This window comes from uncultured Lacinutrix sp., assembly GCF_947500325.1.
Lineage (GTDB): Bacteria > Bacteroidota > Bacteroidia > Flavobacteriales > Flavobacteriaceae > Lacinutrix.
Genome location: NZ_CANMRQ010000004.1, coordinates 173015 through 230685 on the forward strand (window position 1 = coordinate 173015; position 57671 = coordinate 230685).

General features: G+C 30.3%; 53 protein-coding genes (2 of these 53 running past the window's edge). 28 read left to right on the top strand and 25 right to left on the bottom strand.

Annotation, left to right across the window (positions count from 1 at the left end; translation table 11 throughout):
- Positions 1 to 953: the 5' portion of a tetratricopeptide repeat protein gene (locus Q0997_RS07250; protein ID WP_299886713.1), read on the bottom strand. The gene continues 796 nt to the left of window position 1, outside the view; only the first 953 of its 1749 coding nucleotides appear in the window; it begins with the start codon at positions 951 to 953; its stop codon lies beyond the left edge, outside the window.
- A gap of 400 nt (positions 954 to 1353) precedes the next feature.
- Between Q0997_RS07250 and Q0997_RS07255 the strand changes: the two genes are divergently transcribed.
- Positions 1354 to 2298, top strand: coding sequence for a hypothetical protein (locus tag Q0997_RS07255; protein ID WP_299886716.1), 945 nt, complete (start codon positions 1354 to 1356; stop codon positions 2296 to 2298).
- Between the two features lie 27 nt (positions 2299 to 2325).
- Positions 2326 to 3255 carry a hypothetical protein gene (locus tag Q0997_RS07260; RefSeq protein WP_299886719.1) on the top strand — a complete coding sequence of 310 codons (930 nt, stop codon included), beginning with the start codon at positions 2326 to 2328 and terminating at the stop codon, positions 3253 to 3255.
- Positions 3256 to 3435: 180 nt separating this feature from the next.
- Here Q0997_RS07260 and Q0997_RS07265 read toward each other — a convergent pair whose 3' ends face one another.
- Positions 3436 to 5607, bottom strand: coding sequence for a DNA mismatch repair protein MutS (locus Q0997_RS07265; protein WP_299886721.1), 2172 nt, complete (start codon positions 5605 to 5607; stop codon positions 3436 to 3438).
- Positions 5608 to 5801: 194 nt separating this feature from the next.
- On the opposite strand from Q0997_RS07265, the gene Q0997_RS07270 reads away from it, so the two are divergent.
- Positions 5802 to 6602, top strand: coding sequence for a DNA alkylation repair protein (locus Q0997_RS07270; protein ID WP_299886724.1), 801 nt, complete (start codon positions 5802 to 5804; stop codon positions 6600 to 6602).
- A 22-nt stretch (positions 6603 to 6624) separates the two neighbouring features.
- Positions 6625 to 7335, top strand: a complete 711-nt coding sequence (locus Q0997_RS07275; RefSeq protein ID WP_299886727.1) for a hypothetical protein — start codon at positions 6625 to 6627, stop codon at positions 7333 to 7335.
- 133 nt (positions 7336 to 7468) lie between these two features.
- On the opposite strand, the gene Q0997_RS07280 is transcribed toward Q0997_RS07275, so the two are convergent.
- A complete protein-coding gene (locus Q0997_RS07280; RefSeq protein ID WP_299886729.1) occupies positions 7469 to 7621 on the bottom strand; it encodes a hypothetical protein in 153 nt (50 codons plus the stop codon).
- A gap of 464 nt (positions 7622 to 8085) precedes the next feature.
- Between Q0997_RS07280 and Q0997_RS07285 the strand changes: the two genes are divergently transcribed.
- Genes Q0997_RS07285 through Q0997_RS07295 form a run of 3 tightly spaced genes read left to right on the top strand, consistent with a single transcriptional unit; the run spans position 8086 to position 10682 of the window.
- Positions 8086 to 8883, top strand: a complete 798-nt coding sequence (locus Q0997_RS07285; protein ID WP_299886732.1) for a phosphocholine cytidylyltransferase family protein — start codon at positions 8086 to 8088, stop codon at positions 8881 to 8883.
- A 51-nt stretch (positions 8884 to 8934) separates the two neighbouring features.
- Positions 8935 to 10041: a histidinol-phosphate transaminase gene (locus tag Q0997_RS07290; protein WP_299886734.1), complete on the top strand. Its 1107-nt coding sequence runs from the start codon at positions 8935 to 8937 to the stop codon at positions 10039 to 10041.
- Positions 10042 to 10043: 2 nt separating this feature from the next.
- Positions 10044 to 10682 (top strand): CDP-alcohol phosphatidyltransferase family protein, encoded by a 639-nt coding sequence (locus Q0997_RS07295; RefSeq protein WP_299886737.1) that lies wholly within the window; start codon positions 10044 to 10046, stop codon positions 10680 to 10682.
- 162 nt (positions 10683 to 10844) lie between these two features.
- On the opposite strand, the gene Q0997_RS07300 is transcribed toward Q0997_RS07295, so the two are convergent.
- A complete protein-coding gene (locus tag Q0997_RS07300) occupies positions 10845 to 11006 on the bottom strand; it encodes a hypothetical protein (protein ID WP_299886740.1) in 162 nt (53 codons plus the stop codon).
- A 594-nt stretch (positions 11007 to 11600) separates the two neighbouring features.
- On the opposite strand from Q0997_RS07300, the gene Q0997_RS07305 reads away from it, so the two are divergent.
- The 7 genes from Q0997_RS07305 to Q0997_RS07335 all read left to right on the top strand — a co-directional run bounded on the left by Q0997_RS07305 (position 11601) and on the right by Q0997_RS07335 (position 16165).
- Complete coding sequence (locus Q0997_RS07305) at positions 11601 to 12464, top strand: RNA polymerase sigma factor RpoD/SigA (RefSeq protein WP_299886742.1); 864 nt, start codon at positions 11601 to 11603, stop codon at positions 12462 to 12464.
- Between the two features lie 24 nt (positions 12465 to 12488).
- Positions 12489 to 13049 carry an AraC family transcriptional regulator gene (locus Q0997_RS07310; protein ID WP_299886745.1) on the top strand — a complete coding sequence of 187 codons (561 nt, stop codon included), beginning with the start codon at positions 12489 to 12491 and terminating at the stop codon, positions 13047 to 13049.
- A 100-nt stretch (positions 13050 to 13149) separates the two neighbouring features.
- Complete coding sequence (locus Q0997_RS07315) at positions 13150 to 13395, top strand: hypothetical protein (protein WP_299886748.1); 246 nt, start codon at positions 13150 to 13152, stop codon at positions 13393 to 13395.
- A gap of 299 nt (positions 13396 to 13694) precedes the next feature.
- Positions 13695 to 13835, top strand: a complete 141-nt coding sequence (locus Q0997_RS07320) for a hypothetical protein (protein ID WP_299886750.1) — start codon at positions 13695 to 13697, stop codon at positions 13833 to 13835.
- Complete coding sequence (locus Q0997_RS07325; RefSeq protein WP_299886752.1) at positions 13822 to 14172, top strand: cupin; 351 nt, start codon at positions 13822 to 13824, stop codon at positions 14170 to 14172. The genes Q0997_RS07320 and Q0997_RS07325 overlap by 14 nt, the downstream gene beginning before the upstream one ends.
- Before the next feature lie 16 nt (positions 14173 to 14188).
- Positions 14189 to 14365, top strand: a complete 177-nt coding sequence (locus Q0997_RS07330) for a hypothetical protein (protein ID WP_165586777.1) — start codon at positions 14189 to 14191, stop codon at positions 14363 to 14365.
- Positions 14366 to 14938: 573 nt separating this feature from the next.
- Positions 14939 to 16165, top strand: coding sequence for a phosphatidylserine decarboxylase (locus Q0997_RS07335; RefSeq protein ID WP_299886755.1), 1227 nt, complete (start codon positions 14939 to 14941; stop codon positions 16163 to 16165).
- Positions 16166 to 16360: 195 nt separating this feature from the next.
- Here Q0997_RS07335 and Q0997_RS07340 read toward each other — a convergent pair whose 3' ends face one another.
- From Q0997_RS07340 to Q0997_RS07355, 4 genes are all read right to left on the bottom strand, one after another.
- Entirely contained in the window at positions 16361 to 18205 is a 1845-nt protein-coding gene (locus Q0997_RS07340; RefSeq protein WP_299886758.1) for a PLP-dependent transferase, read from the bottom strand.
- A gap of 215 nt (positions 18206 to 18420) precedes the next feature.
- Positions 18421 to 18924 (bottom strand): hypothetical protein, encoded by a 504-nt coding sequence (locus Q0997_RS07345; RefSeq protein ID WP_299886761.1) that lies wholly within the window; start codon positions 18922 to 18924, stop codon positions 18421 to 18423.
- A gap of 103 nt (positions 18925 to 19027) precedes the next feature.
- Positions 19028 to 20635 (bottom strand): tetratricopeptide repeat protein, encoded by a 1608-nt coding sequence (locus Q0997_RS07350; protein ID WP_299886763.1) that lies wholly within the window; start codon positions 20633 to 20635, stop codon positions 19028 to 19030.
- Positions 20636 to 20780: 145 nt separating this feature from the next.
- On the bottom strand, positions 20781 to 21527 hold the full coding sequence (locus tag Q0997_RS07355) for an FISUMP domain-containing protein (RefSeq protein ID WP_299886766.1): 747 nt from the start codon (positions 21525 to 21527) through the stop codon (positions 20781 to 20783).
- Between the two features lie 439 nt (positions 21528 to 21966).
- Here Q0997_RS07355 and Q0997_RS07360 point away from each other — a divergent pair, with 439 nt between their 5' ends.
- Positions 21967 to 23673, top strand: a complete 1707-nt coding sequence (locus tag Q0997_RS07360) for a polysaccharide lyase family 7 protein (protein WP_299886769.1) — start codon at positions 21967 to 21969, stop codon at positions 23671 to 23673.
- Positions 23674 to 23842: 169 nt separating this feature from the next.
- On the opposite strand, the gene Q0997_RS07365 is transcribed toward Q0997_RS07360, so the two are convergent.
- The 3 genes from Q0997_RS07365 to Q0997_RS07375 are packed head-to-tail and all read right to left on the bottom strand — an operon-like array spanning position 23843 to position 27167.
- A complete protein-coding gene (locus Q0997_RS07365) occupies positions 23843 to 24973 on the bottom strand; it encodes an FAD-dependent monooxygenase (RefSeq protein ID WP_299886771.1) in 1131 nt (376 codons plus the stop codon).
- A 48-nt stretch (positions 24974 to 25021) separates the two neighbouring features.
- Positions 25022 to 25645 carry a hypothetical protein gene (locus Q0997_RS07370; protein WP_299886772.1) on the bottom strand — a complete coding sequence of 208 codons (624 nt, stop codon included), beginning with the start codon at positions 25643 to 25645 and terminating at the stop codon, positions 25022 to 25024.
- Positions 25646 to 25673: 28 nt separating this feature from the next.
- Positions 25674 to 27167: a YfcC family protein gene (locus Q0997_RS07375; protein WP_299886774.1), complete on the bottom strand. Its 1494-nt coding sequence runs from the start codon at positions 27165 to 27167 to the stop codon at positions 25674 to 25676.
- A gap of 179 nt (positions 27168 to 27346) precedes the next feature.
- On the opposite strand from Q0997_RS07375, the gene Q0997_RS07380 reads away from it, so the two are divergent.
- The gene (locus Q0997_RS07380) at positions 27347 to 28012 is read left to right on the top strand and encodes a uracil-DNA glycosylase (RefSeq protein ID WP_299886776.1); all 666 of its coding nucleotides are present in this window, start codon (positions 27347 to 27349) and stop codon (positions 28010 to 28012) included.
- A gap of 6 nt (positions 28013 to 28018) precedes the next feature.
- Here the strand turns inward: Q0997_RS07380 and Q0997_RS07385 are convergent, their stop codons facing one another.
- The 6 genes from Q0997_RS07385 to Q0997_RS07410 all read right to left on the bottom strand — a co-directional run bounded on the left by Q0997_RS07385 (position 28019) and on the right by Q0997_RS07410 (position 32682).
- Positions 28019 to 28621 (bottom strand): hypothetical protein, encoded by a 603-nt coding sequence (locus Q0997_RS07385; RefSeq protein ID WP_299886778.1) that lies wholly within the window; start codon positions 28619 to 28621, stop codon positions 28019 to 28021.
- Between the two features lie 55 nt (positions 28622 to 28676).
- The gene (locus Q0997_RS07390; protein ID WP_299886780.1) at positions 28677 to 29531 is read right to left on the bottom strand and encodes a substrate-binding domain-containing protein; all 855 of its coding nucleotides are present in this window, start codon (positions 29529 to 29531) and stop codon (positions 28677 to 28679) included.
- A 3-nt stretch (positions 29532 to 29534) separates the two neighbouring features.
- Positions 29535 to 30404, bottom strand: coding sequence for a nucleoside phosphorylase (locus tag Q0997_RS07395; RefSeq protein ID WP_299886782.1), 870 nt, complete (start codon positions 30402 to 30404; stop codon positions 29535 to 29537).
- A complete protein-coding gene (locus Q0997_RS07400; RefSeq protein ID WP_299886784.1) occupies positions 30394 to 31335 on the bottom strand; it encodes a DUF1835 domain-containing protein in 942 nt (313 codons plus the stop codon). Before Q0997_RS07400 ends, Q0997_RS07395 begins: the two co-directional genes overlap by 11 nt.
- A 5-nt stretch (positions 31336 to 31340) precedes the next feature.
- Positions 31341 to 31667: a translation initiation factor gene (locus Q0997_RS07405; protein WP_299886786.1), complete on the bottom strand. Its 327-nt coding sequence runs from the start codon at positions 31665 to 31667 to the stop codon at positions 31341 to 31343.
- A 67-nt stretch (positions 31668 to 31734) separates the two neighbouring features.
- The gene (locus tag Q0997_RS07410) at positions 31735 to 32682 is read right to left on the bottom strand and encodes a 2-oxoglutarate and iron-dependent oxygenase domain-containing protein (protein ID WP_299886788.1); all 948 of its coding nucleotides are present in this window, start codon (positions 32680 to 32682) and stop codon (positions 31735 to 31737) included.
- A 130-nt stretch (positions 32683 to 32812) separates the two neighbouring features.
- On the opposite strand from Q0997_RS07410, the gene Q0997_RS07415 reads away from it, so the two are divergent.
- Both Q0997_RS07415 and Q0997_RS07420 read left to right on the top strand, forming a co-directional pair.
- Positions 32813 to 34816, top strand: coding sequence for a dehydrogenase E1 component subunit alpha/beta (locus tag Q0997_RS07415; RefSeq protein ID WP_299886790.1), 2004 nt, complete (start codon positions 32813 to 32815; stop codon positions 34814 to 34816).
- Positions 34817 to 34843: 27 nt separating this feature from the next.
- Complete coding sequence (locus Q0997_RS07420) at positions 34844 to 35110, top strand: DUF3144 domain-containing protein (protein ID WP_299886792.1); 267 nt, start codon at positions 34844 to 34846, stop codon at positions 35108 to 35110.
- A gap of 10 nt (positions 35111 to 35120) precedes the next feature.
- Here Q0997_RS07420 and Q0997_RS07425 read toward each other — a convergent pair whose 3' ends face one another.
- Positions 35121 to 36422: a dipeptidase gene (locus Q0997_RS07425; protein ID WP_299886794.1), complete on the bottom strand. Its 1302-nt coding sequence runs from the start codon at positions 36420 to 36422 to the stop codon at positions 35121 to 35123.
- Between the two features lie 105 nt (positions 36423 to 36527).
- Positions 36528 to 36662 carry a hypothetical protein gene (locus Q0997_RS07430; protein ID WP_299886796.1) on the bottom strand — a complete coding sequence of 45 codons (135 nt, stop codon included), beginning with the start codon at positions 36660 to 36662 and terminating at the stop codon, positions 36528 to 36530.
- Positions 36663 to 37046: 384 nt separating this feature from the next.
- Here Q0997_RS07430 and Q0997_RS07435 point away from each other — a divergent pair, with 384 nt between their 5' ends.
- Positions 37047 to 37736 (top strand): hypothetical protein, encoded by a 690-nt coding sequence (locus tag Q0997_RS07435; RefSeq protein WP_299886799.1) that lies wholly within the window; start codon positions 37047 to 37049, stop codon positions 37734 to 37736.
- A gap of 104 nt (positions 37737 to 37840) precedes the next feature.
- The gene (locus Q0997_RS07440) at positions 37841 to 38293 is read left to right on the top strand and encodes a cold-shock protein (RefSeq protein WP_299886802.1); all 453 of its coding nucleotides are present in this window, start codon (positions 37841 to 37843) and stop codon (positions 38291 to 38293) included.
- Between the two features lie 74 nt (positions 38294 to 38367).
- Here Q0997_RS07440 and Q0997_RS07445 read toward each other — a convergent pair whose 3' ends face one another.
- From Q0997_RS07445 to Q0997_RS07465, 5 genes are all read right to left on the bottom strand, one after another.
- Positions 38368 to 39603 (bottom strand): mechanosensitive ion channel domain-containing protein, encoded by a 1236-nt coding sequence (locus Q0997_RS07445; protein ID WP_299886805.1) that lies wholly within the window; start codon positions 39601 to 39603, stop codon positions 38368 to 38370.
- 75 nt (positions 39604 to 39678) lie between these two features.
- Positions 39679 to 40254 (bottom strand): pseudouridine synthase, encoded by a 576-nt coding sequence (locus Q0997_RS07450; RefSeq protein WP_299886808.1) that lies wholly within the window; start codon positions 40252 to 40254, stop codon positions 39679 to 39681.
- Positions 40255 to 40305: 51 nt separating this feature from the next.
- The gene (locus Q0997_RS07455; protein ID WP_299886810.1) at positions 40306 to 42597 is read right to left on the bottom strand and encodes a type IA DNA topoisomerase; all 2292 of its coding nucleotides are present in this window, start codon (positions 42595 to 42597) and stop codon (positions 40306 to 40308) included.
- A 337-nt stretch (positions 42598 to 42934) separates the two neighbouring features.
- Positions 42935 to 44509 carry a DUF4139 domain-containing protein gene (locus tag Q0997_RS07460; RefSeq protein WP_299886813.1) on the bottom strand — a complete coding sequence of 525 codons (1575 nt, stop codon included), beginning with the start codon at positions 44507 to 44509 and terminating at the stop codon, positions 42935 to 42937.
- Between the two features lie 111 nt (positions 44510 to 44620).
- On the bottom strand, positions 44621 to 45433 hold the full coding sequence (locus Q0997_RS07465) for a DUF1853 family protein (protein ID WP_299886816.1): 813 nt from the start codon (positions 45431 to 45433) through the stop codon (positions 44621 to 44623).
- A 113-nt stretch (positions 45434 to 45546) separates the two neighbouring features.
- Between Q0997_RS07465 and Q0997_RS07470 the strand changes: the two genes are divergently transcribed.
- The 4 genes from Q0997_RS07470 (at position 45547) to Q0997_RS07485 (ending at position 51652) form a co-directional block, all read left to right on the top strand.
- On the top strand, positions 45547 to 47100 hold the full coding sequence (locus tag Q0997_RS07470; protein WP_299886819.1) for a DEAD/DEAH box helicase: 1554 nt from the start codon (positions 45547 to 45549) through the stop codon (positions 47098 to 47100).
- 97 nt (positions 47101 to 47197) lie between these two features.
- Positions 47198 to 48319: a DEAD/DEAH box helicase gene (locus Q0997_RS07475; protein WP_299886823.1), complete on the top strand. Its 1122-nt coding sequence runs from the start codon at positions 47198 to 47200 to the stop codon at positions 48317 to 48319.
- 5 nt (positions 48320 to 48324) lie between these two features.
- Complete coding sequence (locus Q0997_RS07480) at positions 48325 to 49557, top strand: class I SAM-dependent rRNA methyltransferase (protein ID WP_299886827.1); 1233 nt, start codon at positions 48325 to 48327, stop codon at positions 49555 to 49557.
- Between the two features lie 181 nt (positions 49558 to 49738).
- Positions 49739 to 51652 (top strand): hypothetical protein, encoded by a 1914-nt coding sequence (locus Q0997_RS07485; protein ID WP_299886830.1) that lies wholly within the window; start codon positions 49739 to 49741, stop codon positions 51650 to 51652.
- 78 nt (positions 51653 to 51730) lie between these two features.
- Here Q0997_RS07485 and raiA read toward each other — a convergent pair whose 3' ends face one another.
- On the bottom strand, positions 51731 to 52099 hold the full coding sequence (gene raiA, locus Q0997_RS07490; protein ID WP_367180209.1) for a ribosome-associated translation inhibitor RaiA: 369 nt from the start codon (positions 52097 to 52099) through the stop codon (positions 51731 to 51733).
- 277 nt (positions 52100 to 52376) lie between these two features.
- On the opposite strand from raiA, the gene Q0997_RS07495 reads away from it, so the two are divergent.
- From Q0997_RS07495 to Q0997_RS07510, 4 genes are all read left to right on the top strand, one after another.
- Positions 52377 to 52943, top strand: a complete 567-nt coding sequence (locus Q0997_RS07495; RefSeq protein ID WP_299886833.1) for a DUF4251 domain-containing protein — start codon at positions 52377 to 52379, stop codon at positions 52941 to 52943.
- A 161-nt stretch (positions 52944 to 53104) separates the two neighbouring features.
- Entirely contained in the window at positions 53105 to 53476 is a 372-nt protein-coding gene (locus Q0997_RS07500; protein WP_299886836.1) for a BlaI/MecI/CopY family transcriptional regulator, read from the top strand.
- Positions 53473 to 56292, top strand: coding sequence for an ankyrin repeat domain-containing protein (locus Q0997_RS07505; RefSeq protein ID WP_299886839.1), 2820 nt, complete (start codon positions 53473 to 53475; stop codon positions 56290 to 56292). The genes Q0997_RS07500 and Q0997_RS07505 overlap by 4 nt, the downstream gene beginning before the upstream one ends.
- Before the next feature lie 89 nt (positions 56293 to 56381).
- A protein-coding gene (locus Q0997_RS07510; protein WP_299886842.1) for an amidohydrolase family protein crosses the window boundary here: on the top strand, positions 56382 to 57671 show its 5' portion. Its footprint extends 771 nt past the window's final position; only the first 1290 of its 2061 coding nucleotides appear in the window; its start codon is at positions 56382 to 56384; its stop codon lies off the right edge, out of view.

Here is a 57671-nt window from a genome sequence, read left to right on the forward strand (position 1 = left end):
ACTCTTGGCAATCTTGAAGAGTTTTGATTTATTGTTAAAGATGCATTTAAATACTGTATGGCTTCCTTCGGTTTATTTTCCAAATTACAAAGCTCTGCTAAATTATTAGTAGATAAGGCTTTTAGTTTGGGATAATTATATTTTTCACTAAGCTTTAAAGATTTATTATAATTATATTTTGAAGAATCTATATTGTTTAGTGACTGATAAATAGCACCTGTATTATTATATATCATTGCTAGAGTTATATAATCTTCATATTTAAACGCGTAAGTTTTAGCTTCTTTAAAATACTTTAACGACTCTTGATGTGTAGCATTTACACCTAAATTAACAAGTGTTATCATTAGAGCTTTGTATTTTTTATTATCTCTATATGCTTTTTCGGTCTTCTTTAAATAAAAATTAGATTTATTAATATTATCTATATTCCCATATATTTTACCCAATTTTTCATACTCTCTAACGAGTTCTATTTCTTTTTTACCTAACGCTTCTTTTTCATTTATAGACTGCATTATTACATCTATAGCATCTTCATATTTACCTAATTTACGTTTTACATCACTCAAAGCTAATAAGGTTCTGTATTTGTATCTTGTATCTTTAATTATTTCAAAGTGACTTATTGCTTTTTCGTACTCTTTTTCAGCTGTTATATAATCACTTATACTATTATAATACATGCCTTTATGTTTTAAAACTAAACCTTTGTATTTAGTAGAATCTTTATAGCGTTTTGCTACAGCATTCAAACTATCTAAATAGCGTTTTGCTTTCTCTTTATCATAATAATTATACTGATAACAAAGTCCTCTGTAAACGTGTATTTTTTGTTTTAAAGAAATGTCTTGCGTGAGTAATTTTTTTAAACTGTCAACCTTTTGTTTGTTCTGAGAACTTAGAGAAAAAGGAATCATAAAAAACAACAATACATATTTTTTTATAGACATCTTAATAGCGTTATTAATTCATTATAAAGTTAATTAATTATTATACTTGAATTACACAACGTCTATAGATAGCATTTATGAAAAAAGTGCTTGTCCATTGTTTGTCTATGAGTAAGCATTTTATAAAAACTATGCTAAACGTTGTCTTTACTGGTGTTTGTTAAATTTTAAAAATTAATATTAAAGGCTAAATCCTGTCTGTTTTGATAGTTATTAGACTTCCGTGTCCATACTTTGTCCATGCCAAAAATTAGCTTTCACTTGGAAATGTGTATAATTTTGACCCATCGACAAATCGATATAACCAGTTTTGTGGTGTCTTAATACTGGTATGGCTGCAGACTAGCCAGTTTAAGTCACTACAACATTAAAAACAATAATCCACAAAACGCAATTAATTATGAAAATTTCAAAACTTTTTATCGTAACCCTTTTAGTATTAATATTTACTTCATGTAGTAAAGACGATATTGATATGCAGCAAGAAAACATTAACAACAATATTGTTGTAACAATAGATGAATACCCAGTTAGCGGAACACTTATCACCTCATTAACTACGCAATTAACTGGAACACTTACTTACACTTTAGCATCTGAGTCTGAATCTGGAGCGTTTACCTTAAACACAAACACAGGAGAGCTAGCTGTTGGTGATTGGGAAGAATACGATTATGAACAGAATCCAATACTATTAGCGACTGTTAATGTTAGCAATGGTTCACAAATTGAAACTAAAAATATTAAAGTCAATATTAATAATATTGATGATATATGGGCTTTTCTTAATACCTCTAGAACAGCTTATCAAAATGCAGCACCTAATACTTGGGTTAAAATAACACAAAGTGAATACGAGAATTTGGAAGATTATTTAAGTAATGTAAATCAAATAGGCACTGTTAATGGCCAAGCTTCTGCAAATGCCACTGTGAGTTATGATTCTTCGCTATATACATATGCAAATAACAATGGTATTACAGTTCCAGCTGGAAGTTATGTTTTTGCTTTTTCGTATAGAGTAGGAGAAAATGCCGTAACCAATAGTAAGGTAAAAATATCATCCACTAGTGTTTCTGAAGGTTATGAAGATTTAGGGGGTAATTTACCGTCTCATAATAGCGGCTACAATTACTTTGTTATTAAAGGAAATAATGTACCTGTTAGTACAGAATCTTATTTAGCAATATCTGCTAAATATATAGCTTACAGAACAGGTGTTTCTAATTACACATTTAAATATAGTGATCAGGGTACAGATGCAGATTTAAATACTTTACCATATAATTGGAATGGTATCGCTTATTATCATGGATTAAGTACTACTTTAAAACAATGGAATTAAAAATTTAAAAATCAATACTTTAAAATTATGAAAAATACATATATATTAATTTCGTTTTTTATTTTTTCTTTAATAAGCTGCAGTAAAGATGATGCTCCACAACCTCAACTACAAAACAATGATATTACAGTTTCTGTAGATGAATATCCATCTAGCGGAACATTAATTTCTAATTTAACCACAAGCTTAACTGGTGATGTTACTTTTTCTATTGCATCACAAACAGACCAAGATGCAATTATTCTTAATGGTGCTAGTATATTTGTGGGAGATTGGCTGGCTTATGACTATGAAGCAAGTGAGACTATAAATGGTATCATAGTAGCAACAAACGGAACTGAATCTGAGACTATAGATGTAACAATTAATATAAATAATATAGATGATATCTGGGCATTTTTAAATGGAGACTCAAAAACGGCTTATGATAATGCGAATGATGGCGAATGGGTTAAAGTTACACAAAGCGAATATAACAATGTTGCTAACTATCTAACTGATGTTAATAGAGCTGGACAAAATGAGAGTATTTTTAATAGTAATGTTGAAATATCTATTGGAGGTGCAGATTTTACTGTATCCATAAATAATGCACCAACATTATCTTCTGGAGAATATTTATATGCTTTTAAGTATTATTGTGCACAAAACGGGACTACCAATAGCAATGTAAAACTATCTGAAACGTCTTATCAAGATAATTTTTCAGTTATAGGGAGCAACTTACCAATGCATGATAGCGGTTACAATTACTTTGTGCTTAAAGGAAATAACACGCCTACAACTAATACAGCTTACCTTGGTGTTTACGAAAGCAACACCATTGGTTATAGAAGTATACCAGGCGAAACTTACTTTTATAGATCTGGTGACGTTACTAACATTACAAATAACGGTTTAGCTAATAGACGTTACTTGTATCAATGCTTAAGTACTACTTTAAAACAATGGGATTAACTATTTGTTTTTTAGGTATTTAAATAAAAGCCGGCTTTGTGCCGGTTTTTTTGTTTATCACATTATTAGATAGATGAAAACCTTTTGTAATATGTTTAAAATAAAAAAATAATGATTAACGTACGTTTAAATAAAGTTTCATTTTGTCACCTTTCAAGTAGAAGCAAGAATCTAATTTAATTAGTTTTTAACAGCCTCAACTAACTCTAATAAATCTACATTAACATTGGTAGTAAATATCCCATAATTAACTATAGCTTTTCCTTTTTCTAAAGTATCTATACTACCAATAGCACGACCATCATGCATACGTACACGATCACCAACTTTAAGAATTGGCTTTGGTTTTACAGGTTTTAATTTTTCTTTAGCTTTTGCCGCTTTCTTTTTCTTGCGTATAACTTCAACCTTCTTTTCGGCTTCCTGCTTAACTTGTTTTTCTTTAACTTTTTCAGCCTTAGCTTGTTTAGCAGATACTTTTTTGCGTTTAGAGTTCTCAATTTGCACTAAACGAAAAAGCTCTGCCATTAATTCTCGTTTCTTTTTATCTCTAAAAAACTTCTCCGAAATATCATTTACTTTTTGTCCTAAGTAAATTAAACGTTGATTACTATCGTATAACTCCTGATAGCTTTCTAGCTTCTTTTGAATCTTAGTATTTATTTCTTCAAGCTTATCGGCTTCGCTTTGCTTTTTCTTTTCGTTTTGTTTTAACGATTCACCTGTTTTCTCAAGCTTAGCACGTTCTTTCTGTAGTTTAGCTATCGTAGCATCAAATCGCACTTTAGAACGCTCTATCTTCTTCTTAGCACGATTAATCAAACTATAAGGAATGCCATTTTTCTGCGCAACTTCAAAAGTAAAACTACTACCAGCTTGGCCTAAAGCCAGTTTATACATAGGCTCTAGCGTACGCTCATCGAACATCATGTTAGCATTAATCATTTCATCCTTTTCATTCGCTAACATTTTAAGGTTAGCATAATGCGTAGTAATAATACCATAAGCTTTCCTACCATAAAACTCCTCTAAAAAAGTTTCTGCTAAAGCACCACCAAGTTCAGGATCAGATCCTGTACCAAATTCATCTATTAAAAAGAGCGTGTTTTTATTACACTTCTTTAAAAAATAATTCATTTGTTTTAGTCTATAACTATAGGTGCTTAAATGATTTTCAATAGATTGATTATCACCAATATCACTTAGTATACGATCGAAAACACTTACTTTACTACGCTCATGAACTGGTATTAGCATACCACTTTGTAGCATGACTTGTAATAAGCCAACCGTTTTTAATGTAATACTTTTCCCGCCTGCATTAGGACCAGAAATAACAATAATACGGCTGTCTTTATTTAATTCTATAGTTTGCGGGAACGTTTTTTCTTTCTTCTCTAAGTTATTTAAATAGAGTAGTGGATGATAAGCATCACGTAAGTACACGTTTTTTTCATCTGTTATTTCCGGCAAAATACCATTCATAGATTTGGCGTACTTTGCTTTTGCAGCAATCACATCCATTTCTGTTAAAAAAGATTGATATCGCTCTATTAGAGGATAAAAATCACGTAAAAAGTTTGTTACTTCTTTTAGAATTCTAACCACTTCTTCACCTTCTTCATATTCTAGATTATTAAGTTCTCTAGTATGTTGCAAGGTTGTTTCTGGCTCTATATAAACAATACTTCCCGTCTTGCTACCACCCATTATAGCACCTTTTACTTTACGGCGATACATGGCTTTAACAGCGAGTACTCGTTTGTTTTCTACTACAGACTCTCTAATATCATCTAAATAATCCAGATTATGATACTGGTTGAGAGCAGAAGTAAAACTAGAGTTAATCTTCCCTTTTAATCTATTCATACTCTGTCTAATCTCATGGAGTAGCGCAGAGGCATTATCTTTTACATCACCAAAACGATCAACCACACTATCTATTTTCTCTATAATAGCTGTAGTTATTTCTATAGAGGACGCGTATTGTTTTAAGCCAGGATAATACTCTTCAAACTTGTTTAAAAATTTAAGAATCTCATTAGTGGTTAAAGATACCGATACCAGTTTTTTTAAACTGTGAGTTTCTAAATAAGTGTTTTCTATACGTAGTAATTGTAATTCTTTAGTAATAGGATCAAAACCGTGGCTAGGAATACGGTTATCATTATAAAAAGAAGACACATATTCATTAGTTAACTTTAAAGCACTAAGCAATTCCTCTTTGGTTTTAAAAGGCGTAATATCAAGGCTTTTTTGGTTTCCTAAATGCGTAATACAATGTTCACTTACTTGCTGTAAAACGGTTTCAAACTCTAAATCTTGTAATGTTTTTTGATGGATGTTAATCATAATATTTCTCACTTAAGCGAGAATCTTTTTCTTATTCTTTTTTCTAAGCAAAAACAAAGCTACGGAATAAGATTGAAAATTAGAATTTTATTAGAGTCTTCACATAATAACCCACTCAAATTTATGAAAGATAATTTTGTGTTAATGCTAAGCATAAATAAAAGAATCGTTTTATTTTTGGTAAAAACCATTGTATGATACCAGAACATATACTTAATAGAAAAGGAGCGCGAAGCTTAAAAGATATTAACCCTGAAGTGATAAGTTATCTTAATAAAGGTTTAATTGAAACCAGGAATTTAATGGAATGGTTAGCAACAGACCAACTAACTCTTTTAAAATTAGTATTAAAACAACTAGATAAAGCAGATTGGTATACAGATTTTGAAATAGCAGTTAATGCTCAAAAAAAACCAACAGCCAATAGTACTACTAAGGTTATTGGTGAAACTTTAGGAATATTAACTACAAATACTGAAACATACACAGTATTAAAAACACATACTTCAGATATGGTGAGATGCTGGTCTTGTTGGGCAGAAAGCACACATCACGACACTACCATAGATTTATTAAAAACCATGAAGCCTTATGCTGCCGATAGTCATTTTGGTGTTCGTGAAGTTGTTATTTTCTCAAGTAAAGAGCGAATGATTGAGGATTTAGATACATCTATTTCTATTTTAAGTGAATGGACCAGAGATACAGACGAAAACATACGCCGTTATGCCGTAGAAGCCTTACGACCAGTAGGTGTATGGACTAAAAAAATAGCAGCCTTTCAAGATAATCCAGAAAAAGGATTACCACTAATAGCACCTTTAAAGAATGACACTTCAAAATATGTTAGAGATTCTGTAGGGAATTGGCTTAACGATGCTAGTAAATCGCAACCAGAATGGGTACAAAACGTTTGTAATACATGGGAAAAAGAATCTACTACAAAAGAAACTGCTTATATTATTAAAAAAGGCTTACGTACTATTAATAAATAATTCTTTTATTAAAACACTAAATATGCTACGAAAGAAAAAAGACCTCATGATTTTTAATTTTTTGGATTTAAATAAAGAATCACAACGCGTACGTATACCAATAACAGAAAAAAGGTTTAAAAAAATTAGCAAAAAGAATAAAGGTCGAGATTTTGATAACATGAACTATTATTTAGAGTTTATGCTCATTCGAGATTATCTTTTTCTTGTGTTTATACTAAACCCATATATGGAAACGGTGAAAATATTTTTTAGAAAAATTCAATTAAGCCAATTAGATTTTGAAGACACTCATAAAAATGACATTATTAAAGCTGCCGATGTCTATTATCATGTGTATTATTGGAATAGTATTTTTATAGCCTCAGAACCTTCAACTACTTTTTACTCCAATGGTATTATAAAAGACCGTTTAGAATTACACTTAGAATTTGATACCGAATTATTAGAATCCGTATTAGAACAGCTATTAGAAGCTTTAGGTATTGATTACGAAGCATTCCAAGAGGAAGAAGACTTAAGTACTTTTGAAATTGAAGCAGATAGCTTAGTCACATCGTTTCTTTTAGAATGTTGGCAAGACGTAAAACAAGAGACGCAATCTAAAGTGTTTGGAATGTTGTTTGAAGGTACTGGAATAGGAGGTATGTATGATTTAGATAACGCTAAAGATATTGAAGCTACAGATAGTAGTATTGAAGCCTATGTTAAATCTAAAGGGATTATTGTTTAATATTATTGAAAGCACTCGTTACAAACGAGCGCTAGCTTGGGGATTTAGATAATGGTGAGGAGATTGAAGATTCAGTAGATTTGATTAAAGTGTTTGCTAAATCTAAAGGCGTTGTTATTTAAAATTTAATACTCTATGCTTTAGTACAATATTTACATTTTTTGCGGTCTGCCGTTCCTGTTTTTATATATATAGACTCAATATTATTGCCCTCTTTGCAAAGTGAACTGTCATGATAGACTTTTGCTGAAGGATGCGTACTATGGAATGGTAATATTGAGGCCATATCATAAAGATTAAATAGTTGGAAATACAGGAGTTGGATCCAAATTTACTGATATTTATTGGTGTTTTACGATTTATTGATATTATTTATTACAAATAATAAAAATCTCATTTTCTTTAAAGGTAAATTATTTTTTTTGCATGATTGATTAAACGCTATAAACTATATATTAAGTAGCAAAACTTGTATCAATTATAGTCATTGTAATTAGTAGAAATTGGAAGCAAGCACTAGTTGCTCTTAATAATTAACGTACCTTTGCTCAAGGATTACTAATCTTTTAGTATCAATCATTCACTATCAATTTTGTTGATGACCTTTTTAGGCAAAATCATCACATTAGCGGACTTCATACTTATAGTTGAATTATCAGGAAATTAGTCCAACATCAGAGTGTTAATATATAGCACGCTAGATGCTTAAACGCATGTTTAGTTTTTTTGGTGTCATTAATATATTTTTATATGAATAATGATTCAGTTAATGATTGTGGTCAAAAACGAATAACCACAGCATTACTTCTTGCGGCTGGTACTGGAAGTCGTCTTTTCCCACTAACAGAAAGTTCCCCAAAGTGCCTTACGTTAGTAAGTGACAAATCGATTCTAAATAGACTTTTAAAAAATTTAAAAAACCAAGGGTTTAAACGACTTGTAATTGTAACTGGTCATTTAAAAGAATGTATCATGGATAATCTTGGCAAAAAATCAGGAGACATTTCTATAGAGTATATTCATAGCCCTTTATATAAGACTACCAATAATATTTATTCGCTGTGGATGGCTCGTCATATCATAAATGAACCATTTGTACTTTTTGAAAGCGATTTAGTATTAAACACGACTTTATTAGATAATATGGTTTATCCAGATAGAATGGCTGTTGCTCTTATGCAACCATGGCTTAATGGAACAACAGTTTCTATTGATAAGGCAAATAAGGTTACAGCGTTTCAAAAGGGAACTACAGAAGACTACTCAGGTACAAGATATAAAACAGTAAATATTTACAGCTTTTCACTTATATCTTGGAAATCCATTATTATAAGACTGAATAAATATATTTCAGAAGGCAATGTAAATTGCTATTATGAGAACATTTTGGCAGAAATGACTCACAACAAAAGTTTAGTTTTAGAATCCGTTTCATTTGATCATCAACCATGGTATGAAATAGATAACCTTAAAGATTTAGCGAAAGCCGAATTGTTATTCCCTAAAGAATTGATTGAAATAGAGGCGCTAGAAAACACTTTAACATAGTTTAATCTAAGCGAACAGAACAGGAATAATTTAATTAAACATGAAATTGTAATGCTAAGTAAATATAAAACTCAAGAAGAAAAATACGAATACATATCAAAACAGCATGGTGGTTACTATAGACATCATTTTACAGACCATGCTTACCTGTACAACTTATACTTTCCACCTAAGGCAGTATTTAATCATTTAAAAGCTAATATCAACAATTTGGTTTTAAATTACCCAATGGCACAAAATGCATTAGCAGAGCTTGTAGGTGCGATTATTAACCAACCTTTAGAAAGAATTGTAGTAGGTAACGGAGGTGCAGAAATTATAAAAATACTATCTGGAAGTTTAGCAAAAAAATTAATTGTACCTGTACCATCTTTTAATGAATATGTAAATGCAGCACCAGAAGGTCACGTTGTAGAGTTTCCTCTTGATTTTCCTTCATTTGAATTAGATGTTGATAAATTTGCAGACGAAGCCATAAAAGTTGGTGCAGATATGGCTGTTGTGGTCACACCAAATAATCCTACATCACTATTAGTTCCTAAAATAGATTTAATTCGATTAGCAAAAAAGCTAAAACCAAGTAAATGCATGCTTATTATCGATGAATCTTTTCTTGATTTTGCCGATAACAATGAACAAATAAGTTTGGAGAAAGATATTGCTAAATATCCAAATATGGCCATACTTAAGAGTATGAGTAAAGCTTACGGGATTTGTGGTCTTAGAATTGGTTATCTACTAACAGCTAATACAAATTTAGCATCGTCTGTTCGTAATGGTGTTCATATTTGGAATATTAATGGTTTTGCTGAAGAGTTTCTTAGAATACTACCTCAATACAAGCAAGAATTCGAAGATAGTTGTAAAGTCGTTAAGACAGATAGAGATATTTTCTATGAAAACTTATGCACTATAGATGGCATGACTGTATTTAAACCAGATGCAAACTATATTTATTGTCGTTTGCCTGATATAGCTTTAAGCGGACCAGAAGTAACAAAACGCCTTTTTATTAAATACAACATTTACATTAAACATAATGTAGGAAAAACCCAGCCAGATGCAGATAGATATATTAGAATTGCGAGCCGTACTAAAGATGAAAACGCCACACTTATAGATGCGTTAAAGGATGTAATGTACTTTAAAAGTAAATAACGATGAATAAAAATAAACAAGCAAGCATGTTAAGTTTTGTAAAAGACTTACCCAATATCTGTTCTTTAATAGGATTGTTTTGTACAGTATTAGCCATTTATTTTGCTATAGGAGGACAGTTTTTAGCATCAATTATTGCTATATTATGGTCGGTATTATTCGATTGGTATGATGGCATTATAGCTCGCAAAATAAAAGGTAGAACTAAAGAACAAGGCGTTTTTGGGGTACAGTTTGATTCTATTATAGATATTGTAAGCTTTGGTGTTTACCCAGCAATATTACTTTTAAGTTATGGAAATTATGAAATATGGTTTATACCTGGTGCATTTGTAATTATTGCAATTTGTGCAATACGTTTAAGCTATTTTAATATTTATGGCCTTATAGATAGTAAAACTTATAGAGGTCTTTCAGTTGATAATAATGCTCTAATTTTGGCATTTGTTTTTTTATTTGAAGGTTTTATAGACCATACTGTTTTTTCAATACTAATGTATGTAGTATTGCTAATTTTAGCCACTTTAAATCTGTCATCAATTCCAATACCTAAATTTTCAGGAAAATGGGTCTATGCTTTAATTATATATGTATTGGTATTAACATTAATTTTTGGAAGGGATATATATAACCAAATATAGTAAACTAAAGAAAGTGTCGAATTAATATTAAGTTTTTAACATGAAACTTAATGTTAATTATGGAACGCAGGTTATAAAAAGAAGTAGATAAAGTTAAAAAAAAGTAATAAATGGAATTGAAAAGAATAGATCTTAAAGACATAATTGTATCATTTTTATAAGTTACAATTTAAATGACGATACTTGGTACTTTTTAATATTGTGGTTATGCATATCTAAATAGTGATATTTTTCAGTTTCATTTTTAATAGTATAGGTAATAACATTTCTAATTTTGTTGTTGATTTTTGGTACTTCTTTTAGAAAAATAGTTAATGTTTTCATTTTTATTGTTTTTTAAGTTTAGCAAAAGTTACTAGTTCTAACTGCAATTATCTAAAGGTGATCTTTTTAATTGGAATAAGCATCATTATTAACAATCAATTTAAACCAGCAAAGGTTAGAAGGACATCTCATGTTTAAAAGTATCGCGTTATTATTACAACACTAATGTCCATTCTCAACAAGACAATAACAAATAATGGCTATATGGTAAGTGTAATATAAGCTCATGTTAACATGGTTTCGAAAACGAGGTTCTTATCATATAAGTGTTTAATTTGGTATGACTAAATATAAGTTGAACATTAGCATTTTAAATTACTATTCAATTGATTTGTTGCACCCCAATCTGTTATGAATCAAGTTAGAACTTTCCTATTCATTTTCTAATAAAAAAGAATAACTACATATTATCCCAATTATAAGACGTTTCTTTACAAAAGTTTTCCAAAATTATTATTTAATAAGGATTTTTCTATTCCACCTTATTTCCTCTATTTTTTTGTTTTACTAGCGGATACTTTTTGTAACGAAGAACTCCTTATAGAGAATGAAATTTCATTACTATTTGGATGATTCAATAAAACTTTAGTTTGAATGAGACCACTCCAAATAATTAAGCAAGTTACAAATAGAGATGATTCATCATTAGATAAATATTTGAGTGATATTAACAAAATAAATTTAATATCATTAGAACGGGAGGTTGAATTAGCTATACTCATAAAAGAGGGCAATCAACTTGCTTTGAATGAACTAACAAATGCCAATCTTAGATTTGTTGTATCTGTGGCTAAGCAACATCAAAACAAAGGCTTGTCACTCCCAGATTTAATTAATGAAGGAAATTTAGGATTATTAAAAGCGGCAAAACGTTTTGATGAAACTCGTGGATTCAAATTTATTTCTTATGCCGTATGGTGGATTAGACAAAGCATAGTACAATCTTTATCTGAAAATTCAAGAACAGTAAGGCTGCCTCTTAATAAGATAGGTGTTATAAATAAAATAAAGAAGGCAATAGCTTTTTTTGAACAAAAGAATAACCGAAAGCCTAGTGTTTATGAGATTTCCGAGATAATAGAGGTGCCTGTTTTAGAAGTTAAACTTTGTATTAAGAGTTCAGGATATAGTGTTTCTATGGATGCACCATTATCGCAAGAAACAGAACTTAATATGCATAACGTTATTGTTACCGATATGTATCCACAGCCGGATAATGTTTTATTGTTAGATTCACTCCGTACAGATTTAGAAGCTGTATTGAATTCTCTTTCAGAAAGAGAGGGAGAAATAATTAAACTTCATTATGGTATAGGCTTAGAATTTTCAATGACTTTATTGGAAATAGCTCAATTATTTGGAATAACGCGAGAACGGGTAAGGCAAATAAAAGAGTCTGCGATTTTAAGAATAAAAAACTCAAACAAATCTCACCTTTTAATAAAGTATTTGGGGTGAAAAACGATTAATTCCTAAAAATTAATGAAGCTTTATATTAAATATATGGTAAGCTTAAGATGCAAGCTTTTCGTTAAAAATGAGCTAGAAAAACTGGGTTTACACTATATAAGTGTTGAGCTTGGAATGATTGAAATAAAAGAAGATATTTCCGAATCTCAAAAACAAGAATTCAAATCAAATTTAGCGATATCAGGGTTAGAATTAATGGATGATAATAGAAGTATTCTTATAGATAAAATAAAAAACGTGATTATAGAAATGATTCATTATTCTGATGAAGTCCCAAAAGTTAATTATTCAGATTACATAGCACAAAAATTGAATTATGATTACACGTATTTATCAAATTTGTTTTCAGAAGTAAAAGGAATTACTATTCAGCATTTTATTATTAAACACAAAATAGAAAGGGCAAAAGAATTGATTCTTTACAACGAACTTAATCTCACTGAAATTGCCTATAAATTAAATTACAGTAGTGTTGCTCATTTGTCTAATCAATTCAAAAAAGTTACTGGACATACACCTTCTTTTTATAAAAAAATCGGACAAAAAAGAAAGCTGAATCTAGAGAATCTGTAACATGTGTAATCATATATGTCAGTTGTGTAACACAATTTAAGGTATTAGTAGTCATCTTTATGATAGTAGTACAATTAAGCACTGCTTTAAATACATAATTATGGAAACCCAGAACAAAGAAGGCGAGAAAAAGACAAGTGAGCTATTTAAATTTAGTGGCGATTGGGACAAACAATCTAAAGCATTGAAGGTAAAATATCCAAAATTAACTTCAGAAGATGTGAAATTTGAAAGTGGTAAAGAATTAGATTTAATTAAAAGATTAGAGAACAAGTTAGATAAAGACAGAAATGAAGTTGTAGGTATCTTGAAATCAAATTATAAAAGCATTGCAAATACAATCTAGAATATTAAGTTAAGTCTATGAATTAAGAACTGTTATTTTTTATTGGCTTTATTTTAAATCAGTGATTTATGTAACTATAGCTACAAGTTGTATAACTTAATAAACAATTTCATCGTTAACTTTGTAAAGCTATTAATCAGTTAGAGAAGTCCAGATAAATTAAATTATCTGGGATTAGAAAAGCAGATTTAAAAGTCTGCTTTCTTGTTTTGGTAAAAAATATGATATATATAACTGTGTTTTTCAACTATATAAATAGACTATAAATCCTTACTAATTAACCTTCAAAAATTATAATCATGTCAAAAGAAAAAGCTGCAAAGCTAAAAACAGTAAAACAGAACCAACTAGGAGAGCGAAAGAAAAGAAAAAGGCTAAAGCAGAAAAGAGACGAATCAAAAAAGATGAGTAAATACAATTTGTATTATGAAGAATTATGAATTTGAAAACCTTAAGGCATTCAACATTAGCGATAAACTAAAATATGTTTCCAATGCCATAATTGTTAAACACATTTTAAATGAAAAAACAGGCAATATAATGGCTTTAGCGTTGGACTATGGCAAAGTGTATAAGCCCAAACTAACACCTTTTTCAACTTTTGTAAATGTCATTGAAGGAAAAGCAGAAATTGTGGTAGACGACATATCCACTTATTTACAAAAGAATGATTCAATGATTATTCCTGGTCATGTTTTATATACAATAGAAGCAAATGAAAGATTTAAGATGTTTTCAATAATTTTAAAAAGTGGCTATGATGATTTAGAACCATAGAATAAAATCAATAATTATGAGTAATTTATTTAAATCAGGTGATATAGTGTGTGCAAAAGTTAATCCTACAAAATCTCTAAAAGTTAGAATTTTTGCGAGAAAAGTCTATTATTGTGATGTATATAATCATCCAGAAGAAAAAGAAGAAGTTTATTTTGAAAGAGAAATTGAATTTTATAAAAATGAAAACTAGATATAGTTCAATTTAGGAAAGTTCTTTTGGTAATGTTTCATTGATAAAAAATCGTTTCAATAACCAGTCAAGCTGGCTACAAGTGTTTTTCATAAGATGTTAAGCTAAGTTATATTTTTAAAACTGATAATCAACTAATTAAATTTGCTGTAAGCTAAAGTTCTCAACAAGATATTAACATATGTTAATTCTTATTTTTTATTCTAAATACCGTTTACAAAATATAAAAAGAGTGCTATGTGTTTTCTATATCTATTTATGTTTATTTGTCTTAGGTATGGTTATATATACGCTCATGCATAAATATCATGCTTCCATGACATCTTTACTAAATTAAGCTTATTATTCTCTCAACTTTGATTAATCTAATACAATGCTGTATTACAACTAGGGAATTCTACCTGATTATAGAAAACAGGTGTTTTACCCTAGTAAAGACTAGAGCATAATTAGACTTTTACAACATAATAAGAAACAAACTATTTGCTTAAGTAGCTACTATCTGGTTTTTGTTATGTGAGAGTGGCATCCGAAAAACTATAATAGAGTAGGAACGTATTTAAATAAATTACCATGAGTGCAATTACAACAATTACATTACCCACTCCAATTGATTGGAGTACAAAAGAAAGTGCAGCTAAAACCCATATTCAAAACCTGGAAGCTATACTTGCAGAGTCTAACAATAACTTAAACTATATTGCTGCTTTAGCAGAAGTTAGCATAGAAACAATATTGCCTAATCGTAGTCAATCTACTATAAAGTACTGGTATCCATATTTAACAGGAGATGCTTCACTTCAAGATTTTTTTACTGCTTGGTTAACTTATACACCAACACCAGCAAGTCCTGGGAAATATATTGAATATTGGGATTATTTAGTAAACACAACTTCTGGTTTGCTTTTAGCTAACGATGAAAGCTTTAAACCTTGGTTTACAGCATTCCTTAATTTCCATGGCGATTGGATTAACAGCTCCTCGTCAACTGCAACATTAGACGAATGGATGCAATACACAGGAACAACAGCGCATCCTTTTAACATTAACGATTACGAAGTTCCAACGGGTGGTTTTAAGTCTTTTAACCAGTTCTTTCTACGTAACTTAAAAGCAGGGCAACGACCACTTTGCAGTGAAAAACAACCTAATGATGTTATTGTTGCACCTTGTGATGGCGGTATATTTTACCTTAATCGTGCAGATGGAATGGCTGATGTTGAAGAATTAAAAAATAAGGATTATGATCTTCCTGGTAAATCAGACCGATTTGATTTAAAGGAAGCATTACCAGGATACGGAAGTCATTTTATAGGTGGAGATTTACTTGATATCTTACTATGGTTTACAGATTATCATCACTTCCATGCTCCAGTAAACGGAACAATAGCTCACCAAGGCATGTATAACGGGTCTTACAATTATGATTTTGGAGATTACGATCCAAAGGATTTCTATGCACCAACATTACCTAGTGATAGCGATAAAGTAGGTTGGTATGAAAAACTTGGTAAACACCAACGTTACGTTTGGATAATAAAAACTGAGGAGTTTGGGCTTGTTGCAATGGTTGCCATTGGTTTCTGGGGTGTTGGAAGTATAATAAGTGCTACAAAAGAGGCGGCTGCTATTACGCAAGGTGAGTATATGGGACACTTTGGTTACGGCGGTTCATCGATTGTACTTGCATTCAATAAAGACGTGAATATAGATTTTGAGGTTGGCAATCAACCTGTTGAAGATCCAAATAACCCAACACTTATGAAAGTAAGACAATGTTTAGGGAAATTAATTAAGTAGTTTTCGACAGAAAACTATATAGAAGACAAATAAATTTAAAAAAAAGCATCTTTTAAAATCTAAAAAACTATTCTCGATACAATTTTTCTCCATTTTAATACGAAAAATCACTCGAATTGACGTTTTATAGTATATCCGATATTAATCGAACTCGGGTTAAAAGATGCTTTTTATAATATACTTTTAAGTGTTATTCTAAATATTATCTACAAACTCTGTAAAGATTGTTTTATGCCGCTCTAAATCTAAATTGGCAGATAATGCCACACGTACAATATAATCTTTATCGCCTTCTTTGGTTGTACCTTGTGTAGAAGTAGCTGGTATAGTCCAATAACAACCTTTTAATTGTCCATAGCTTACACAAAACTTACTCTCATTAGGGATTTTAGTAATCATTAAATTAATTAATTTAAGATTTAGCGCTCTTTTGTAGGTTTCTTTATCTTCATCTGTATTACCTTTTGTAGGTAGATCTAATGAAAAAACAGATGGTGTAAAACCTTGACTTGCTAATGCTTCAGAAACAAAATTGATTTTCGCCTCTGGTAATTTTTCATTAATAAAAGTTACAAATTCACGCGTATTTATATAGGCATCATGAATTCTTTGATTCATAGATGGCAATTGCTTTGCTAATAGCTCCATTTGAAGATGTGTCGCTTCATTATCACAAAGTCTTAGATGCAATTCTATTTTTTGCATTAAGCCTTCAGATTTTTTATTTGCTACACAATAGCCAGCAGTACACTTACCTCCACTAGGAAATTTAGAACCACTTACATAGGCTATAGTTCTAACGGATGCTAATATATTATCTTCTCCTAAAAAGTGCACATTAGGACAAAATGTTTGGTCTAAAATAAAAACAGGATCTACTGCAGTTGCTCCAGTTTCGGTTTTACGAGGCTTGGTTAAAACTGCTTTTAATTGTTCAAGGTCTGGAACTTCAACTCTTGGGTTTGTAGGGATTTCTGCAATAATGTATGGAATAGCATCTTCTTTTGCAATGGTATTTAAAACCATATCTATACTTTGCACCATATCATTATCACCATCAACTGGCAAATCCATAACTTCAATAGCATCACTACAAGCTGCAACACGTCTTGCTTGATCGTTTGTACCGCCATAGCAATTTGGTGGTACTATTATTTTAATCGCCTTGCCCTTATGGTTTTCTAATGCATCATGAACTAAGCCCATAACAATAGCATATTGCATAGATAATCCGCTAGAGCCAACTAATGGTTTTATAGCAGTATTAGTAATGTCTTGTATTGTGTTTAACACAAGTGTTTTATTGCTTTCAACACTATTATTGTTAGTAGTAATAGTAGTTTGATCTAAAAGCGAATTAAAAGCTACTAATGTGTTAGCAGGCGTCATGGCAATAGTCTCTCGTCGTCTTACATGTTGTATTTCTGAGATGTAGCTTTCGTTTTCCTCTCCGTTAACTAACAATACACTTCCTAATAGTGAATGCGTATTAATAAAAAAATCAACATTTGGAATTATATTAAAATTACAGACATCAACTTTCTCTGATAAAAAAATAGTAGTTCCGTTAAAAACAGAAATAGCATCATCGTTTTCAACTTTCTCTAAATCAAATACGTAACCATAAGTGTTTTTTATAACATTGGCATCAAAACACTCTGGAAGTTCTCCAGTATAAAGAATTCTTGTGTTTTTATTTGCTAACAAATTTGTTCTTAATACTGCTAATACAGGAACGGTCTTAGAAGAAAAACTAATAACTTGTTCTGCTTTTATATTATTTAAGCTTGCAATTGTCCATTCTAATACACATGATAATGGATGTCCTAATCGAATATAATCGTATGCAGTAGGTAATTCGTTTAGCGATGACAATTGAGAATTATTATTTTTAAATAAGATTTCAAACTGTTCTAGAAATTGAGTTTTCGCCAATGATTCATCGTAAATATCTAATCGATGGGTTGTTAGATTTAACCAGTCGGCTGGCATATTTTCTATTACCGCTTTAATATAAGTTAGCACTGTATTACCTAGCATAATTTTTTCCTTTAAATAGACTGCCAAGATACATTAAATCCTCTTTTTTATAAAAGTATTTAGAAACGTTTAACTAAGCTATTTTAATGGCTTTATTTATTAGAAATTCTAGGTTTGTAAGTATTTGTTTTTAATATAACAGCAACATCCATATTAATAAAAAAAGCATCTTTTAAATTTTTAAAAGATGCTTTGCATAAATAGAATTCCGGGTATTATTCTACATTATAATTTATTAAATCTGAACATTCTATTGTATCTATAATTCTATAGTAATAAACAGCTCTATCATTGCCTTCTATCTCAATAGAGTAGGTGTTATCGCAATAGATAGTAATATATCTTGTTTGCGTTAATGCATCGTTAACATTATCGTCTTGGATATAGTTAACTGCATAACGACCATCGTTTAGTTTCTCCCAAACACCATTGGCAACTTCTACATCTGCGTAACGATCTACAAAAGTACCGTCTGCTTTAAATTCTAAAATAATTTGAGAATCTTCTCTTGTATTTTGAAACCAAACGTCTACTGTTGTCCATTCTGTTCCTGTCCATTGATCTATCATGGATTCTAAATTTTCATCACGATACATTTCCCATTCACCAATAACCTTAGCTTTTTCTAGTTCTTGTTGTGGTTGTGTTTCGTTTAACTCTTCTTTTTCACAACTCGTAAACGATAGTGCTAGTAACACACATAATAATAACTTTTTCATAACAATTTGTTTTTAAATTTTAATCTAAAGCTCGTTTTTATATTCGAAAAAGACGTCACGTATAGAGGTGAAAAACTTGATTTCACGGCTAAAAGTATAGAAATTAATTATTTGATCTTTTAATAGCTTCGGTAAGCAAAGAGATTTTTTTATACTTAGTCTCTTTAATATCAAAATAGGTATACATTCTTCTTAAAGACGACCCAATACCATCTACACTTAAATATGCTTTTGCAGCAATTTCTTTATTGGTAATTTCTGGTTGGTCTAATAAAATATTAAGCACTTTCCAATCGGTTTCATTTAGCTTTCTATTTATGGAAGCTTCAATTTCGCTTCTAATTAATTTAAATTTATCAGAATCTACAATTAGGTTATTTGTTGCGGTATTACTTTTTAGTTGCTCTATTTCCTCTAATAATGCTTCTCTTTTTTTTCTGTTTTTTTTAATGTTAGACCTAAAATACAATACGATGCAAATAATTAATAGAGCAGCAGCAGTAATAATACCAAGGGTTCTTTTTTGTTGATTATGTTTTAACGCTTTTTGTTTTTTATCATTTTCAAGTTCTGTCTCATATATCTTAACTTCAAAATCATTCTTAACTGCTTCTCTAGCTATAGCGAAACTATTTCGCTCTTGCTGTATACTATCATTATATACTGTGTAGAGTTCATGCATTTTAAGCGATAACTCTAACTTGTTTTCATTTTTGTAACATTTATATAATAGTTGATAGACCTCTTTTTTTATTTCTTTATCTATTCCTGTAGGTAAACGTCTTAAAACTGCTTCTGCCTTTTTTGTAGCATCTTCTACATTAGTTTCAAAAGCTAGCTGGGCTTTTATTAAAAGGGCTTCAATAATATTACGTTCTACATTAAGTTTTGTAGCCATCTTCAAGTTCTTTTCGGCAAAGACATTTGCTTGATTTAAGTCACCTAATTTGTGGTGTATTTTAGCTAAAGAGCTATAACATCCAGCTATAAAAAAGTTTTTGTTTTCTGGCTCAAGTATTGTCAAGGCATCATTAAAAACAACTAAGGCTTTATCATACTGTTCTTTTTCATAATTAATCCAACCTATATTCATTAAATTAACAGCTGTACTTGTATTTTTAATACCTCTTTTATTATATATTAAAAGAGATTTATTATAATAGTCTAACGCCAAATCATAACTACCTATCGTTAAATAGATACCAGCCAAACTAGTTAGCATTCTTCCTTCTCCATCATAATCTTTTTGTTCTTGAAAAATCTTCAAGGCTTTAGTGTAATACAAGGTTGCTTCTTTATAATTTTGTTTTTTAAGGAAAATATTACCAATATTACCAATTATAATAGCTTGTAGAACGGGATTATTAAGTTCTATTGCCAAATCTGAAGCGCCATTATATAAATCTAATGCTTTGTCGAAATCTCGTTTAAGTCTGTATATATTACCTTTTTTATTTAAGGCTCTATACATATCTCTGGTGGCATTTTTCTCTTTAGCTAGTTTGTAATAATAATCAAGTACAACTAAAGTTGAATCTGGTTGTGAATGATTATTAATATTATAATAATCTCTTATAGCATTAAACCTAACCGAATCAATTTCTTTATCATTTTCCCAAATTGATTGTAATGAATCTATTTTATTTTGAGAATAAGATATGCTTGTATAACATATAAATAAAAAGAAGTATAATCTTAGTTTTAAAGTCAATTTTTTGATTTTAGTAATTAAATTATTTGATAACAAAATACTAAAAAACATCTTACAATAATTAACTATCGTAAAAAAAGACTTACACAGAAAACAAAAAGCACAAACCAAGAGGCATGTGCTTATTTAATATATTTTAATTTAACTATTGTATTTTAATACATCTAATACCAGCGCCAATTTGTATTGCACTATCATCAAAATTTACAGGTCCGTTATTAAAAATGGTAATAAGTTTTCTAGTTTGAGAACCGGGATTTACACCATTTACATTAGATGTAGCCCAAGTTGATGTACCTTCTGCTAAAGTAGGTCCGCCAAAAGCATTTACATAGCCATTTGGTAATGTATTAAAACCATAAAGATTTGTGCCATTTTCACTAGATGGCAGCCATCCTGTTTCTGTTTTTAATACTGTAGCCTCATTACCCGTATGTCCTTCATTAGCTAGAAAATTTACTAATTCTACAAAATCGGCTTCTGTTGGAATTCTCCAGCCATCTGGTGCTAATTTCCCACTTTCAATAGCCCAATGATTATACATTGCACCATAATAATCAAAAGGCAATTCTTCATCTACAACATTATTTAAATCGTTAGTATCTGGCCATCTATAAAATGCTTCTTGATTATTTATACTTCCCCAATTAATACCATTTACATCAAAATTATATTGTACTATAGAAGAACCATCATTATATTTAGTCGTTTTTAGATTTTCTAACATCCATATTTGATTTCCCATTTTAATGGTATTGTATACATTGCCATCGGCATCGGTTACTGTTTCTGGTTCTGAAGACTGAACTGCACTATCATCATCATTAGAACATTTAAAAAGCATTAAAGTAAATAATAAAACGAGTAGTGGTCGTTTAATATGTTTTTTCATATATCTTTATTTGGGTTATTATATTACAAATGTTATTCTTTTTTTATTTAAACGCTTCACGTTTAAGGGTGAAATTCCAGACACTACTTATTCTAACTTATATTATATCAGTTCATTAAAGGATTATTAGTTTTTATATCATACTTAATGTATCTAAATAACTAATAGTTCATACTTAACAAACTTTAAAAATCTCATTATAATATTAATAAAAATCATAGCCTATAATTGCGATTTACATTTCTAAAGAATATTGATTTTAAGAAATGATTAAGATTTTATTAACTTTTTTGTATTATTCATAAATTTATATATATATTTGGACAACCAATCTGGTAAACCAATTTGGTTTACCAGATAAAATTCCCAAATCTTATCAATGTCTTAATTTATTATGTCATGTAGAATTAATAGCATAATAACACCTAAAACAAATACAATGAGAAAACACATGACAGTTTTAAATCCTAAAATAGCAACCCTGCTATTGGTCTTTTTAATATTTAATTGTACAAAAGATGATTTAGAATTAATAGAGAATGAAGATGAAAAAATAACTACTATTAGTGAAAAATCTAGTGCTTCTGTAGAACTTTCTTACAATAGTATAACTGCATCAACTCAACAACCCTCAAATCCTATAGCAAATATTGACGATAGTTCTATGACTTCTAGATGGTCCGGTTTTGGTACTTCTGCTAATGTATATATAGATTTTGGACAAGAGGTACGTGTTGACTATGTTAATATCGCGTTTCACAAAGGCGATGAAAGATCGGCCTCATTTTCATATTGGAAAAGTACAGATGGAAATTCATGGAATTGGCAAGGAAAAAAAAGTTCTTCAGGTAATACAGAAGCTCATGAGGAATTTGATTTGAAAAACATGGACACACGCTATCTACGTATAAAATTTCAAGGAAACACATCAAATAACTGGAATAGTGTTTTAGATTTAGAGATTTTTGGAACACCAGGAACAAGTTCAAACACCTGTAATGCATCAGCACCAAACGGAAGATCTAGTAATCCTTCATCTAATTCAGCAGTTTTATCATGGAATGCTATTAACAATATAGACCATTATAATGTAAGATATAAAACGACTAATAGTTCTACTTGGTCTTATAAATATTCATTAAATACAAACTCTGTTACTCTTACAGGTTTATCATCTGGTACAGATTACGAATGGCAAATACGTGCTAAATGTGCTGATAATTCTGCTTCAGCATATACTGAGGCTCAAAGCTCTTTTACAACAGATGGAAGCAATGGAGGTGGCGGAATAGGGAATTTAGATCCTAATAAAGCACCATCTGAAAACTTTGATCTTTCTACGTGGAAAATTACATTATCGTCTGGAGCTGAAAAATCTGTTTCTCAATTAAATAATGGTTATACTCTTAGTAACCAATTTTATACCGATCCAAATGATGGAGGTATGGTATTTAAAAACTATCCAAAAGGAGCAGGAACAACTACTAATTCAACTTATTCAAGGGTGGAATTAAGAGAGATGTTACGTGGTACAAATACCAGTATTTCTACTTCTGGTATAAACGGAAACAATTGGGTCTTTAGTTCTTCAAATTCTACAAATAAAAATAATGCTGGTGGAGTAGATGGTATTATGGAAGCAACTTTAAAAGTTAATAGAGTAACAACTACATCTGGAAGTTCTTCTCAAATAGGTAGAATAATCATTGGACAAATCCATGCTAGTGGAGACGAGCCAATACGTTTGTATTACCATAAACAACCAGGGCATAATAAAGGCGCTATTTATTTTGCTCACGAACCAAGTAATGGCAATGAAGTCTTTGAAAACATGCTTGGTAATTATGTTACAGAGACAGGTTCTAGCGCTGGTGATTATACAGGTGCTGGTAGTCCCTCAAATGGTATCGCTCTTAATGAAGAGTTCTCTTATAAAATTGAAGTTAATGGCAATATGCTTAATGTAACGCTTTACAACGAAAACGGTAGTGTAATTGCATCAAAACCATATAACATGAGTAATAGTGGTTTCGCTAATGATTGGATGTATTTTAAAGCAGGCTTATATTCTGGTAATAAGTCTGTATCTAGCACATCGGATTATGAACAGGTTACATTCTATAAATTAGAAAAGTCACATCAATAAGAATTAGTCATTTATTATTACAAAAAAGCAGAAGGTAATTTATCTTCTGCTTTTTTATTTTATAACTTTAATTTGCACATTTATTTATAAAGAATACTATTCGTATAAAGTGACCTTGCAATAATCTATAATGAGTATAAAATAGAGTAGTGGTATGAATTAATTAAAACTATTCATTTAATTCATAAACAGCATGCATAGTTTTATCTAAAACCGATTTTGGAATATTTTTAAATAGTAGATTTCTAATTGAAGCTGCTTTGTTATAATGTGCGATTTTTCCCATTAACCATGATTTACTAGTAATAGCATTTGCTTTTTTGTAACGCTTAATGTAAAAAGCTTTAAAAATATTTTTGTTTGAATTTTCTGCGATTAATCTTCCTAAATAATAAGCGTCTTCTATAGCTTGTGCTCCGCCTTGTCCCATATTTGGAGTAGTAGCATGTGCTGCATCTCCAATAAGGCAAATATTACCTTTATGCCAATGTTTTATTGGTTTTAAATCTGTAATATCATTTCTTAAAATTGTTTCTGTATTAGTATTATTTATAATTGTATTTACTAACGGATGAAATGCTTTATAATCGTTAAGAAGCTTTTTCTTTAGAGTTCTTTTGTCATCTTTACCAAATGCTTTACTTTTTTGTACTGCAAACCAATATGTTTTTGACTTAGATATTTGCGACATTCCAAAACGAATACCTTGTCCCCACATTTCAATACCCCTTTCTTGGTACTCAATTGGCAGTGCTTCTTCCATAACACCTCGCCAGCACGTTTGACCAGAATAACGAATTTTTGCTTCAGGAAATATAAATGAACGTACTTTAGAATCTATTCCATCTGCCCCAATAAGATATCTACTTTCACTTTTTGAATTATCTTCAAAAGTAACACTAATAGTATCATCTAATTGCGCTATTGTTTTTACTGTTTTATTCCAATGTATTTTATTCTTTGGAAGCGCATCTATCAAAACCGATTGTAATTTTGCACGATGTATAGCTACTGTTGAAAAACCATATTTTTCTTTTGCTGGTAATTGACTACTGTCTGTTATTATATCTAACTTATGATTTGTTAATGTAATACGATTAATTACATTTCCAACATTTATAACTTCATCTAAAACACCTGCAAACTCCATAACCTGAAGTGCATTTGGTGCTAACCAAATACCTGCACCAATGGCGTTTGGTCCAGATGATTTTTCAAATAATTGATATTCTATATTAAGTTTTTCGAAGACTAGAGCAGTGGTTAAACCTCCAATACCAGCACCTATTATTGTGTACATTTGTAGTATGAATTTAGTACTATAAATATACGAAAAACGTCTTGATTCTTAATCAAAATTAAGCTTAGAAGCTGCTTTAATTTTAATAACCTGTCCTTCTTTTGGCTTTGTAATATTAGTAATCACTAAATAGGCGAAAAATGCAGTAATTAATCCTCCAATAACTAATGTTCCTGTTACTCCTAAAGTCTCTGCAATCCATACAATAACCCGTTTAAAAAAACGCCTCCTGCCACCAGATGTAGATATAGTTTCTCCATTTTCTATAGCCGAAGCAGTTGTAAATAAAATCCAAGTTAATAATCCAGATACGCCAAGTCCAATTAACTTTGGAGTTAATTGTTTTAAAAGACTGTATTCTTTTATTTCCACACCATTGATATTATCTATTAAAAAGGTTTTTACCTCCTTATATATATGTGGTTGTAATTCTAAATCTTCATCAGTCTTTTTATCACTTTCATATCTTAACTCTATAGAATGGTCTGTATCTATTACTAAAATTTCTTTTAGATCTGATAATGCTATAATTTTATGACTTAGTACTTTTTTATCTTCTAAAGCTTCTTCTATATTAAACTTATCGTCTATTTCTGTTAAACAGAAACCTTCTTTATTTAATGTTAAATACTTTTTTTTAGAGTCTTCTTTATTGATTTCCCAGTGTTTCATTTAATTAATGTGTTAATTGAGTAAATATTTATATATAACTAGAGATTGTCATTACAATTAAAGTAAAAACAACCAAAATAATAAACAATGGCATTATGAATTTTAACCATTTATTAAAACCAACTTTTACTATAGCTAATGACGCAAGAATTAAACCTGTTGGATTAATTAAATAAAATAAACCCATACCATATTGATAAGCATTTACTACAATTTCCCTGCCTACACCAACACCATCAGCTAACGGAGACATAATTGGCATTGTTAAAACGGCCATACCAGATGAGCTAGGAATAAAAAATGATAACCCCGCATAAATACAAGTCATTACCGAGGCAAACAAACCTTTATTCATACCATTAGTAACATCACTTGCATAATACAACATAGTATCACTTATTAAACCATCTGCCATAATTACTGTTATGCCTCGTGCAATACCTATAATTAATGCCACTCCTAATAAATCTCCAGCGCCTTTAACAAAAGTATCTACAAACGTAGATTCTTTAATATTAGCAACAACACCAATTAAAATAGCACCAACTAAAAAAGTAGCAGTCATTTCTATAAACCACCAATCTAAAGCTACTACACCAATAATCATGATAACAAAGCACATAGCAAAAATGAATAAGGCCAAACTTAAACGTGGTGTTATTTTAGTAGTTGTGGTAGTTGTATTACTAAACAATGCTGCAATTTCTTGTTGCTGATCATAAATGATAGACTTTGTGGGATCGTTTTTAACGCGTTTAGCATAACGCATCATGTAAGCAATTGAAATAACTAAACAGGAAATTAACATGATTGTTCTTCCTGCTAAACCTGTAGTCCAGTTAATTCCTGCAGAATCACTTCCTATAATAGTACTAAATGGGTTTATGGTTGAACACATTGTGCCTATGGAAGACCCTATAAATATACAAGCAACACCAACCAGAGCATCATATTTAGCTGCCAAAAACACCGGGATTAGTATAGGAAAAAAAGCTATAGTTTCCTCTGCAAATCCAAAAGTTGTACCACCAGCCGCAACTAAAACTGTAACTAATATAATAAGCCAATACTCTCTACCTTTTAAAACTTTGGCTAACCAAGTAATACCAGCATCAAAAGCACCTGTACTATTAATAATTCCAATTAAACCTCCAATAATAAGTACTAAGAAAATAATATCTGCAGCTTCAATTATTCCTTTAATAGGTGATTTAATAAACTCAAAAACACCTTGAGGTTTTGCTTCTAATTTTTTATATGTATTTGGAATATTAATAGCTTTATAAATATCGCCGCTAGTAAACTTTTCTAGAGGAATTTTAACACCCAAAACGTTTAACTTTTCTTGGGTAGCTGGTAAATTAGTTGTTCCATTTGTACTTGTTTGTATAAAGCTATTAGTCTCTTTATTATAAACTAATGTATCATATTTACCTGCTGGAATTAGCCATGTTAACAACGTTACTAAAGCAGCAATTAATAATAAAATGGTTTGTGCAGATGGGAATTTTATTTTTTTCATACTTTTCATTCTGTAAAGACAAAAATCTATATTAATGTTAATTAGCGTATTACATGTTTATATATAAGATTAACAAATTCAACTTGTATAATGCTGTATGAGAAAACTGTAATTATTTTTTAATAGGACTAAAGATAGTATTATTTTACACTGAAATTTATTGAGATTTACAAAAAGATATGAACGTTGATATACACAATAGCTGGAAACAATACTTAGAGCCGGAATTTGAAAAACCATATTTTAAAAATTTAGTTCAATTTGTAAAATCTGAATACAAAAACACGCAGTGTTTTCCTCCTGGAAAAGAAATTTTTAATGCTTTTGAAAGCTGCCCTTTTAATGATTTAAAAGTAGTTATTATTGGTCAAGACCCATACCATAATTACAATCAAGCTAATGGACTTTGTTTTAGTGTAAATGATGGTATAGCACATCCACCATCTTTAATAAATATCTTTAAAGAGATTGAAACCGATTTAGGCATTGCCTATCCTAAAAGTGGAAATTTAGAACGTTGGGCTAAACAAGGTGTGTTTTTATTAAATGCAACATTAACTGTGAGGGCACATGAAGCTGCAAGTCATCAAAAAAGAGGATGGGAAACATTTACCGATGCCGTTATTAAAACCATTAGTAGCAATAAAGAAAATGTCGTATTCCTTCTTTGGGGAGGATTTGCTAAAAAGAAAACAAAGTTGATAGATAGCTCAAAACACCACATATTAACATCTGGCCATCCTTCTCCATTAAGTGCTAATCGCAGTTATTGGTTTGAAAATAAGCATTTTAGCAAGACTAATGCTATTTTAAAACATAAAAATTTAAATACTATTATATGGTAATTCTATTTAATTTACAGTAAACTCGTATGCACCATTAGCATTAGCATTAACAATGATTGTGTTTATATTTACGTTCCCCAATTCATAAATACCACCAGAAATTCTTAATTCCCCATTATTATCCGAAAGAAATCGTTCACTTGCTAAATAAAAAGTTCCAGCCTCAGGAAGATTAATACTAAATTTATTTTTAAAAGAAGTGCCATCGTAAATACAACTAACATAGGCATTTCCACTAAGAACTGCCGTTTCTCCCTCAATACTAGATATACTATCTAATGTTAATGGTATTTTTGATATGGTTCCAAATGCGTTTTCTTTATATAAGGTTAAAGAATATCTATAGGTTTTTGGATCAAAATCCTCATAATAATAATTTGTTAATAAAATATCTTGACCACTTTCTGTTGTTTGTTGGTTAGATATATTTGTTTCAATTACAATGCTTTCATTAATATTGAAGTTAACTGTATTATTATCAATTTCTACAAGTTGATTATTATCAACATAAAACTCTTGAGAATAGTAATCATCATCTCTATGACATTGTGTGTTTGTTAAACATAAAGTAATAACAATAAAGAAACTAAAAAGCTTTAATTTTTTCATAACATCTTATTTTAATAGTAGATGTTAAAAAGTAAAAATGGTTGCGTTGTAAACTTTATAATTTTTCAATTAAATCTTCAAACTTGTATTTTTCAGGAATAATATTTAATGCAAGTAATTGGTTTTGAACGTTCTCAACTGTTTCTCGAGATAGATTCTCTTGAGACCACTCGGTTAAACTTAACCATTCTTGAACATCTTCTAATTCCTGCTCATAACGGTTAGCAATCATTCTATCGATACTTGGAATATTTTTAAACTCTACAGTCGTTTCGTTTACAATATTTAAAATTGTTTTAACGTCTTCTCTATTAGATTTCAAAAAGTCTTCTCGAACGGCAATAACAAAACATGGCCAAGGACTTGGACAGTTATCTACACGTCTAAACGTACCGTTATCTACCAGGGGCTTTGTAGTGAACTTCTCCCACATAAAATAATCTGCTTTACCATCTGTTAGGCCTTCAATAGCGCCATCTAGATTTTTAATAACTTCAAAATCAAGATCTTTTTCTATATCCCAATCATTATTTTGCGCGTTAATATATGCCATTAAATGAGATCCTGAACCATAACGGCTAATTGCTGCCTTTGTACCTTTTAAATCTTTAATCTCTTTGTATTTTGATTTTTCAGCAACATGAATACCCCAAATTAATGGTGTTTCAACAAAAATTTGTACAATCTTACTTTTATTCCCCGCAATAATATCTTTAATAATACCTTCTGTTAAGATAACAGCCATATCAATATCACCATCTCGTAAGCCTTTACACATAGCACCAGTACCTCCAAAATAGTCTTTCCATCGTAAATTAATACCTACGTCTTTATATTCTCCATTTTTAAGTCCTAAATACCAAGCTAAGTTGAAATGTTCTGGAACACCTCCAATGTTAATGGTTTTCATAAATTACTCTACTAATTTTGTTAATGTATATGTAATTAATTTATCTACTGTACCTTTTGGATTATCACTAAATTCTCCAGTAGCTCTATTAGCTATTATAGCATTCATTGACAGGGCTCGATGTCCTAATAACTTTGAAATACCGTAAATACCTGCAGTTTCCATTTCTAAGTTTGTTATAGATCTACCTTCAAAGTTAAAACTTGCTAATTTATTATTTAACTCATTATCTTGAATTGCTAATCGTAAAATCCGTCCTTGCGGTCCATAAAAACCAACATTTGTAGCTGTAAACCCTGAAACAGTCTCCGACGTATTGAATTTATTAAATAGAGTTTCGTCACCAGTAACGACATAAGGTTCGGATTTTGATTTAAACCAATTGGTATGTGCTATTAATGCTTTTGATATGTCTTTATATTGAAATGCTTCACTATTATAAAAATGTAATAAACTATCAAATCCAGCAGCATATTCACTTACTAAAAACGAATCGATTGGTATATTACTTTGAATAGCACCAGATGTTCCTATACGAATAATATCAAGGCTTTTAAGTGTTTTGTTAATTTCTCTAGTTTTTAAATTAATATTTACCAATGCGTCTAATTCATTAAACACAATATCAATATTATCTGTGCCAATACCAGTAGATATAACAGTTAATCGTTTACCTTTATATGTACCTGTTTGAGTATGAAACTCTCGTTTATGCGTTTCAAATTCAATAGTATCAAAATGTTTAGTAACACTAGTTACACGATCTGGATCTCCAACTGTAATAATAGTGTCTGCAATATGTTCTGGACGTAAGTTTAAATGGTAAACACTACCATCTGGATTAAGTATAAGTTCTGATTCTTTAATGGGCATATATTGTATTTCTTATCAATCGATTTTCCTTTTTATTAAACTGAAAATGATTTTTATTTGTACCACCAAATGTAAAATTTGATTGCATTTCTTTTCTATAATTTTCGAGGTGTTCTAATGCTAAATGACCTTTACGGTTTAAAGTTAGTGAACTGTCATCTTCTTCATAAAACATTTTTAACTCATCTATCATTCTACTAATTTGAATATCTCCAAATCCATAATAGCCTTGGTAATGTAGTGCATAACCTAGTAAGTGATGACGAGATTTAACCTTATGTTCTTTTGTTAATTTTAAAATATTATACTCTAAAGTGCTTAATCCACTACGCGTATCTGGAAAACGTTTTAAATGCGCTTTAAGACAATTACTTAGATAAATAAAATTTGAAGGCCTTACAATTAATGGTTTTAGTTCATTATGATCATCTCCACAGTATACATCCCAAGCTTTTTGAGCCAAAGCAACATCATCAACACTTAATGTTACACGCGATTTAAAATGTTCTTTTAATTGCTTTGACGTTAATTGAGGTAATCCTTTTAAATCTGGTTCATGATCAACTCTACCACTGCAAACTAAAGTTATTGGTATTCTAATATCTTTTTGTTTTAAAAGACTAATAACTGCAATAAGGTTAATATGACAAAATAAATCATACTCAAACCATAGTATCACTTCTTTGTAGTTATTAACCTCGTCTAGTTTTTTAATTTCAGATTTAATTTTCGATTCATCATATTCAACACCATAAACCGACTCTAAAAATGTTTTTCGTTTAGCAAAAAAAGAATCTGTATCTATATCTTTTTCTGTTGGGCCTTCGCATAACATTTCATGCCAAGTCACAATTTCACCTTCATAGTTTTCTTTTTCTAGAACAGCTGTTAGACTAGAACCATTGCTAATATTCAATATATGTTTAGTCATATAAATTAACCGCCAACGCGTTTAACATTGAAGCCTTTTTCTTTAAGCATTGCCATGATTTTATCACGGTAATCGCCTTGAATTATTATTTTATCATCTTTAAAACTACCACCAACACTAAGTTTTTGTTTTAATTCTTTAGCTAAAGCTTTAAAATCTTCTGTAGCACCAGTGTAACCTTCTAAAATCGTAATAGGTTTCCCTTTTCGTTTTTCGTATTTACAAATAATAGGATCATCTTGTATCCATAAAGAAGCGTCTTCTTTTTCAGGAATGACATCCTTTTCTTCGTGATCAGGAAACAGGTTTTTTAATTGGTCTTTTAAATCCATAATTATGCATGGAGCATTTAGTATACGTTTTCAGTATAGCTTATACCGAAAACGTATAACTATTTGTTTATTTTTTTAATCCTAATTCAATTAACCTTTCATTTAGAAAATCGCCAGCAGTAATATCATCAAACTGTTTAGGATTATTATCATCAATACAGCTATCTAAAACATCTAATTTCATTTCACTTATAGGATGCATAAAGAATGGAATAGAGTAGCGGCTAGTTCCCCAAAGCTCTCTTGGAGGATTAATTACCCTATGTATAGTAGATTTTAGTTTGTTATTTGTATGTCTCGACAACATATCACCAACATTAATCATTAGCTCATCAGGTTCTGCAATTGCATCAATCCACTCGCCATCATGATTTTGCACTTGCAAACCACGACCTTGAGCTCCCATTAATAATGTAATTAAATTAATATCGCCATGCGCAGCAGCACGTTCAGCAGCTTTTGGTTCTTCTGTAATTGGCGGATAATGTATTGGTCTTAAAATAGAATTTCCATTATGAATATAATTATCAAAATAGGTTTCCTCTAAATCTAAATGCAAAGCTAAAGCACGTAAAACATATTTAGCCGTTTTTTCAAGCATTTGGTAAGTTTCTTTTCCTACTTCATTAAACGCTGGTAATTCATTTACATCAACATTTTCAGGATATTCTTTAGCGCGTTCCGGATCGTCATCTACATATTGTCCAAAATGCCAAAATTCTTTTAAATCACCTTCCTTTTTCCCTTTTGCACTTTCCTTTCCAAAAGACACATAACCACGTTGTCCACCAATTCCAGGGATTTCATAGTTTTGTTTTGTTTCTAGTGGTAAAGAAAAAAAATTCTTTATCTCCCCATATAATCTTTCTACTAATTTTTCACTTAAAAAATGCCCTTTTAAAGCTACGAAACCTATTTCTTGATAGGCTTTACCTATTTCATTTATGAATTTTTGTTTTCTCTCTGAATCTTCTGAAAGAAAATCCTCTAAATTAACACTCGGAATGCTCGTCATCTGTACTATTGTTTTATAATCTTCTATATACAAATGTAAAGAAAAGATAGCATATTTAATAATTGATAATTTTTTATATGAATAATTGATTTTTATTCAATAATGTTATATTTGACAAAACATTTTTAGTATGTCTGAAGCACTTATGAAGTCTAATATCAAATACACAAAAAGAGGAATAAAAACCGAAACTCTTTTAGATTTATATAAAGCCATGTTAAAACCTCGATTAATAGAGGAGAAGATGCTAATCTTATTACGTCAAGGTAAAATTAGCAAATGGTTTTCTGGTATTGGTCAAGAAGCAATTTCTGTAGGTGTTACTATGTCTATGCAAAAGGAAGAATACATTCTACCAATGCATAGAAATCTAGGTGTATTTACTACTCGTGAAATCCCTTTAAACCGCTTATTCTCACAATGGCAAGGAAAAGCCAATGGATTTACAAAAGGTCGTGATCGTTCATTCCATTTTGGTACTCAAGAGTACAACATTGTTGGGATGATTTCTCATTTAGGTCCACAGTTTGGTGTTGCAGACGGTATTGCATTAGCTAGTAAATTAAAGGATAAAAAACAAGTTACTGCTGTATTTACAGGAGAAGGCGGTACTAGTGAAGGAGATATTCATGAAGCTTTAAATGTGGCTTCAGTATGGCAATTACCTGTATTGTTTTGTATTGAAAATAACGGTTATGGTTTATCTACACCAACGACAGAACAATACAACTGTAAAGATTTAGCAGATAGAGCCATAGGCTATGGCATGGAATCTCACATTATTGATGGTAATAATATTTTAGAAGTCTATACCAAAATATCTAAAATCACAGAGAGTATTCGACAAAACCCGCGTCCAGTATTAATAGAATTTAAGACTTTTAGAATGCGAGGACATGAAGAAGCTAGTGGCACAAAATATGTACCACAAGATTTAATGGATACTTGGGCTAAAAAAGATCCTATTGATAATTATCGTGCTTTCTTAATAGATGAAGATATATTAACAGAGAAACAAGACGATATTTTTAGAGCGCAAATTAAAGCTGAAATTGATACTAATTTAACACAAACTAATGCTGAAGAAAAAATAATTTCATCTATAAGCAATGAATTAAATGATGTATTTCAAGAGTTTGACTATGAGAAGTTTGAAGAAAACACAGTAACAAAGGAGCTTCGATTAATCGATTCCATTTCTGAAGGTCTAAAACAATCTATGGAAAAACATCCAGATCTTGTTATTATGGGACAAGATGTTGCAGAATACGGAGGTGTTTTTAAAATAACAGATGGCTTTGTTGAGGCATTTGGAAAAGACCGCGTTCGTAATACTCCAATTTGTGAGTCTGCAATTATAGAAACTGGAATGGGGCTAAGTATTGCAGGCATTAAAAGTGTTGTAGAATTACAATTTAGTGACTTTGTAACCTCTGGTTTTAATCCAGTAGTAAATTACCTAGCAAAATCACATTACCGTTGGAACCAAAATGCAGATGTTGTTCTACGTATGCCTTGTGGAGCAGGAGTAGCAGCTGGGCCATTTCACTCTCAAACAAACGAAGCATGGTTTACAAAAACACCAGGATTAAAGGTTGTATATCCTGCATTCCCAAAAGATGCTAAAGGCCTGTTAGCAACCGCTATTAATGACCCAAATCCTGTGCTATTCTTTGAGCACAAAGCTTTATATAGAAGTATTCGTCAAGAAGTTCCAACAGATTATTTCACAATACCCTTAGGAAAAGCAGCAAAACTAAGAGAAGGAGATGATATTACAGTTATATCTTATGGTGCAGCAGTTCATTGGGCAATTAACGCATTAGATAAACATACAAATATTAATGCAGATTTAATTGATTTACGCTCACTACAACCTTTAGATACTGAGACTATTTATGCTTCAGTAAAAAAGACAGGACGTGTTATTATACTCCAAGAAGATTCGTTGTTTGGTGGGATTGCTAGTGATGTTTCTGCTTTAATAATGGAAAATTGCTTTGAGTATTTAGATGCGCCAGTAAAACGTGTTGCCAGTCTAGAGACACCAATTCCTTTTATTAATGAGCTAGAAGATCAATATTTGTCTCGAGATAAATTTGAAGGTGAGTTACTAGAATTAATGGCTTATTAAATAAATTTCAAACAATGAATAAAATTGATGATGCTTTTTTTTAACAGAGCAGATGAGCATATAAACTTATCAAATCAACAATTAATACACACTACTAAAGGTAAAACTAGTGCTTCTATGATGTATAGTATTGCTAGGTTTAACTCCTGGGTTAGCGCATGTGGATTTGAAAACTCCAATGAAATGAAAAAATCTAAACAAAAAACTATAGATTATTTTGTTACTGAATATCGCAAAATGTTAGAAGAAAACCTTAATGATTATATTGAGAATTTTGACAAATACATGCAATAAATTATTCAGTTTAAATACCCTGTATTTTTTTTGCTACAGCCTCAACTTCATCAAGTACGCGTAGTAAATTACCACTCCACAATTTCTCAATTTGTTCTTCGGTATACCCACGTTTTACTAATTCTAATGTCACATTAAAAGTCTCACTGGCATCGCTCCAGCCTTGAATTCCACCACCACCATCAAAGTCACTACTTATACCTACGTGATTAATGCCAATTTTTTGAATTAAATAATCAATATGATTTACAAAATCTTCTACATTTACGTCTGGTGGTAAGTTTTTCATTTTTGCCATTTTCGCTTTACGAATCGGAACCATTTTTCCTAAATAACCATAATATTCCTCTCGCTCTTCAGCAGATACTTTTTTCTGCGCCTCACGATCTAACCATTTTACGCCCATAGAATCAATAATCTGTTTACTAACCTCCATTTTAATAGCTCCAATTTTATCAAATTTTTCAGCATTTAAATAGCTTGAGAATGCCACCGTTTGCACAACACCTCCATTTTCTTTAATCCAACCTAATTGTTCATCATCTAGATTTCTACTATGATCACACAATGCACGTGCTGAAGAATGAGATGCTATAATAGGCGCTTTACTTAACGTTATCATTTGACGAATAGCCTCTTTAGACGGATGTGAAATATCAATCATCATACCTACACGATTCATTTCTACTATAACTTCTTTTCCTAAATCACTTAATCCATTATGCAACCAAACATCGTCTTCTTCTCCGGTATTACTGTCAGATAACTGGCTATGCCCATTATGAGCTAAGGACATATATCTAGCACCAAGATTATAGAATTTCTCAACGTTTTTAATATCTAATCCAACAGGGTAACCATTTTCAATACCAATCATCGCTACTTTTTTTCCGTCTTTATGTATACGGCGCACCTCATTAGAATTAACAGCTAATTCTATAGCATTTGGCGCTATATCTTTAGTGAGTTTATGTATAGCATCAAATTTTGAAATTGCATTATCATATGCTCTTTTATAACCATCTTCTGTAAGTGTATCTTGCCCTGTATACACAATAAACCAAGCGACGTCTAATCCGCCAGACTTCATTTTGGGCAAAGTAATTTGTGTATCTAAATCTTGTGTATAATTTATAGAATCTGTAAAGTTCTTAATATTAATATCGCAATGCGTATCTAAAGTAATAACACGTTCATGGATAACTTTAGCTCTTTCTAATAGTTGTTCTTCTGTTTCTATCTGTGATTTCACTTCCGATCTACATGAAAACAAAGCTATAGCAATAAAAAAACTTAAAATAAAAGGTTTCATAATTCTTACATTATTTATTATTATTTGTGAAGTTACAAAACAATAAAGAATAAAAAAAGCCAGTAAATATGGGTTTACTGGCCTTAAATAGAAGTTATTTAACAATTAATGTGCATATCGTTTTGCACCATTCCAAAGTGCTTCTTTAGTATTACTAAATCTCAAAACTTCTCTTCTAACAAATAAACTGTCATCAGTAATTCTATTAGATTTCCTTAAAATATTAATAATTGCTTTCATAACGTCTAGTTTTTTGATTGATTGATAGATTGATTTTTAAATTTTACTTGTAACGTCTTTTAGAGTTCCATGCATTACTTTTAGTTCCTCTTAAAGTTGTTGTTAATTGATTTGTGTTTAATGTTCTCATGATTGTTTGTTTTTTGATTGATAATATTTGATTGATACTTAAAAGACGACACAAATAACATTTTGTTACAGTACTATGCAATACAAAGTACTAATTTAACAAATTTTAACTTTTAAAAACTAAATTATATAGAGTGGAAGAGTAGACAAATACTAGGATTAACATTTTTTTTGCTATTTTTAGAAGAGATTAATAAAATTTTAATATTTAGGTATGGTTTTTGGTTTATTTTCGTCAAATAGATAAATATGCAAATGAAAATTAGATTATTCACTTTATTAACTTTCTTTTTTGTGCTTAGCTTAAGCGCACAAATTGATAGTGAAAATAAATCTATCGCTATTCCTGCAGAAGCTGTTGATGACCCTAAAGAAGATCCTGAAATAATTGTGCAACCTATTAAAAGGAGCGATGCAAAACCAGATAAAACTTCTAAAGAAAAAGTAACACTATCAAAAGATGAACAGATGAAAATTGCAAAACGCAAAGAATTTTCAATGGTTCATGATGACAAACTTAGAAACCCAGCAGAGCTATTTCAAAAGCAACTTAAAAGTGCATTAAAACTTAGAGCAGAAGAAGAACGCCGTAATAATGGTAGTGAAGTTACACAGTATTTAGGACAATATAGTACAAGAGCAAAACGTGTAAATGTAATTTATAGAGATCATCAAGCTCCAGATGGCGATTTAATAAGAGTTTATGTAAACAAAGATATTATGCAATCTAGAGTATTACTAGAAACACATAGCAAAGGCTTTTTTTTAACATTAACTCCTGGTGATAACGTTATAGATTTCGAAGCATTAAATCAAGGCACAAGTGGCCCAAACACTGCAGAGTTTAAGGTTATTGACCCTAAAGGAAATGTCATTGTAGACAACCAGTGGAACCTAGCTACAGGTGTAAAAGCAACAATTACAGTAGTGCTTGAAAAAGAATAAGAATACCAAACTTCAATATTTCCTTTAGATAATCAATTGAAAATCGTATTTTTACAAAAATAATTAACAATTCCGTTAATTATTAAATTATATTAAAAAAAAGAATGGCAAAGTCGCAACAGACATTTAACAAATTAGAAAAAGAAAAAAAGCGTCTTAAAAAACGTGAAGACAAGAGAAAGAAAATGGAAGCCAGAAAGGCTCAAAAAGAGGAAAATGGTACAGATGGTATCCAATTTGCTTATGTAGATTACAATGGTAATTTGGTAGATACGCCACCAGATCCAGAAGATAAAATTGAAACTGAAGCAGATAACATTGTTTTAGGTGTTCCAAAAAAAGAGGACATGCCTGAACCAGATCCAATTAGAAAAGGAAAAGTTTCATTTTATGATTCTTCAAAAGGTTTTGGATTTATTATTGATGCCGAAGACCAAGAAAAATATTTTTGTCACGTTAGTGGTTTAATTGATGAAATCACAGAAAATGACAAGGTACAATTTGAATTAGAAAAAGGCATGAAAGGCTTAAATGCTGTTCGTGTTAAGAAAATATAATTATATATATACTTTATAAAAAGCCTCAATTATAGTATAATTGAGGCTTTTTTTTGCTTAAAACTTAACTCTTATTAACTAATCTCACTAGGTAATTCGAATAATTCTAAATCAAAATAAGGTACCGCTGCCAAAATATGATCGAAAACATCTGCTATAATATATTCGTAGTTTTTCCATATTTTATCTGCACTAAAAGCATAAACTTCTAAAGGTATACCTTGTGCAGTTGGCGGTAATTGTCTAACCATAATCATCATATCGTTATTGATTCCTGTATGTTGCTTAACATAAGCATCAATATACTTTCTAAAAACTCCAATATTAGTAAGGTTTCTTCCGTTTAGCAACAGCGTTTTATCAATATCGTGTACTTTATTATGAGTTGTTATTTTCTCTTGTCTCTCCTTTAAATAGTTTGAAATTAAGTTAATACTTTTTAAAGCGTCTACTTTTTCTGGGGTTAGATATTTAATACTACTTTGTTTTATAATTAATGCTCTTTTAATACGTCTACCATCAGAATTAGTCATACCACGCCAATTCTTAAAAGATTCAGAAATTAAAGCATAGGTTGGAATAGTAGTAATTGTTTTATCAAAATTTTGAACCTTAACTGTTGCTAAATTAATTTCGATAACATCGCCGTCTGCTCCATATTTTTCGAATGTAATCCAATCTCCAATACGTACCATATCATTTATTGAAACTTGAATACTTGCAACAAAACCAAGAATTGTGTCTTTAAAAACTAATATAATAACGGCCGAAATAGCACCAAGTCCAGTCATAAATTTCCAAACAGACATATCTGCTACTATTGCGAATGCTAGCACAAATCCAGCTATCCAAACAAAAATCATAAAGACCTGTATATAGCTATCTACTGGTTTGTCTTTTAACCTAGGTATGGTTTTAAAATAATCTTTTAGTGTATTTAAAACACTTCTAGCAATCCATAATGCTAATACTATACCAAAAACTTTTAATGCTTTTTCTACAACATTCTCAATACCTTGAAAATCATAGAACACACTCGGGACTACTTTTAAAGCAATAATTAAAGGAATAATATGCGCAATATTTCTTGGCACTTTGTTTTTAACTAAAATATCATCAAAATTAGATTTAGATCTTGCGGCAAATCTGCTAAACACATTCAATAATATCCGTCTTACTATAAAATCTATAACAAACGTTATTATTAACAAGGCTAATAATAGCGCCAACATATTTAAATACTTTGCTGTTACTTCTGAAGCTCCGACAGATAATAAATAGTCGTAAAACCAATGTGTCATTCGGCTCATATCAATGGGTGATTTTTTTGCAAAGCTAAAACGATTAAATGAATTATAAACAAGAAAATTAATATTTAAGACACACTACAATGCTATAGAAGTAACACTTCCAATTTGTAAATCTCCTAAATGTATATCTCCAACTCTTACTCTAACCAAACGTAAGGTTGCACAGCCAACTGCACTAGTCATTTTACGTACTTGTCTAAATTTTCCTTCTGTAAGTGTTATAGAAATCCATGATATTGGACCATGGCGTGCATCTCTAATCTTTTTTGATCGTTCAGGAAGCTCGGGGTTTTTATTTAATTTAAAAGCTTTGCAAGGTTTTGTTTGATATTTTTTACCATCAAAACCAATTTCTACGCCATCTCGTAATGCTTTTATTTGCGCTTCAGAAATATCACCATCTACTAAAGCATAATATTCTTTTTCAATACCTCTAGAATTTATGTAATTACTCATTTTTCCATCAGTAGTTAGAAGTAATAAGCCTTCACTTTTTTCATCTAATCTACCAATAGGCATTATACCTTTAGGAAATTCGGCTAATTCACCTAAAAAACGTTTTCGTTTTTGCTGAGTAGAATTACTCGCAAACTGACTCAACATTCCATAGGGTTTGTAGATTTTAAAATGCTTATGTTCTAAAGTTTTCAATACGTTCTATAGCTTAAAAGTCGATTTTGTCTCAAATTAAAATAGCAAAAGTTAATTTCCATTTAAAATGGCATAAACCAAATCTTTAGAAAGCTGCTTGCCGTTAGCTTTTTCACGTATTAGATCGTAGCTAAATCTAAAATCACATCCATTTTTATAATCACTACAACCATAAGCCGTTTTACCTTTAATAATTTCACCTTTCTTGCATTTAGGACAAGTATTAACTGTGTTAGCTTTAGTTTCAGTTTTGTTTTTTTTGGGCTCTAATTTTAATTTAAAAGCATCATCTAATCTTACTAAGCCTTCAATAGATTGTCCTTCTATTTTAAACCCTTTTAAATTTACTGTAGAGCCTTTTTGTAATAACCGGATAAATTGTTTTTCAGAGATAGTTTTGTCTTTAAATTTAAAAGGCAAAATAAAATCACATCCGTTTTTAAATGCAGAGCAACCATAAGCAGATTTCCCTTTTATAATAGTACCTGTTTTACATTTTGGACAAACTTGAGACGTAATATTTGTAGACGTTTTTGCTGTCTTTATCTTTTTTGGTAGTGGTTTCGCTGTTGCCGCAGAAATATTTGCTTTTTTAGTTTCACTACGTACTTCATAAACCAAACGGTCTACCATTTGTTTCATTTGTTTAATAAAACTACCAGCATTAAATTCACCTTTCTCAATATCTTTTAATTGCTTTTCCCATTTACCTGTTAATTCTGCCGATTTTAATAACTCATTTTGAATTGTATCGATTAATTGAATCCCTGTAGATGTAGGCAATACTTGTTTTTTATTCCTTTTAATATATTTTCTACGAAACAATGTTTCTATAATATTTGCACGGGTTGATGGACGACCAATACCATTTTCTTTCATTATCTCTCTCAACTCATCATCATCCACCTGTTTACCAGCTGTCTCCATAGCACGTAGCAGCGAGGCTTCTGTATATTGGTTTGGTGGCTTCGTTTGTTTCTCTAAAAACGATGGTTCATGTGGGCCTTTTTCTCCTTTTTCAAAAGTTGGTAAAATGCCTGTTTCTTTTTTTGGACTATTTGGTTTTTCAAAAACGATACGCCAACCTTTTTCTAATATTTCTTTTCCCGTTGTTTTAAAGTTAACAGATTCGGCTTTGCCAATTACTGTTGTATTAGATACTTTACACTCGTCATAAAAAACAGCTATAAAACGTCTTGTAATAATGTCGTAAACCTGTTGTTGGTTATACTGCAATTTCATTTGCACTCCAGTAGGAATAATAGCGTGGTGATCTGTTACCTTACTATCATCAAAAGTCTTTTTTGTTTTCTTAAGTTTCTTACCTAATAATGGTTGTGTTAACAAAGCATAATTAGTCAAATTCTTAAGTATACCTGGTACTTTAGGATACACATCATTTGGAAGAAAAGTAGTATCTACTCTTGGGTAAGTAACAACTTTTTGTTCGTATAATTTTTGAACAATCTTTAATGTTTCGTCTGCAGAAAAACCAAACTTAGTATTACAATAGACTTGTAAGCCAGTTAAATCGAAAAGTTTTGGCGCATATTCTTTACCCGCTTTTTTTGTAATTGATACAATTTCAAAGTCATGCTCTTTTACAATGTTTGCAAGTTTCTCTCCATCTGCCATATTTAAGAAACGACCTTCTTCATAACTAAATAATGTGTCGCGATATAAAGTTTGCAATTCCCAATAAGGTTGTGGCTTAAAATTTTCAATCTCTTTATAGCGATTAACCAACATAGCTAGAGTAGGAGTTTGTACTCGACCTACAGATAATACTTGTTTATAACCACCATGTTTTACAGTATATAGACGTGTGGCATTCATGCCTAGTAACCAATCTCCAATAGCTCTAGAAAATCCTGCATAATATAAATTATCGTAATCTGAAGCAGGCTTTAAGTTATTAAACCCTTCTTTTATGGCTTCGGTAGTTAACGAAGAAATCCATAAACGTTGTACTTCTCCTTTATAATTTGCCTCGTTTAATACCCAACGTTGAATAAGTTCTCCTTCTTGGCCGGCATCACCACAGTTTATTACTACATCTGCTTTATCAAATAAACTTTTTACTATGTTAAACTGCTTTTTTATACCAGAGTCTTTAGACACTTTTGTCTCAAACTTTTCTGGTAACATAGGTAAGTTGTTTAAATCCCAGCTTTTCCAATACGGTTTATAATCATTTGGTTCTTTAAGCGTACACAAATGACCAAATGTGTATGTTACTGCGTATCCATTGCCTTCATAGTAACCATCACGCTTAGTGTTGGCTCCTAGAACAGCAGCAATTTCTCGTGCAACAGATGGTTTTTCAGCAATACAGACTTTCACTTAATCATTACAAGTTTAGGCTTGCAAAATAAGAGATTTAATACTGTTTTGGAAGCAGATTTATTAGTACTTATTAACTATATATTTAAAAATTCATTGCAGTCTACAGATTCAATCGTTTTATTACTATTATTATGACACAGAAATAAAGAACTCCGCATTAACACCTCAATATTGATCGGTCGTATTTATCAGAAGTGTATATTTTGTTCTGTGTATTTCCACAAATTCCAAAAGCATAATTGGATATGATTTCTACATAGTACTTTCTCTACTTAAAATAATTATACCTTTCAAAAGTATAAGTTCGATTTTTTTATAAGCAATAAATTAAAAATTATTTTGTGCCTGCTATAGATTTGCTCTTTGGGTATTTAATAGTATAAATAAATTTCTCCACCTTAGTTTCTCTTGGCTTTAAGTTTAGTGTCCACAACAGTTTTCCCAAATCTTCGGTATACTCTGCAGTTCCTTTTTCTTCTAATACTATTTGAATGATCTTATTTTGCGACACAGGGATTTGGTCCAAAACCTCGATATCTATTGCTACAGCTTTTTTATTCTTTACAACCAAATCATAACCAATGGTTTCTTTTTTATTACTACCTATAAATTTAGAAGATGTATACTCTTTTATTGGTGTACGCTCTACAACAATACTATTATCTCGTCCCATTGAAATTAATAAAGACTCTGCAGTAACTTGAGGGTTTATATTTGAGGTTCCTACAAAAGCGCCTTCAAAAAAAATGTTAGCCTCTCCAGACACAAGATTATACTGACTCCAATCTTTTACTTTAGCAAGCAAAAATGCACCTTTATTTAGCTTAGGCACAGTATGGTATACATATTCTGTAGGAAGTTCGTAGTTTTTTAAGACTACTAAATTCTCTTTTCCATCTGTAGTAATTGATTGTTTATTTAAAATATTAAAATCTATACTTAACTGGTTCTCAGAAACAGCTGAAGGGTTTACATAACTTTTACTTTTTCCATAAGCCATATTTGTTGTAACAACTACTTCATCAAGCTCTGCTACTTTTTCTTGTTTATATTGTATTGGTTGAAACACATTAGCATATAAAGGCATTAAAATAGGTCTGTTATTATTTTGAGACGGATTCCCAGTAGAAACTATTATGTTTACATCTTCCCAATCTAAACCAGTATTTTGATAAATATTAGCCTTGTATGTTAGTTTTACATTTTCTGTTATGCCGCTAGAACGCAAATCATATAAAGGAGTCCAACCAACATTACCAACAATATACCTACAATTTAATTTTATCTTTTCGACTTTTTTAGCATCTACTAGAAGGATTATGTTACCACTTGGCTTATTAAACTTTGCATTTAACTCTATTAATTGTTGGTTTATTTTCTCTATTTTCTCATTAATAGGTAGTTCTTCTTTAGCTAATGCTTTTAGTTTTTTTCTAATTTCTAAAAACTTCGTATTGTAAACAGAAGTAAGCTCTATAACTTGTTGAGGCGTAAAACCTGAAGCACTTAAATCTTGATTTTTTTTAAGTATTGTTTCCATACCTATTAAACCAGTTCTTCGATCGCTTATCCATGACAATTCCTCACCCAATGATTCTAATTGCTTCTTTAGGGTTTCAATTTTAGGGTTGTTAACTTTAGATACTAAATAGTTGTTTTCATATTTAGCAGAAACTAGTGTAACATCAGTATTATTAAACTTTATTTGCAAACTGGATGGGTTAATTGAAGTAGAAATACCTGTAAGTACAAGCTCTTGCATTCCAGTTTTAGTAGTAAATGTTGTATTTCTAGTAATTTGAGCATTATGTCTAAACACTTTTACATATTCAATTTTTGAAGATACTTCTGTTTGTGCATTAAGATTTAAACAAGTAAAAACGAGTAATAAGCAAAATAATTTATTCATGACTTCTTTAATTTTTTACTAAATCTATAAAAGTCATGTTTTAAGAATAAACATAATTGAGTAAACTACTAAACTGAATGAGTGAACCACCTGTTTTAATTAGTGAAGAAATTACCAAGCCACAACAAAACACTTATTAATCTCGCCATTTCTAGTTTTGAGCCATAACATTGGTGAGTATTTTTCAGCTTCATATATAATTAATTCTGGTAATATCTTATCATAAGTTTTCCATGATACATTTTGTGTAACATCTAACAACCAATCTGTCTTCTTTGGTTTATAAAATTTGTAATCTTTAAATTTTGATAATTCGGAATACTTAAAATAAAAGCCGCAAATACAATTAGGGTTTAAAACTTTTAGCTCGACTTTTTTTTCATAGGGTATAAAAAGTTGTGCTTTAAAATATATTCGCTGTTCAAAATACTCTGCTTTAAGTTTTAAACTTTTTAACAATGGTTTAGTTTCTTTAGCATAGAGTAGTGGTAACTGTTTTTCTTTAAGTTTGTTTAGTTTTTCTATTAACGAATCTCGTCGCATAGGACCAATACAATGCTCTATTTCTGTGTCTCCTAAAGCCTCATCATATAGATAATATTTAAATTGAATTTCTAAATGAACAGGTTGATCTCCATCTAAAAACAAACAATCTAATTCTCCAATGGTATGTTTTTTTTCTGTTTGTATTTGTGGATTTTCACAAAGAATAGTAATGTCATTAAACTCTAACAATTCGGTAGTTACAAAACGTTCTACGCGCTGTCCAAGTCGTATTTTATCTAATCCAACACCAATAAAAACTGGACATTTTCCTTTAGGTTTTAGTAATGGTTGCATCCCAAAAATTGACTTTAAAAAAAGGTGAGATGTATTATAAAATCCGCTAAATTGAGCTTGAATATTATCAGTTTTTTTATTCATATTTAGATTTAAAAGTAATCATTTATAAAACTTTTTTAATAATAATTCGTTTAAAGCCTTTAATTCGTTGTATTTTTGCACATCTCAAAATTCCAAAAAAACGATTATAGTAAATGTCAGTTACAACTTTAGAACTAGAAGAACGTAAAGAAGGGAAAAGTTTATATAGCTATCAAAAAGGAGCTATAAATAAGATTTTTAAGTGTTTTGAAGAAGCACCAGAAGATTATCACTTGTTATATCAATTGCCTACTGGTGGAGGAAAAACAGTTATTTTCTCTGAAATTGTTAGACAATATTTAAAGCATCACAAAAAGCAGGTTTTAGTAATGACACATAGAATTGAGCTATGTAAACAAACCTCAAATATGCTTACAGAATTTGGTGTTAGCAATAAAATTGTTGATTCTAAAGCAGATTTAAGTGATCAACATGATTACAATTGTTTTGTAGCCATGGTAGAGACTTTAAACAATCGTTTAAATGATGACAAACTCGACATCTCAGATATAGGTTTAGTTATTATTGATGAGGCGCATTACAATTCATTTACTAAACTATTTAAGTTTTTTGAGAAATCATTTATACTAGGAGTAACAGCAACACCATTGAGTAGTAATATAAATCTACCAATGAAAGACAATTATAATGAGTTAATTGTTGGTGAAACAATACAATCTTTAATAGAAAATGAATTTTTGGCGCGTGCCGAAATCTATTCATACAATGTTGGATTAACTTCTTTAATTGTAGGAGCTAATGGTGATTATACAGTAAAATCGTCTGAAGATTTATATACTAATACAGACATGCTTACTAAGCTTATTCAGGCTTATGAAGAACGTTGTAAAGGAAAAAAGACATTAATCTTTAATAATGGTATAAATACTTCATTACATGTATATGATACCTTTAGACGTGCTGGTTATCCTGTAGCACATCTTGATAATAACAACACAAAAAAGGAGCGTAAAGCCATCTTAAAATGGTTTAAAGAAACACCAGATGCCATTTTAACCTCTGTAAGTATTTTAACAACTGGTTTTGATGAGCCAACCGTAGATTCTATTATACTAAACAGAGCAACCAAATCACTTACATTATATTACCAAATGATTGGTCGTGGATCACGTATACTTAAAAACAAAAGTAAATTTACAGTTATTGATTTAGGTAACAATTTACATCGTTTTGGACCTTGGGGAAGTGATTTAGATTGGCACAAAATATTTAGATCTCCAAATTTCTACTTAGATGGTATTTTAAGTGATGAAGATCTAGAAAGTAACTTTAGATATGAGATGCCAGACGATTTACGCGCTGAGTTTGCAAAATCTAAGGATGTATATTTCGATATTAAAGCTATGTACATTCAATCTGTTAGAGAAGGAGATTCTTCTAAAGTAATTTTAGAGCGTTCTATACATCATCACGCCTATATTTGTACAGAAAACAGTGAAGACCTTTGGGATGCATTAGCTTTAGCTAAATTACTAAAAGACGATATAGATTACCGTATTCAACGTTATACAAAATGTATTAGCAAAAGTACTTTTAACTTTGTAGAATGGTTAAAAGACGATTATAAGAAAAAATTAAATGCTTATTTAAGAGCAAATTTTGATGATATTTACGAAACCATTCATGGGTTTCCGCCAGAAGATTAGTATTTGGTTAATAGTATAACAGTTTGCAGTACTTACTCAAACTAATAAAAGTAATAGAGTACTCAAAACACAAACAAACCCTTAACAGTAAACAATTATGAGTACTTTTAAAGACTTAGGTATACGCAATAACTATATAAAATCACTTAAAGAAATAGGTATTAAGATACCAACTGAAATTCAAAAACAAGCAATCCCTATCTTAATCAACTCTAAGACAGATTTTGTAGGTTTAGCTCAAACTGGCACTGGGAAAACTGCTGCATTTGGATTACCTTTATTACATAAAATCGATGCAAACAAAAATGTTGTTCAAGGCTTAATTATAGCGCCAACACGAGAATTAGTACAACAAATAAAAAAACAGCTTTTTAAATTCACTAAATATAATGACAAAAAGATTTTTGTTGAAGGTGTATATGGCGGCGAAAAAATAGATATTCAAATTCGTAATTTACGTAGGGCAACTCATGTTATAGTTGCAACACCAGGAAGATTAGTAGATTTATTAGACAAAAATATTATTGATTTAAAATATATAAACAGTTTAATTTTAGACGAAGCAGATGAAATGTTAAGTATGGGTTTTAAAAAAGACTTAAACACTATTTTAGATGCTACTAACAAAAACGCTCGCAATACTTGGTTATTTTCTGCTACTATGCCTGAAGATTTAAAAAGTATTGTTAAACGCTATATCTCTCAAGATGCAGCACGTATAGAAATAGACAGAAACAGCATTGTAAATGCAAATATTTCTCATCATTTTGTGCAAACCTCAATAGGCAACAAACCCAATACATTAATTCGGTTATTAGAAGATAGAGAAGAAGCTCGTGGAATTATATTTTGCAGAACTAAAGCTGGTACTCAGGCATTAAAACAACAATTACAAAAAGAAGGTTTTAATGTTGATGCATTAGAAGGCGATATGACGCAAAAAGAAAGAGATAAGGTTATGCGTGCTTTTAAAAACACTAATCTTCAAATATTAATATCTACAGATGTTTCTGCACGTGGTATAGATGTAGATAACCTTGCTTATGTATTACACCATCAATTACCAGAACATTTAGAATATTATACACACCGAAGTGGCAGAACCGCAAGAGCAGGAAAAACAGGAGAATCAATAGCTTTGGTATTACCAAATGAATTACAGCGTGTTCAAGATGTAGAAAAAGCATTAGGCATAAAAATTAAAGAATTGACACTATAATTACAATGCCTCAATTCCCTAAAAGCATCACTTCAAATAACACCCCTAAACGACTAGCAGTCAAGCTAAATTCGAAAGGCGAGCAGTTTGTTTCACAAGGACATCCTTGGGTGTTTTCTAATAATATCACTAAAATAAATGATGGTGCTAAAAGTGGTGATTTAGCTATTATTTTTGGGAAAAATAAAAATAAAGTTATTGGTCTTGGTTTGTATGATGCAAATTCTCCAATAAGAATTAAAATGTTGCATAGTGGTACTACACCAGTAACAATAAATGCTGACTTTTTTAAAGCTAAAATTGAAGACGCATTTGCTAAACGTTATAATTTATTACAAACGAATACTACAAGTTACAGGTTACTTTTTGGAGAAAATGACGGCTTTCCTGGCCTTATTGCTGATGTTTATAATTCTGTTTTAGTCGTTAAATTATATTCTGAAATATGGTTGCCGTATTTAGAATCTATTTTAGAAAGTTTACAAGCAGTTTCAAGTGTAGCGACCATAGTTATAAGACTTAGCCGTAGCCTAGAGCAATCTAAATTGCATAATCTAAAAAATGGAGCAGTCGTTTTTGGCGTTTTAGAAGATGAAGTAGTACACTTTATAGAACACGATGTTCATTTTTCTGCAAATGTTATAAAAGGTCATAAAACAGGCTATTTCTTAGATCATAGACATAATAGAAAACAAGTAGGAGCGTGGAGTAAAGGAAAATCTGTATTAGATGTCTTTTCTTATGCCGGCGGTTTTTCTGTTCATGCTCTAGCAAATGGAGCAACATCTGTTACAAGTCTTGATATTAGCAAGCAAGCATTGCAAATTGCTTATCAAAATGGAAAATTAAATTCATACTCAGGAACACATACAACTATTGCAGATGATGCTTTTGTTGCTATGAAACGTATGATAGCAAATAATGAAACTTTTGATGTTGTTGTAATAGATCCGCCAAGTTTTGCAAAACAGCAAACTGAAATAGATTTAGCAAAGAAAAAGTATGCACAATTAGCGCAATTAGGTATTAAACTAACTGCTAAAAATGGATTGCTAGTACTAGCTTCATGTTCTTCAAGAATTTTAGCTCAAACATTCTTTGATATTAATAGCCAAGCATTACGAGAAGGTTCTAGGTCTTTTGAAATTATTTTAAAAACACATCATGATAGCGATCATCCAATTGGCTTTCCCGAAGGTGCGTATTTAAAATGTGGTTATTATCGTTTTAACGATTAATTAATCACTTATACATTTACACTTACCACATTCTTATATTTTACAATATATTAAACCGCTGTTTATTAGAGTTTTAAATTAATATTTATTATTAATCCACTTATTAAATAGGCATAAATTCTTTCCATATAAGCATAAAGAACCTATATTTAGTTATATTTGTATTCTATATAAGTTGATTATGAATGTAACAATAAAACAAGCAATACTATTATTAAGTCTTTTTTTTATATCGAATAAAATTTACACACAAGACAATAAAGAAAATCCTAACTTACAAGCAGCTTATCAAGCATACAATGCTTTAAAGCTAAACGACGCAAAACAACTATTTGAAACAGTAGTAAATACTACTAAAGCTAATAAAAAAGATAGATGTAAAGCTTTACGTGAATTAGCAATTATAGACTGGAAATTTTATAAAAATTATAAAAAAGCTAAAAATCGTTTGTATTTAGCAGATAGTATAGGTGATTACAGGTCTGAAACTTGGCTAAAACTATTGAGAGTAGAAGTAGAGTCAAATCATTTTAAAGAAGCTTTAAAAGCTGGCAAAAAAGCTATTTTATTATCAGAATCTAAAGCAGATAAAAGCTATTCAAAATATAAATATTGTAAAGTTATCTTAGATGAAGCAATACACAATATTTTTTCAGATAAAAATTATGATACTACAAAACTAAAAGAGGCTTCATTAATATTAAATGCACTTTTAGAAGAAAACCCGACAAATGTTAATGCTTCTAATATATTATTAGGTATTTCCCTATTGTTAAAACAAGGAAACTTGGCAATGAAAGCCTGGTTATCTTATTATAGATTTACTAATGTAAATAGCGTGTATGATTTTCTTAAACCATCTGCTAAACAATTAAATACTATACTTCCATATTGGGATGATACTAAATTAACTACTCCCCAACAAGAAACATTAATAGAAGGATTAGGTAGGTCTAGATTCTACACTTACGCAAAAGTACTCGCTAAGATCTTTAAATTCAAGGATATAAAAACAAAATCATCTACAACTAAGATTATTACATATGCTAACTACATAGAAGATGTGAAAATATTTACTAATGAGTATTATAGATTAGTAAGCATAGATACCTATAATTCTGATGATTTTATAAATGGTTTAAGAGCTTTAAATAAAAAGTTATACAAAACATTATTAGCTTCGGAAACTAAAAAAGATAGTTTTAGTCTAAATAATTTTAGGGATTTAATTAGATCAAAATTTGGTAGTGTATTTATTATTGCTGGCTCTAGCTCATCAAGACAAGTAGGTTTAGTGTTTGGTCATATTGTTAATGAACGTATTAGACATGTAGAGCAATATGGTAAAGGTGCAGATTTCACTTTTACAGAGTTAGATATGATGATATCTAATGGTTATCCAAGTTGGTTTTGGGAGAATAGAGGTGCTGGAGGCTATGCACTTTCAAGTGGTTTCTTACGCATTAAGAGTATGTTTAACTACTTAGCAATTGATGCTTGGGATAAAGTAACGGATAAGGTAAAAAGAAAGAAAATTGAAGAAAGCATAGCTACAAATCTATTAACATCTACATTAAGTACAGATATTAAGATAATTCGATCTGAAGTATCTAAAAAGATAGAATTAGATGCTTTAGATTCAATATACAGTAAATTGGTAGCAACTGGTTTAAATGATATAGAATTACAACTAAAATTTATAGAACAATATGAGTTACATAGAGACAATGCTACTATGTTTGCACACGAAGGCAGACATTGTATTGATAGGCTAGTACTTGGGGACGATTATAGAGCTTTAGGTTCTGCAAAAATTGAATATAGAGGACGCTTGTCCCAAATAGCATTTAGCAAGGCACCAAAATTAGAATTAGCAAATATCCTTGTTGGAGTAAGTTCTACACCAACAGGACAATCTAATAAAATGATCTTAGAAGTTTTAGAGAACTATATTAAAAGAAATAGGAATAAAATTAAGAATTACGATTTTAAGAAACAGCCAATTGCACAACTTTATAAGTTAACAGACGAGCAGATTATATCATGTATCCAAAGTGTCGATCCTTTTTATATTAATAAGACTAAGGAAGATTAATTAATTCTTCTAATAGACATTAATACTTAAAACAAAAAAGCCACATTTCTGTGGCTTTTTTGTTTTAAGTATTATAATTTAATGTGTTTGCATAGCATCTTTTCGTTTATTTAATTGCCGTTCTAAAGCTGAAATTGTTTCAGAGGCACTTTTATGAAATGATTCTGTAGCATTTTCTGCAAATAATTGTGGCCCTGGAGCACTTAAACGAATAGACGTTTTCATTTTCCCATCTCTACTACTTATGTTTTCTGTCTTAAAAAACACATCTGCTCTATGTACAAATTCATATTTATTAAATAACTTTTCTAATTTCCCTTTTACATAATCTTCTAATTCTGAGCTAGCTGTTACGCCATCATATTCATAGTTCACTGTCATAATTTCTTGTTTTTTAGTTATACTTAAATATACTAAATCTAAATCAAAAACTAGTGCTTTAACCAATATTTATGACGTTTATCTAGTTGGTTTTTTTTTCATTCATTTCGTATATACATCCTCAATAAATACTAATTATCTTATTTTTAGGCTTATGCAATAAATTTCAAACATTCGATAAATTTATTGTACTCCTATTATAAAATATATAAAGCTTTAATAACACACTATATTTTCTTAAATAACTCATAATAGTGTAATAAAACAATAATATGTTAAAAATCAACGACTTGTTTTTATTTTTTTGTATTTTATAGAAGTGACTTAAAAAAATATTAATAAAATGAAAAAACATATAATACTCTTATTAAACGCTATACTATTTTTTAGTTGCTCGGTTACAAAACATGAATTGAATACATTTCAAACAGAAAAAATTGACAACCTTATAGAAAATAAATATTTTGAAATAAAATGTGATTGGGCTCAACCCCAAGTAACTGGATCATTTAGACAAATTCAAAATTCAGGTCTATTTCCAATAGGCAGTTCGTCAAGTAATATAAATATATCAAATAGTAACAATTACTTTCGTATGAAAGAAGGAAGAGTAGTTGCTAATCTTCCATATTATGGTGAGCAACGTGTTGGAGGCGTCTATACTAATAATGCTGTTGCAGTAGCTTTTGATGATGTACCTAAAAACCTTAAGATATCTAAAGGTAAAAATGGTAACTATTACATTAAATTCAATATAAGATCTAAACATAAATCATCAGAGCATTATAAGGTAAATATTAAGCTCTTTAATAATTTATCTAGCACTATTTATATTAGTAGTTCACATAGAAGCTCTATAGAATATGATGGCCATGCTAAAGCACTTGTTGAAGCTCAAGCATCTCTATAACTCTATTAACAGCTTAACTAAATATAAATACATTCTTATTATTATTAGTTAATTTTATCCCCATTTATGGTGTGTAAAATCTTACAAATAAAAAATAATTACTAATTTTTTAGTAGTTATACTAATTTTTTAGTAGTTTTGAAAAGTAAAGCATATCACCAATGGAAAAACTGACTAAAAGAGAGGATCAAATAATGCAAATTATATGGGAATTAAAAACAGCTTTTATAAGAGATGTTATTGAAAAATTACCAGAACCAAAGCCGCATTATAATTCTGTAGCAACTATTATTAAAATTTTAGTAAAAAAAGGTGTTTTGAAATCTAAAAAAATAGGAAACACTCATCAATACAGTCCTGTAGCAGAATTTGAAGAGTATAGAGATAATAATCTTGGTAACATAAAGAAGAAGTTTTTTGGAAATTCTTTTCCAAAAATGATGGCCTATTTTGCAAAAGAGGAAAATCTTTCTGAAGATGAATTATCTGAATTAATAGATATTATTAAATCCAATAAATCTAAAAAATCATGATTACTCTTTTAATAAAAACGGCACTAATTCTTATTATAGTTTTGGGGTTTTATAAGATTTTAATTGAAAAAGAAAGTTTCTTTTCTACAAATAGAATGTATTTAATTTTAGGTCTTGTATTAACTTTTACAATACCATTTGTATCACTACCTAAATTAGTTCAAAATCAAGGTTTCGTTTCCGAATTACTTGAGCCATCAATTTCAGAACAATTAAATAATGAAGTTGTTGAAGCTATAGACCCAAATACAAACCAAAACATTAGTCCAATAGAAATAACTGCAGAAAAACAATCTGAAATGAATGTTGTAGATGTAAAACCTTCGCGAAGTGTTTTAGACTGGATTTTAATCGCCTATATTTTTGGTGTAATTGTATTAAGTATAAATCTACTAGCCCAGATTGGAAATTTAATATTTAAAGTAATACGGTCTAAAGATAAAATTAAAGATGTAGATAGTATTATTATAAATTCTACTAATACTAAAGAACCTTGTTCTTTTTTCAACTATATATTTATTAACCCAGAACAATATGAGTTTGAAATCTACGAACAAATTATTGCTCACGAAAAAATTCATGTAAAAAAACGCCATAGTATAGATTTATTACTTTCTGAAATCGCTGTGATACTACTATGGTTTAATCCTTTTATCTGGTTATTTAGAAAAGAGGTAGAGAAGAATATCGAATATCAAACTGATCACTTGCTTATCGATACTAACACTACTGAAAAAGATAGTTACCAAATGAATCTTTTAAAAATTGCCACTTACAACAAACCTTTAACAATCACAACAAATTACAATCAATCATTAATCAAACAACGAATATTAAAAATGAACAGTAAAAAATCAAACCCACACAGTTATTGGAAATATGCTTTTACATTTCCAATGTTTTTCGCACTATTATTGTTACTCAATAAGCCTTATGAGGCATTTGGGCAGCCAGAACAACCAACTATAGAACATACTATTCTAACAGATGTAGAAAAAGCATCTGAACCTGAATATTTCTCAGATTGTGAAGCTTTTAAAATAGCTTTAGAAGAAAAAGACGTTGCTAAACTCAAGGAAATCTTAATTAATTTAGATCCAGCTTGTATTGAATATATTGAAAATTCTGAGTATAAGAGATTAACTTCAGTAAAAACAAAACTTAAGGAAGGCGCAGATTTAAAAGTAGACACCACTGGCAATATTGTAATATCTGATGCTAATGGTACAACTACCGAAACCTTAAATGCCATTGACAATTCTATAGAAGATACGGCTTCTAACATAGAATGTAGAGCATTATTACAAGCCATTGGAATTGATGATATCAAAAAGGTTAGAGCATTATTGACATCAACAAATGTAAATTGTATAGATCCAAATCCTGGATATAATGTGGATCAATCTAGCGGAAACTATATGAGGTATCAAAAACCGAAATCACCATTATTCTCAGCTGCTAGATATGGATATCTTGAAATAGCTAAGTTATTAGTAGAAAAGGGTGCAGATGTAAAACTAAATGTACAAGGAGATGGTACGCCTTTAATTACAGCTTCAGAATACGGGCATTTAAATATAGTAAAATACCTTGTGTCTAAAGGCGCAGATATTAATCGTACATTTCCTAATCAAGGCAATGCGTTAATTGCAGCTTCAAGTAATGGCCATCTTAATGTCATGAAGTATCTTATTTCTGAAGGCGCAGATATTAACCATTACTCACCAAATCAAGGTAATGCACTAATTGCTGCTGCACATTCTAATAATACAGAAGCCGTTAAGTTTTTGGTTAATAAAGGTATGGACGTAAATTTCATCTCTCCAAATCAAGGCAATGCGCTTATTGCAGCAGCTAATAATGGTCAATTAGAAACAGTAAAATACTTAGTATCTAAGAATGCTCAAATAAATAAAATCTCACCAAATCAAGGCACTCCTTTAATTGCTGCAGCCAATAATGGACACTTGAAAACGTTAAGTTATTTAATTTCAAAAGGAGCAAAAATCGACAAAGTATCACCTAATCAAGGTACAGCTCTAATAGCAGCGTCTAATAACGGGCATTTAAAAACTGTTGAGTTTCTAGTTGCAAAAGGAGCAAATGTTAATAAAACAACATCAAATCAAGGTAGCGCTGTTAATGCTGCAGCTAATAATCGTCATAAAGCTACTATGGAATATCTTATAAATAATGGAGCAGATATTAATAACAATACAAATAGTCATGGCTCTCCATTAATTTCAGCAGCAAAAAACAGTTCAAAAGAAAGTATTATTTATTTAATTGAAAAGGGAGCTGATATTAATTCCCAAAATGATGGCCAAGGTTCTGCTCTAAATACAGCCGCTCGAAATGGTTTAATAGATACTGTAAAACTTCTATTATCAAAAGGAGCAAATATTAATGCACAAACCAATGGACAAGGTTCTGCTTTAAATGCCGCAGCCAGAAATGGACATCTTGAAACTGTTAAACTACTTATAGAAAAAGGCGCAGATATTAATTTACAAAACAATGGACAAGGTTCTGCTTTAAATGCGGCAGCCAGAAACGGACATAATAAAGTTATCGTTTACTTACTGTCTAAAGGCGCAGATATTAACCTTCAAAATAATGGACAAGGTTCTGCTTTAAATGCAGCTGCAAGAAACGGCTTAATGGATACTGTGAAACTGTTAGTTGAAAAAGGGGCAAATATTAATTTATATAGTAATGGACAAGGCACAGCGCTATCTGCTGCATCTAGAAATAGACATGATGATATTGTTGACTACCTTTTGTCTAAAGGCGCTAAACATATTTATGGCAACTAAGTTTTAAATATCAAAATTCATCAATCAAATCAATAATCAACAGTGCTGTTTTAATATTATTAAAGCAGCACTGTTTTAAATCAATCTACATGAAAAATTTCTTTTCACTAGTTCTCATAGTATTTATTGTTTCTAGTTGTAATCAAGAAAAATACGATTTAGCTATTGCTAATGTGCAGCTATTTAATAGTAAAACAACTGCTGTATTAAATAATAAAACGGTATTAATTAAAGCAGATACCATTGCAGCAATAATAGATGGAGATAAAACTTTTAAAGCTTTAAAAACAATAGAAGGGAAGCAGCGTTTATTAATTCCTGGATTTATTGATACACATGTGCATACTGTTGGTAACTATGGTGCAGATGCAGCGTCACCAGAAGATTATAAAGACGATAATGGTTTAAACATGCTAAGAGATTTAACTGCACAGCATTATCTAGATTATGGAGTTACAACCATTATAGATATGGGCCAACCAGAACCTTGGATAGATGTAACATTAGACTGGCAGAAAAAACCATCACCAAACCATCCAAATATTTTTATATGTGGCGGATCTATGGTGTCTGATGAAGATAGAAAACAACCGGCACATCATATAGAAATTAAAAATCCTGAGCATGGTAGAGAAAAAGTACGAAGCTATGCTAAACGCGGACTAAAATACATGAAACTCTATAGCAAACTACATAAATTAGATTATGAAGCTATGGCAGACGAAGCTATAAAGCAAGGCATTATTATTAATTCTCATGTTGATAATAATCGCGTAACTATTGGTGAAGGTATAGATTATGGAGTTTCAAATTTTGAACACTTTTTCACACTTACACCAAGTATTTTAAACTACGATGAGCATTGGCCAAAAATGAATGAAATGTATCAGATTAAAATGAACTCTAGCATTGATGAATTTGCAGCACAAATGGTCTATTTTTTTGGATACATAAAATCTAATCCTAAGTTTGAATTACGACTTTACGAATTGTTTGATAAAATGGCTAAAAATAATGTTACAATAAGCTCTGCTTTAAATGTAGTTGCTTCTTCTGCTAATCAAACTGATTTTTTTACATCTTTTGAGTATTTTCCAATACGAGATACACCAATGGTTAATTATAATTTAACACAACAAAAGCAATTAGACGCTGCTTATATAGCATTTATGAATTACATGAAAATTGCACATAATAAAGGCGTAAAATTGCGTATTGGTACAGATTGTCGTTTTGGAGGTAAAGCATTACTATCTGAACTTATTCTCCTTAATAAAGCAGGATTTACAATTGGTGAAACACTTCAAATTGCAACACTTAATGGATACGAATCTATGCAATTGGATAATAAACGTGGTGCAATAGAAGTAGGAAAGGTT

Coding starts and splice junctions, on each gene's coding strand:
- Q0997_RS07500 (WP_299886836.1), top strand. CDS start 53,105: ATGGAAAAACTGACTAAAAGAGAGGATCAAATAATGCAAATTATATGG.
- Q0997_RS07260 (WP_299886719.1), top strand. CDS start 2,326: ATGAAAAATACATATATATTAATTTCGTTTTTTATTTTTTCTTTAATA.
- Q0997_RS07475 (WP_299886823.1), top strand. CDS start 47,198: ATGAGTACTTTTAAAGACTTAGGTATACGCAATAACTATATAAAATCA.
- Q0997_RS07270 (WP_299886724.1), top strand. CDS start 5,802: ATGATACCAGAACATATACTTAATAGAAAAGGAGCGCGAAGCTTAAAA.
- Q0997_RS07465 (WP_299886816.1), bottom strand. CDS start 45,433: ATGAATAAAAAAACTGATAATATTCAAGCTCAATTTAGCGGATTTTAT.
- Q0997_RS07320 (WP_299886750.1), top strand. CDS start 13,695: ATGTCAAAAGAAAAAGCTGCAAAGCTAAAAACAGTAAAACAGAACCAA.
- Q0997_RS07340 (WP_299886758.1), bottom strand. CDS start 18,205: ATGCTAGGTAATACAGTGCTAACTTATATTAAAGCGGTAATAGAAAAT.
- Q0997_RS07385 (WP_299886778.1), bottom strand. CDS start 28,621: ATGAAAAAATTAAAGCTTTTTAGTTTCTTTATTGTTATTACTTTATGT.
- Q0997_RS07485 (WP_299886830.1), top strand. CDS start 49,739: ATGAATGTAACAATAAAACAAGCAATACTATTATTAAGTCTTTTTTTT.
- Q0997_RS07380 (WP_299886776.1), top strand. CDS start 27,347: ATGAACGTTGATATACACAATAGCTGGAAACAATACTTAGAGCCGGAA.
- Q0997_RS07275 (WP_299886727.1), top strand. CDS start 6,625: ATGCTACGAAAGAAAAAAGACCTCATGATTTTTAATTTTTTGGATTTA.
- Q0997_RS07265 (WP_299886721.1), bottom strand. CDS start 5,607: ATGATTAACATCCATCAAAAAACATTACAAGATTTAGAGTTTGAAACC.
- Q0997_RS07300 (WP_299886740.1), bottom strand. CDS start 11,006: ATGAAAACATTAACTATTTTTCTAAAAGAAGTACCAAAAATCAACAAC.
- Q0997_RS07400 (WP_299886784.1), bottom strand. CDS start 31,335: ATGACTAAACATATATTGAATATTAGCAATGGTTCTAGTCTAACAGCT.
- Q0997_RS07430 (WP_299886796.1), bottom strand. CDS start 36,662: ATGAAAGCAATTATTAATATTTTAAGGAAATCTAATAGAATTACTGAT.
- Q0997_RS07305 (WP_299886742.1), top strand. CDS start 11,601: ATGAGACCACTCCAAATAATTAAGCAAGTTACAAATAGAGATGATTCA.
- Q0997_RS07410 (WP_299886788.1), bottom strand. CDS start 32,682: ATGACGAGCATTCCGAGTGTTAATTTAGAGGATTTTCTTTCAGAAGAT.
- Q0997_RS07255 (WP_299886716.1), top strand. CDS start 1,354: ATGAAAATTTCAAAACTTTTTATCGTAACCCTTTTAGTATTAATATTT.
- Q0997_RS07395 (WP_299886782.1), bottom strand. CDS start 30,404: ATGCCCATTAAAGAATCAGAACTTATACTTAATCCAGATGGTAGTGTT.
- Q0997_RS07470 (WP_299886819.1), top strand. CDS start 45,547: ATGTCAGTTACAACTTTAGAACTAGAAGAACGTAAAGAAGGGAAAAGT.
- Q0997_RS07390 (WP_299886780.1), bottom strand. CDS start 29,531: ATGAAAACCATTAACATTGGAGGTGTTCCAGAACATTTCAACTTAGCT.
- Q0997_RS07375 (WP_299886774.1), bottom strand. CDS start 27,167: ATGAAAAAAATAAAATTCCCATCTGCACAAACCATTTTATTATTAATT.
- Q0997_RS07325 (WP_299886752.1), top strand. CDS start 13,822: ATGAAGAATTATGAATTTGAAAACCTTAAGGCATTCAACATTAGCGAT.
- Q0997_RS07505 (WP_299886839.1), top strand. CDS start 53,473: ATGATTACTCTTTTAATAAAAACGGCACTAATTCTTATTATAGTTTTG.
- Q0997_RS07345 (WP_299886761.1), bottom strand. CDS start 18,924: ATGAAAAAGTTATTATTATGTGTGTTACTAGCACTATCGTTTACGAGT.
- Q0997_RS07365 (WP_299886771.1), bottom strand. CDS start 24,973: ATGTACACAATAATAGGTGCTGGTATTGGAGGTTTAACCACTGCTCTA.
- Q0997_RS07480 (WP_299886827.1), top strand. CDS start 48,325: ATGCCTCAATTCCCTAAAAGCATCACTTCAAATAACACCCCTAAACGA.
- Q0997_RS07415 (WP_299886790.1), top strand. CDS start 32,813: ATGTCTGAAGCACTTATGAAGTCTAATATCAAATACACAAAAAGAGGA.
- Q0997_RS07280 (WP_299886729.1), bottom strand. CDS start 7,621: ATGGCCTCAATATTACCATTCCATAGTACGCATCCTTCAGCAAAAGTC.
- Q0997_RS07335 (WP_299886755.1), top strand. CDS start 14,939: ATGAGTGCAATTACAACAATTACATTACCCACTCCAATTGATTGGAGT.
- Q0997_RS07360 (WP_299886769.1), top strand. CDS start 21,967: ATGAGAAAACACATGACAGTTTTAAATCCTAAAATAGCAACCCTGCTA.
- Q0997_RS07370 (WP_299886772.1), bottom strand. CDS start 25,645: ATGAAACACTGGGAAATCAATAAAGAAGACTCTAAAAAAAAGTATTTA.
- Q0997_RS07295 (WP_299886737.1), top strand. CDS start 10,044: ATGAATAAAAATAAACAAGCAAGCATGTTAAGTTTTGTAAAAGACTTA.
- Q0997_RS07285 (WP_299886732.1), top strand. CDS start 8,086: ATGAATAATGATTCAGTTAATGATTGTGGTCAAAAACGAATAACCACA.
- Q0997_RS07495 (WP_299886833.1), top strand. CDS start 52,377: ATGAAAAAACATATAATACTCTTATTAAACGCTATACTATTTTTTAGT.
- Q0997_RS07315 (WP_299886748.1), top strand. CDS start 13,150: ATGGAAACCCAGAACAAAGAAGGCGAGAAAAAGACAAGTGAGCTATTT.
- Q0997_RS07440 (WP_299886802.1), top strand. CDS start 37,841: ATGGCAAAGTCGCAACAGACATTTAACAAATTAGAAAAAGAAAAAAAG.
- Q0997_RS07355 (WP_299886766.1), bottom strand. CDS start 21,527: ATGAAAAAACATATTAAACGACCACTACTCGTTTTATTATTTACTTTA.
- Q0997_RS07330 (WP_165586777.1), top strand. CDS start 14,189: ATGAGTAATTTATTTAAATCAGGTGATATAGTGTGTGCAAAAGTTAAT.
- Q0997_RS07435 (WP_299886799.1), top strand. CDS start 37,047: ATGAAAATTAGATTATTCACTTTATTAACTTTCTTTTTTGTGCTTAGC.
- Q0997_RS07460 (WP_299886813.1), bottom strand. CDS start 44,509: ATGAATAAATTATTTTGCTTATTACTCGTTTTTACTTGTTTAAATCTT.
- Q0997_RS07425 (WP_299886794.1), bottom strand. CDS start 36,422: ATGAAACCTTTTATTTTAAGTTTTTTTATTGCTATAGCTTTGTTTTCA.
- Q0997_RS07420 (WP_299886792.1), top strand. CDS start 34,844: ATGATGCTTTTTTTTAACAGAGCAGATGAGCATATAAACTTATCAAAT.
- Q0997_RS07310 (WP_299886745.1), top strand. CDS start 12,489: ATGAAGCTTTATATTAAATATATGGTAAGCTTAAGATGCAAGCTTTTC.
- Q0997_RS07405 (WP_299886786.1), bottom strand. CDS start 31,667: ATGGATTTAAAAGACCAATTAAAAAACCTGTTTCCTGATCACGAAGAA.
- Q0997_RS07290 (WP_299886734.1), top strand. CDS start 8,935: ATGCTAAGTAAATATAAAACTCAAGAAGAAAAATACGAATACATATCA.
- Q0997_RS07445 (WP_299886805.1), bottom strand. CDS start 39,603: ATGAGCCGAATGACACATTGGTTTTACGACTATTTATTATCTGTCGGA.